The 57,671-nt window shown below is 43.9% G+C and carries 57 protein-coding genes, 1 tRNA gene, 1 pseudogene and 1 riboswitch (1 of these 60 running past the window's edge); of the genes and pseudogenes, 46 read left to right on the top strand and 13 right to left on the bottom strand.

The genetic code is table 11. The annotated features are described in order from the left end of the window. The 7 genes from pssA to argF all read left to right on the top strand — a co-directional run. Positions 1–211: the end of a CDP-diacylglycerol--serine O-phosphatidyltransferase gene (gene pssA / locus E8Q33_RS09240; protein WP_069295376.1), read on the top strand. 533 nt of this gene lie to the left of the window's left edge; only the last 211 of its 744 coding nucleotides appear in the window; the start codon falls outside the window, past its left edge; the stop codon is at positions 209–211. A 168-nt stretch (positions 212–379) separates the two neighbouring features. Continuing rightward, positions 380–1,912: a 2-isopropylmalate synthase gene (locus E8Q33_RS09235; RefSeq protein WP_069295375.1), complete on the top strand. Its 1,533-nt coding sequence runs from the start codon at positions 380–382 to the stop codon at positions 1,910–1,912. Next, the gene (locus E8Q33_RS09230; protein WP_136554308.1) at positions 1,912–2,406 is read left to right on the top strand and encodes a DNA polymerase III subunit psi; all 495 of its coding nucleotides are present in this window, start codon (positions 1,912–1,914) and stop codon (positions 2,404–2,406) included. Before E8Q33_RS09235 ends, E8Q33_RS09230 begins: the two co-directional genes overlap by 1 nt. Beyond that, positions 2,399–2,878 (top strand): ribosomal protein S18-alanine N-acetyltransferase, encoded by a 480-nt coding sequence (rimI, locus tag E8Q33_RS09225; protein ID WP_247870003.1) that lies wholly within the window; start codon positions 2,399–2,401, stop codon positions 2,876–2,878. Before E8Q33_RS09230 ends, rimI begins: the two co-directional genes overlap by 8 nt. A 61-nt stretch (positions 2,879–2,939) precedes the next feature. Next, the gene (gene sodB / locus E8Q33_RS09220) at positions 2,940–3,521 is read left to right on the top strand and encodes a superoxide dismutase [Fe] (protein ID WP_069295372.1); all 582 of its coding nucleotides are present in this window, start codon (positions 2,940–2,942) and stop codon (positions 3,519–3,521) included. A gap of 165 nt (positions 3,522–3,686) precedes the next feature. After that, on the top strand, positions 3,687–4,886 hold the full coding sequence (locus E8Q33_RS09215) for an aspartate aminotransferase family protein (protein ID WP_136554306.1): 1,200 nt from the start codon (positions 3,687–3,689) through the stop codon (positions 4,884–4,886). Continuing rightward, positions 4,886–5,782 carry an ornithine carbamoyltransferase gene (argF, locus tag E8Q33_RS09210; RefSeq protein ID WP_069295370.1) on the top strand — a complete coding sequence of 299 codons (897 nt, stop codon included), beginning with the start codon at positions 4,886–4,888 and terminating at the stop codon, positions 5,780–5,782. The genes E8Q33_RS09215 and argF overlap by 1 nt, the downstream gene beginning before the upstream one ends. Positions 5,783–5,790: 8 nt before the next feature. On the opposite strand, the gene E8Q33_RS16755 is transcribed toward argF, so the two are convergent. Genes E8Q33_RS16755 through E8Q33_RS09200 form a run of 3 tightly spaced genes read right to left on the bottom strand, consistent with a single transcriptional unit; the run spans position 5,791 to position 7,449 of the window. Then, complete coding sequence (locus E8Q33_RS16755) at positions 5,791–6,012, bottom strand: hypothetical protein (protein WP_371413284.1); 222 nt, start codon at positions 6,010–6,012, stop codon at positions 5,791–5,793. A 10-nt stretch (positions 6,013–6,022) separates the two neighbouring features. Continuing rightward, positions 6,023–6,463, bottom strand: coding sequence for an NDP-sugar synthase (locus tag E8Q33_RS09205; RefSeq protein ID WP_371413283.1), 441 nt, complete (start codon positions 6,461–6,463; stop codon positions 6,023–6,025). Then, the gene (locus E8Q33_RS09200) at positions 6,460–7,449 is read right to left on the bottom strand and encodes an aminoglycoside phosphotransferase family protein (RefSeq protein WP_136554304.1); all 990 of its coding nucleotides are present in this window, start codon (positions 7,447–7,449) and stop codon (positions 6,460–6,462) included. Before E8Q33_RS09200 ends, E8Q33_RS09205 begins: the two co-directional genes overlap by 4 nt. A gap of 163 nt (positions 7,450–7,612) precedes the next feature. On the opposite strand from E8Q33_RS09200, the gene E8Q33_RS09195 reads away from it, so the two are divergent. After that, positions 7,613–8,017, top strand: a complete 405-nt coding sequence (locus E8Q33_RS09195) for a hypothetical protein (protein WP_069295367.1) — start codon at positions 7,613–7,615, stop codon at positions 8,015–8,017. A gap of 6 nt (positions 8,018–8,023) precedes the next feature. On the opposite strand, the gene E8Q33_RS09190 is transcribed toward E8Q33_RS09195, so the two are convergent. Next, positions 8,024–8,617 carry a nucleoside triphosphate pyrophosphatase gene (locus E8Q33_RS09190; protein ID WP_136554302.1) on the bottom strand — a complete coding sequence of 198 codons (594 nt, stop codon included), beginning with the start codon at positions 8,615–8,617 and terminating at the stop codon, positions 8,024–8,026. Between the two features lie 7 nt (positions 8,618–8,624). Next, positions 8,625–10,259 (bottom strand): alpha-D-glucose phosphate-specific phosphoglucomutase, encoded by a 1,635-nt coding sequence (locus E8Q33_RS09185; RefSeq protein ID WP_136554300.1) that lies wholly within the window; start codon positions 10,257–10,259, stop codon positions 8,625–8,627. A gap of 90 nt (positions 10,260–10,349) precedes the next feature. Between E8Q33_RS09185 and E8Q33_RS09180 the strand changes: the two genes are divergently transcribed. The 36 genes and pseudogenes from E8Q33_RS09180 (at position 10,350) to E8Q33_RS16015 (ending at position 46,690) form a co-directional block, all read left to right on the top strand. Further along, the gene (locus E8Q33_RS09180) at positions 10,350–11,240 is read left to right on the top strand and encodes a cation diffusion facilitator family transporter (RefSeq protein ID WP_168800182.1); all 891 of its coding nucleotides are present in this window, start codon (positions 10,350–10,352) and stop codon (positions 11,238–11,240) included. 229 nt (positions 11,241–11,469) lie between these two features. Further along, complete coding sequence (locus E8Q33_RS09175; RefSeq protein ID WP_247870002.1) at positions 11,470–11,883, top strand: NERD domain-containing protein; 414 nt, start codon at positions 11,470–11,472, stop codon at positions 11,881–11,883. Positions 11,884–11,885: 2 nt separating this feature from the next. Next, complete coding sequence (locus E8Q33_RS09170; protein WP_084002904.1) at positions 11,886–12,809, top strand: 5'-nucleotidase; 924 nt, start codon at positions 11,886–11,888, stop codon at positions 12,807–12,809. Beyond that, complete coding sequence (locus tag E8Q33_RS09165; RefSeq protein WP_136554298.1) at positions 12,806–14,257, top strand: HDOD domain-containing protein; 1,452 nt, start codon at positions 12,806–12,808, stop codon at positions 14,255–14,257. The genes E8Q33_RS09170 and E8Q33_RS09165 overlap by 4 nt, the downstream gene beginning before the upstream one ends. A gap of 67 nt (positions 14,258–14,324) precedes the next feature. Then, positions 14,325–14,409 (top strand) — tRNA-Leu (locus E8Q33_RS09160). 63 nt (positions 14,410–14,472) lie between these two features. Then, the gene (gene tig / locus E8Q33_RS09155) at positions 14,473–15,771 is read left to right on the top strand and encodes a trigger factor (RefSeq protein WP_136554296.1); all 1,299 of its coding nucleotides are present in this window, start codon (positions 14,473–14,475) and stop codon (positions 15,769–15,771) included. Between the two features lie 87 nt (positions 15,772–15,858). Continuing rightward, a pseudogene (gene clpP, locus E8Q33_RS09150) lies at positions 15,859–16,493 on the top strand (ATP-dependent Clp endopeptidase proteolytic subunit ClpP). A gap of 31 nt (positions 16,494–16,524) precedes the next feature. After that, entirely contained in the window at positions 16,525–17,796 is a 1,272-nt protein-coding gene (gene clpX, locus E8Q33_RS09145; protein WP_069295359.1) for an ATP-dependent Clp protease ATP-binding subunit ClpX, read from the top strand. Between the two features lie 145 nt (positions 17,797–17,941). After that, positions 17,942–20,377: an endopeptidase La gene (gene lon, locus E8Q33_RS09140; RefSeq protein WP_136554294.1), complete on the top strand. Its 2,436-nt coding sequence runs from the start codon at positions 17,942–17,944 to the stop codon at positions 20,375–20,377. Between the two features lie 28 nt (positions 20,378–20,405). Beyond that, positions 20,406–21,149, top strand: a complete 744-nt coding sequence (locus E8Q33_RS16550; protein WP_136554292.1) for an SPOR domain-containing protein — start codon at positions 20,406–20,408, stop codon at positions 21,147–21,149. A 112-nt stretch (positions 21,150–21,261) separates the two neighbouring features. Then, on the top strand, positions 21,262–21,753 hold the full coding sequence (locus E8Q33_RS09130; protein ID WP_069295356.1) for a CvpA family protein: 492 nt from the start codon (positions 21,262–21,264) through the stop codon (positions 21,751–21,753). Positions 21,754–21,771: 18 nt separating this feature from the next. Next, on the top strand, positions 21,772–23,280 hold the full coding sequence (gene purF / locus E8Q33_RS09125; protein WP_069295355.1) for an amidophosphoribosyltransferase: 1,509 nt from the start codon (positions 21,772–21,774) through the stop codon (positions 23,278–23,280). Between the two features lie 68 nt (positions 23,281–23,348). After that, positions 23,349–23,906: a YceD family protein gene (locus E8Q33_RS09120; protein WP_084002899.1), complete on the top strand. Its 558-nt coding sequence runs from the start codon at positions 23,349–23,351 to the stop codon at positions 23,904–23,906. Positions 23,907–23,941: 35 nt separating this feature from the next. Continuing rightward, positions 23,942–24,121 (top strand): 50S ribosomal protein L32, encoded by a 180-nt coding sequence (rpmF, locus tag E8Q33_RS09115; protein WP_069295354.1) that lies wholly within the window; start codon positions 23,942–23,944, stop codon positions 24,119–24,121. 13 nt (positions 24,122–24,134) lie between these two features. Beyond that, positions 24,135–25,154, top strand: coding sequence for a phosphate acyltransferase PlsX (gene plsX / locus E8Q33_RS09110; protein ID WP_084002897.1), 1,020 nt, complete (start codon positions 24,135–24,137; stop codon positions 25,152–25,154). After that, the gene (locus E8Q33_RS09105) at positions 25,151–26,110 is read left to right on the top strand and encodes a beta-ketoacyl-ACP synthase III (RefSeq protein ID WP_136554290.1); all 960 of its coding nucleotides are present in this window, start codon (positions 25,151–25,153) and stop codon (positions 26,108–26,110) included. The genes plsX and E8Q33_RS09105 overlap by 4 nt, the downstream gene beginning before the upstream one ends. Before the next feature lie 18 nt (positions 26,111–26,128). Continuing rightward, the gene (gene fabD, locus E8Q33_RS09100; RefSeq protein ID WP_136554289.1) at positions 26,129–27,064 is read left to right on the top strand and encodes an ACP S-malonyltransferase; all 936 of its coding nucleotides are present in this window, start codon (positions 26,129–26,131) and stop codon (positions 27,062–27,064) included. Between the two features lie 2 nt (positions 27,065–27,066). Continuing rightward, positions 27,067–27,810, top strand: a complete 744-nt coding sequence (fabG, locus tag E8Q33_RS09095) for a 3-oxoacyl-ACP reductase FabG (RefSeq protein ID WP_136554418.1) — start codon at positions 27,067–27,069, stop codon at positions 27,808–27,810. Positions 27,811–27,948: 138 nt separating this feature from the next. Further along, positions 27,949–28,185 (top strand): acyl carrier protein, encoded by a 237-nt coding sequence (gene acpP / locus E8Q33_RS09090; protein ID WP_014707198.1) that lies wholly within the window; start codon positions 27,949–27,951, stop codon positions 28,183–28,185. Between the two features lie 93 nt (positions 28,186–28,278). Beyond that, positions 28,279–29,520, top strand: a complete 1,242-nt coding sequence (fabF, locus tag E8Q33_RS09085) for a beta-ketoacyl-ACP synthase II (protein WP_136554287.1) — start codon at positions 28,279–28,281, stop codon at positions 29,518–29,520. Between the two features lie 10 nt (positions 29,521–29,530). Then, positions 29,531–30,361, top strand: a complete 831-nt coding sequence (gene pabC, locus E8Q33_RS09080; RefSeq protein WP_069295350.1) for an aminodeoxychorismate lyase — start codon at positions 29,531–29,533, stop codon at positions 30,359–30,361. Beyond that, positions 30,358–31,383, top strand: a complete 1,026-nt coding sequence (gene mltG / locus E8Q33_RS09075) for an endolytic transglycosylase MltG (RefSeq protein WP_136554285.1) — start codon at positions 30,358–30,360, stop codon at positions 31,381–31,383. Before pabC ends, mltG begins: the two co-directional genes overlap by 4 nt. Then, positions 31,380–32,015, top strand: a complete 636-nt coding sequence (gene tmk, locus E8Q33_RS09070) for a dTMP kinase (protein ID WP_136554283.1) — start codon at positions 31,380–31,382, stop codon at positions 32,013–32,015. The genes mltG and tmk overlap by 4 nt, the downstream gene beginning before the upstream one ends. Continuing rightward, positions 32,012–32,974, top strand: a complete 963-nt coding sequence (gene holB / locus E8Q33_RS09065; protein ID WP_136554281.1) for a DNA polymerase III subunit delta' — start codon at positions 32,012–32,014, stop codon at positions 32,972–32,974. Before tmk ends, holB begins: the two co-directional genes overlap by 4 nt. Positions 32,975–33,008: 34 nt before the next feature. Next, the gene (locus E8Q33_RS09060; RefSeq protein ID WP_136554279.1) at positions 33,009–33,362 is read left to right on the top strand and encodes a PilZ domain-containing protein; all 354 of its coding nucleotides are present in this window, start codon (positions 33,009–33,011) and stop codon (positions 33,360–33,362) included. A gap of 38 nt (positions 33,363–33,400) precedes the next feature. After that, the gene (locus E8Q33_RS09055; RefSeq protein ID WP_136554277.1) at positions 33,401–34,180 is read left to right on the top strand and encodes a TatD family hydrolase; all 780 of its coding nucleotides are present in this window, start codon (positions 33,401–33,403) and stop codon (positions 34,178–34,180) included. After that, the gene (locus E8Q33_RS09050; RefSeq protein ID WP_136554275.1) at positions 34,180–34,818 is read left to right on the top strand and encodes an arylesterase; all 639 of its coding nucleotides are present in this window, start codon (positions 34,180–34,182) and stop codon (positions 34,816–34,818) included. Before E8Q33_RS09055 ends, E8Q33_RS09050 begins: the two co-directional genes overlap by 1 nt. Positions 34,819–34,920: 102 nt before the next feature. After that, on the top strand, positions 34,921–35,175 hold the full coding sequence (locus tag E8Q33_RS09045) for a hypothetical protein (RefSeq protein ID WP_136554273.1): 255 nt from the start codon (positions 34,921–34,923) through the stop codon (positions 35,173–35,175). 9 nt (positions 35,176–35,184) lie between these two features. Next, positions 35,185–35,616, top strand: a complete 432-nt coding sequence (locus tag E8Q33_RS09040; RefSeq protein WP_136554271.1) for a hypothetical protein — start codon at positions 35,185–35,187, stop codon at positions 35,614–35,616. 25 nt (positions 35,617–35,641) lie between these two features. Further along, complete coding sequence (locus E8Q33_RS09035) at positions 35,642–36,796, top strand: methyl-accepting chemotaxis protein (RefSeq protein ID WP_136554269.1); 1,155 nt, start codon at positions 35,642–35,644, stop codon at positions 36,794–36,796. A 127-nt stretch (positions 36,797–36,923) separates the two neighbouring features. Continuing rightward, positions 36,924–40,769, top strand: a complete 3,846-nt coding sequence (locus tag E8Q33_RS09030) for a PAS domain-containing protein (RefSeq protein WP_247870001.1) — start codon at positions 36,924–36,926, stop codon at positions 40,767–40,769. A 67-nt stretch (positions 40,770–40,836) separates the two neighbouring features. Further along, complete coding sequence (locus E8Q33_RS09025; RefSeq protein ID WP_136554267.1) at positions 40,837–42,972, top strand: EAL domain-containing protein; 2,136 nt, start codon at positions 40,837–40,839, stop codon at positions 42,970–42,972. A 220-nt stretch (positions 42,973–43,192) separates the two neighbouring features. Continuing rightward, complete coding sequence (locus tag E8Q33_RS09020; protein WP_136554265.1) at positions 43,193–44,992, top strand: assimilatory sulfite reductase (NADPH) flavoprotein subunit; 1,800 nt, start codon at positions 43,193–43,195, stop codon at positions 44,990–44,992. Beyond that, entirely contained in the window at positions 44,992–46,038 is a 1,047-nt protein-coding gene (locus E8Q33_RS16025) for an NADPH-dependent assimilatory sulfite reductase hemoprotein subunit (protein WP_247870000.1), read from the top strand. The genes E8Q33_RS09020 and E8Q33_RS16025 overlap by 1 nt, the downstream gene beginning before the upstream one ends. Further along, on the top strand, positions 46,035–46,256 hold the full coding sequence (locus E8Q33_RS16020) for a hypothetical protein (protein WP_371413286.1): 222 nt from the start codon (positions 46,035–46,037) through the stop codon (positions 46,254–46,256). Before E8Q33_RS16025 ends, E8Q33_RS16020 begins: the two co-directional genes overlap by 4 nt. Before the next feature lie 5 nt (positions 46,257–46,261). After that, complete coding sequence (locus E8Q33_RS16015) at positions 46,262–46,690, top strand: hypothetical protein (RefSeq protein ID WP_247869999.1); 429 nt, start codon at positions 46,262–46,264, stop codon at positions 46,688–46,690. 138 nt (positions 46,691–46,828) lie between these two features. Here the strand turns inward: E8Q33_RS16015 and ettA are convergent, their stop codons facing one another. From ettA to E8Q33_RS15645, 6 genes are all read right to left on the bottom strand, one after another. Beyond that, positions 46,829–48,487: an energy-dependent translational throttle protein EttA gene (gene ettA / locus E8Q33_RS09010; RefSeq protein WP_069295341.1), complete on the bottom strand. Its 1,659-nt coding sequence runs from the start codon at positions 48,485–48,487 to the stop codon at positions 46,829–46,831. 122 nt (positions 48,488–48,609) lie between these two features. After that, positions 48,610–48,909: a DUF2149 domain-containing protein gene (locus E8Q33_RS09005; protein ID WP_136554263.1), complete on the bottom strand. Its 300-nt coding sequence runs from the start codon at positions 48,907–48,909 to the stop codon at positions 48,610–48,612. Further along, positions 48,902–49,348 carry a MotA/TolQ/ExbB proton channel family protein gene (locus E8Q33_RS09000; protein ID WP_069295339.1) on the bottom strand — a complete coding sequence of 149 codons (447 nt, stop codon included), beginning with the start codon at positions 49,346–49,348 and terminating at the stop codon, positions 48,902–48,904. The genes E8Q33_RS09005 and E8Q33_RS09000 overlap by 8 nt, the downstream gene beginning before the upstream one ends. Further along, the gene (locus E8Q33_RS16435; protein WP_256369453.1) at positions 49,348–50,796 is read right to left on the bottom strand and encodes a cobaltochelatase subunit CobN; all 1,449 of its coding nucleotides are present in this window, start codon (positions 50,794–50,796) and stop codon (positions 49,348–49,350) included. Before E8Q33_RS16435 ends, E8Q33_RS09000 begins: the two co-directional genes overlap by 1 nt. After that, entirely contained in the window at positions 50,793–52,880 is a 2,088-nt protein-coding gene (locus E8Q33_RS16430) for a cobaltochelatase subunit CobN (protein ID WP_211116135.1), read from the bottom strand. The genes E8Q33_RS16435 and E8Q33_RS16430 overlap by 4 nt, the downstream gene beginning before the upstream one ends. An 11-nt stretch (positions 52,881–52,891) precedes the next feature. Further along, positions 52,892–53,734: a hypothetical protein gene (locus E8Q33_RS15645; protein ID WP_211116134.1), complete on the bottom strand. Its 843-nt coding sequence runs from the start codon at positions 53,732–53,734 to the stop codon at positions 52,892–52,894. Positions 53,735–53,834: 100 nt separating this feature from the next. Beyond that, positions 53,835–54,082: riboswitch (cobalamin riboswitch) on the bottom strand. Between the two features lie 191 nt (positions 54,083–54,273). Here E8Q33_RS15645 and E8Q33_RS08990 point away from each other — a divergent pair. Further along, positions 54,274–54,852 carry a LemA family protein gene (locus tag E8Q33_RS08990; RefSeq protein ID WP_069295338.1) on the top strand — a complete coding sequence of 193 codons (579 nt, stop codon included), beginning with the start codon at positions 54,274–54,276 and terminating at the stop codon, positions 54,850–54,852. Positions 54,853–54,854: 2 nt separating this feature from the next. Further along, positions 54,855–55,877, top strand: a complete 1,023-nt coding sequence (locus tag E8Q33_RS08985; protein WP_136554262.1) for a M48 family metalloprotease — start codon at positions 54,855–54,857, stop codon at positions 55,875–55,877. Between the two features lie 49 nt (positions 55,878–55,926). Here the strand turns inward: E8Q33_RS08985 and E8Q33_RS08980 are convergent, their stop codons facing one another. Further along, positions 55,927–56,982: a calcium/sodium antiporter gene (locus E8Q33_RS08980; RefSeq protein ID WP_136554260.1), complete on the bottom strand. Its 1,056-nt coding sequence runs from the start codon at positions 56,980–56,982 to the stop codon at positions 55,927–55,929. Positions 56,983–57,071: 89 nt separating this feature from the next. Continuing rightward, positions 57,072–57,671 (bottom strand): protein translocase subunit SecF (gene secF, locus E8Q33_RS08975; protein ID WP_136554412.1); only part of this gene is annotated, 600 nt, incomplete at its 5' end.

Here is a 57,671-nt window from a genome sequence, read left to right as displayed (position 1 = left end):
CACGGTCCGTTATCATAGTTTTAAAGAGTTGAACCTGCGTGGCAAAGTTCCTTTTATCGTGATGTTGGTATTGGTATTAGTGTTTGCATTGATCGCTACAGACCCGCCAATCGTATTGTTCACTGCATTTTTGTTATATGCGATTTCAGGTCCGGTATTTACACTGGTACAGCTCCGCAAGCATCGTAATGAACGGTCGCAATCAAAATAAAACCACCTAAATGTCGGGGGCAAACCATACCTCATAAAACACTGAGATTGGATTTGAAATTCAGGATAAAGCGTCTTGAAAATCATTCTGTCCCCCTCATTTAACCTCCCTATATAATGACAATAAAAAACTTGCTCAGTTTTGAGCAAGCTGTTCGGAGTGAGCGAGATGAAAGACCAATTAATAATATTCGACACAACCTTACGTGACGGGGAACAGAGCCCTGGCGCATCAATGACCAAAGACGAAAAGGTGCGGATTGCAAAAGCCCTTGAACGTATGCGTGTCGATATTATCGAAGCAGGCTTCCCGATTGCCAGTATTGGTGATTTTGAGGCAGTACAAGCCGTTGCCAAAGCAGTTAAAGATAGTCGTGTCTGTGGTCTGGCGCGTGCACTGGATAAAGATATTGATAGGGCAGGTGAAGCACTTAAAGCCGCTAATGCTTCACGGATTCATACTTTTATCGCTACCTCACCCATTCATATGCAGATGAAACTGCGGATGCAACCAGACGAAGTGGTTGAAAATGCAGTTAAGGCAGTGAAGCGCGCTCGTCAATATACCGATGACGTTGAGTTTTCGCCTGAAGACGCTGGCCGTAGTGATTTGGATTTTCTTTGTCGGGTGCTTGAGGCTGTTATTGATGCCGGCGCTAAAACCTTGAACATCCCCGATACAGTTGGATATAACCTGCCGCATCAATTTGGTGAATTAATTAAAAACCTGCGTGAGCGCATCCCAAATTCTGATAAAGCGGTTTTCTCGGTCCATTGTCATAACGATTTAGGCTTAGCCGTTGCCAATTCATTATCAGCCGTTATGAATGGTGCACGTCAGGTTGAATGTACTATTAATGGGCTTGGAGAACGTGCTGGTAATGCCTCATTGGAAGAAGTGGTGATGGCTGTGCGTACCCGCCAGGATATGTTTGATTGTGATACCCGGCTGGATACTACACAAATATTAGCGGCCTCTCGTTTGGTTTCAGGAGTAACTGGTTTTGTGGTGCAACCCAATAAAGCGATAGTTGGTGCCAACGCGTTTGCCCATGAGTCTGGTATTCACCAGGATGGTGTGCTGAAAAATCGTGAAACCTATGAAATTATGCGTGCTGAAGATGTGGGCTGGAATACCAATCGTATGGTACTAGGCAAACATTCGGGACGAAATGCATTTCGTTCGCGGCTAAAAGAGCTGGGTATTGAGTTGGATTCCGAAGAAGATTTGAACAGTGCATTTACCCGATTCAAAGAACTGGCAGATAAGAAGCACGAAGTATTTGACGAGGATATTCAAGCACTTGTAAGTGATACCTTAACTGAGGATAACGAACGTATTCGATTGATTTCAATGCGTGTCTGTAGCGAAACTGGTGAAACCCCAGTTGCAAATGTCACATTGGCATTGGATGACAGTGAAGTACGTACTGAAATGAAAGGCAGTGGTCCGGTTGATGCCGCATTCAAAGCAATTGAATCGATGGTGCAGAGCCATACTGAATTACAACTTTATTCGGTAAGCAATATTACTAGCGGCACCGACTCGCAGGGTGAAGTCAGCGTCAGGTTGGAAAAAGGTGGACGGATTGTTAGCGGCCAAGGAACTGATACCGATATCGTTATTGCTTCAGCCAAAGCTTATATCAATGCCTTGAACAAAATGCTGCTGCCTGCTGATCGGGCACATCCTCAAGTCTGATGAGTTTATCGGCACAACAATATTTTGTATTGGATCAGATGGGTATTCCTGTCTGGGTCCCACGCGCGGATGAGGCCGTTACCACTGCCGACATGAGCTTTGAAACCATTGATTTCAGTCAATTTGATTTTGCAAAACCGTGGTTAGTCATCACTGAAAATCAGCTTTCTGTAGCTGAAAATCGTTTATTACGAGCCATTTTTGGCAGTATCAATGTTCAGCTAAATGACGTGACAGTAATTGATATGCAATTTTCAAAGGCTTTACAAGGCTTTTCGGCGGATAAAACAGTGGCACTGGTTTTAGGTGAAGAGTTGTCACAAAAACTTAACTTAAAGCCTTATAATTCATTAAGCTGTCAGCAACTTGAAAATGATGTGCTAGCTATGATCAGCCCAAGTTTGCGTATATTACTTGAGCAGCCTCAGCGTAAAGTTGAGATGTGGCAAGCTATACAGCAACTACGGAACTTAAGAGCTTCACTGAGTGACTGAAATAGCAATAAGTCAAATGCAACTGGCAGATGTTGATACAGTCTGGCAGATAGAAAAACAGGCAAATCGTTTCCCCTGGACTAAAGGCAACTTTGAAGATTGTTTAAAGGGCGGTTATCGCAGTTTTCTCTATTCAGTTGCTGATGAGATGATTGGTTACAGTGTTGTACAATCGGTACTGGATGAAGTTCATTTGCTGAACATTTGTGTGAAACCCACTTCTCAGGGCAACGGTTTTGGCAGACAAATCCTGAATCACGTAATTGATCTCGCGCTGGAACAGTCTGCTTCAATTGTCGTATTGGAAGTGCGAGCCAGTAACTTTCGGGCTCAACAGCTTTATTTATCAACAGGTTTTAATGAAATGTCAGTACGCCGTGGTTATTATCCTGCGGAACAGGGCAGAGAAGATGGTGTATTGATGGGACTCGAACTTGGCATGTTATCGCAGCTTGGTCAAAACTTGCTATAAGGCATGCCCTCACTTAGACTAACGGGTTTACGTTGGTTATTTTCAAACAAGGAGATTTATCATGGCTTTTGAATTGCCACCACTTCCTTATGCAAAAGATGCTTTGGAACCACACATCTCTGCAGAGACTCTTGAATACCATTACGGTAAGCATCACCAAACCTATGTAAATAACCTGAACAATCTGGTTCCTGGAACCGAGTTTGAAGGTCAATCGCTTGAAGCCATTATCACTAAATCAAGTGGTGGTGTTTTTAACAATGCTGCTCAAGTGTGGAATCACACTTTTTACTGGAACTGTCTCACCCCAAATGGCAAAGATGCTGTTTCTGGTGATTTGGCGGCTGCAATTGATGCCAAATTTGGTTCATTTGCAGAATTTAAAGAGCAATTTACCAAATCAGCCACCACAAACTTTGGTTCAGGTTGGACTTGGTTGGTGAAAAATGCCGATGGCAGTATTGAAATCGTTAACACCAGCAATGCCGGTTGCCCGCTGACTGCAGGTCAAACGCCATTATTGACTTGCGATGTTTGGGAACATGCTTATTACATTGATTTCCGTAATGCCCGTCCAAAATATTTAGAGACATTCTGGACGCTGGTAAATTGGGATTTCGTTGCGGCAAATTTTGCAGCATAAATCATAGAATCAAGTCAGTAGTCTTATGGCTGCTGACTGATTCGTTATATAATTTACAGTTTTTGGAATATGGCAGTTTTCTTTTGAAACTGCCATTTTTCGTTTCAATCCGGCAGAAAATCTGCTGATATATCGCCTGGAAAAACAGGCAGGGAGTTAAATTCCATGACCGAATCTGTCATGCCAACTTATGGACGTTTAGATATTACTTTTGCTAAAGGGGAAGGCGCGTGGCTGACCGATACCCATGGCGAACGATATCTGGATGCATTGAGTGGTATTGCAGTTTGCAACCTTGGACATTGTCACCCTGCAGTGACACGCGCTATTTCTGAACAAGCTGCAACATTAGTGCATACATCGAATGTTTATCATATCGAGAAGCAACAGCTATTAGCTGATAAGTTAACGCAGCTGTCTGGAATGGAGCAGGTATTTTTCTGTAATTCAGGCGCCGAAGCGAATGAAGCAGCGATTAAACTTGCTCGTAAATATGGTCATAGTAAAGGCATCGATAAACCCGTCATTATTGTTATGGAAGGCAGTTTCCATGGGCGGACAATGGCAACGTTGACCGCTACCGGTAATGCCAAGGTACAGGCTGGTTTTGAGCCATTAGTGCCAGGTTTTGTGCGGGTTCCTTACAATGATTTTGATGCGATTCGCATGGCTGTCAGTCATTGGCCTGAAGCTGTTGCTATATTGGTTGAGCCGGTGCAGGGCGAGGGTGGTATTAAGGTGCCTGACAGTGAATATTTGTCTGCTATCCGTGATTTATGTACGCAACGCAAATTACTAATGATGCTCGATGAAGTACAGACAGGCGTTGGCCGGACTGGTAAATGGTTTGCTTTTCAACACAAACAGGGATTAGTGCCTGATGTGATGACGCTGGCTAAAGGCTTGGGTAATGGTATGCCTGTTGGTGCATGTCTAGTGGCCGGCTTGGCAAAAGGTGTTTTGCAAGCTGGTAATCACGGCTCAACATTCGGTGGTAATCCATTGGCCTGCAGTGCTGCATTAGCGGTATTGGAAACGATTGAAAAAGAACAGCTGTTGGATCATGTCAACAGACTGGGCGAACAGATGTATCAACACTTTAAACAGCAGTTGGGTCAAACCGAAGGTGTTAAAGACGTTCGGCATTTAGGTTTTATGTTTGGTATTGAATTAACCGTGCCTTGTGCTGATTTGGTCAAACTGGCATTGCAGGATCATATCCTGATCAATGTGACGGCTGAAAAAGTTATTCGCTTATTGCCTCCACTGGTGATCAATGCTCAAGAAGCCGAAATGATTGTTAACAAGGTAAGTCAACTGGTTAAAACCTTTCTGGCTTCTCAGCCGATCGAGAGTGTAGCCTGATGAGACATTTTCTTACGCTGAAAGACCTATCGCCGGTTGAATTGCATCAATTGATTATCCGTGCATCTGAATTAAAAGAAATGCATAAAGCGGGTGAGATCTACCAGCCTTTAAAAAATAAAGTGCTGGCTATGATTTTTGAAAAATCTTCAACCCGTACCCGTGTATCTTTTGAATCAGCTATGGTGCAATTCGGCGGCGGCTCTATCTTTTTATCGCCCGATGATACCCAATTAGGAAGAGGCGAGCCGATTGAAGACTCGGCCAGAGTGATTTCCAGCATGGTCGATGCAGTGATGATCCGAACCTTTGAGCACAGCAAAGTCGAAACCTTTGCTAAATATTCATCGGTACCGGTTATCAATGCATTGACGGATGATTACCATCCTTGTCAGCTGTTAGCCGATATGCAGACCTATCAGGAACATCGTGGAGATATACGTGGCAAAACCGTGGCATGGATTGGTGATGGCAACAATATGTGTCATTCCTATATCAATGCGGCGCAACAATTTGGATTTACCTTAAACATTGCGACACCGGTTGGGTATGAACCAAAGGCTTCTATAGTCAAGGCGGTTGATGCGCCAATTCATCTGTTTAATGATGCGATGCAGGCTGCAGAGCTTGCTGATTTAGTGGTTACTGATGTCTGGGCCAGTATGGGCCAGGAAGAAGAGCAACGTAAGCGTGAAGCTGCGTTTGCAGCGTTTCAGGTGGATAAAAAGGTCATGCAGCAAGCCGCTAAAGATGCATTATTTATGCATTGCCTACCCGCGCATCGTGGTGAAGAAGTGACGGCAGAAGTGATTGATGGCCAGCAAAGTGTCGTTTGGGATGAAGCTGAAAATCGGCTCCATGCCCAAAAAGCCTTACTGGAATTTCTCTGCGCCTGAGGCTGCTGTTAAACGTCGAGTTGCTTAGCCAACGCGTTTAAGCGCTCGACTGTTCCAATGTCAGACCATTGTCCCTGATAATGTTGCCCGGTCGCTTTTCGCTGCTTCATAGCCTCAACAAAAAAAGGCTTTAATGCCAGTTTGGCGACTGGATGCTCAGCAAACATTTCTGGACGATAAATCCCGATACCACTGAACGTCAGTTTGGGGTCACCTTCGATTGCGAGCAAACCATCGGCATCAAGATAAAAATCCCCAGCAGGTTGTGCACAGGTTATTCACCATAACCAAATGGCATAGTTGCTCTCTGGCAAGAGTGAGCTTAGTCAGATCTGCAAAGGGAAAATCTGTCCAGATATCGCCATTTACCACCAGAAAGGGTTCATTGCCCAGTAGCGGTAATGCCTGAATAATTCCACCTGCTGTTTCCAGTCCGCCTGTGACTTCAGCTGAATATTCAAAGTTAGCTTGATAACGTTCACCACTGCCTAATAATGGCTCAAATTGCTCACCTAAATGAGCATAATTAATCACAATATCCTTCAGTCCTGCATCGACCAGCTTCTCAATCAGATATTCAATCAAGCGTTTTGGACCAGCATGCAGCAAAGGCTTTGGCGTGTGATCAGTAAGAGGTCTGAGTCGTTCACCACGACCAGCTGCCAGAATCATTACTTTCATTTTATGGCCGCAATTTTGGGTTGTTCAATAAGATATTGATAGAGGTTTTGTAACTCTGGATATCGTTCACAAACTTGATAAACATAATTTAAAGTCAATGCTAAATCATTCATATAATTAGGTTTGTTGTCACGATAATTAAGTCGACAGAAGATCCCCAGTATTTTCAGGTGACGTTGCAAGCCCATTAAATCAAACCATCGAGGGAAATGTTCTGCTTGCTCGGAAGTTAACAATCCATGCTGTTGGGCCTGCTCAATATAATATTCAACCCATTGCTTTTGTTCTGCTGAAGACCACTGGATATATACATCACGCAACAATGAAACTAAGTCATAACTAATGGCACCAATCACGGCATCCTGAAAATCAATCACACCAGGAGTATGCCCGGGTAAATACATCAGATTACGTGAATGAAAATCCCGATGCACCAGAACCTGAGGTTGAGATAAGGCATTATTGATTAACAAATCATAAACAGCTGTTAACCAGTTAGGTGCTGTTAACTGCAAATGTTTTTGCAGAAACCATTCATCAAACAGCCGCATCTCACGCAGTAATAATGTGGAATCATATTGTGGTAAAGACTGATTTTTACAAGGAATTTTCTGTAGCTTTATCAGGCTGTCGATAGCATTTTTATACAGCCCATCAGCCGTCAATGTCGATAACTGAGAAAGGTATGGCGTGCTTCCTAGATCGCTCAGAATTAAAAAACCACTCTGCAGATCTTGTTGATAGATATGCGGAACATTCAGTCCGTATTGTTCCAACAATGTCGCAACGTTGATGAACGCCTTATTATCTTCATGTTCTGGAGGTGAATCCATGACGATAAAGCTGCCATTCTGTTGCGCTAGTCGGAAATAACGACGAAAGCTGGCATCACTGGAAGCGGGCGTTAGCGAGTAGTTTTTATCGGTCACAAAGCTTTGTAACCATTGTTGCAGCTGTTGAAAGCGTATATCTTGTGTAATGTTCATCTGGGAAAAGCGTTAGTAGTTTGAGAAATCAGGCTCACAACTGTGGTCACTGAATTTAAGGTGATGGCAGATTGTAGCGTATTCATCGGTGATGGGATAATTTGCCGGTGAAACATGTCCTAGCATGGCACCAAAAAAACTATAAATATCTGGAGAGGATGAAATGATTAAGCACTATCTGGCTGCTGGTTCGCTGGCTGTCTTATGTTCAGCCGTAATGGCAGAAGAATCCATGTTAACCCCTGGTGATATGCCTCAAGAAGCTATCAATGAAATGACCAATAATATTACCGCTTACAACAAATGCATGATGGAATCACGGTTAAATGCCAATAAAAGCGGTCAGGATGCCACACAGAATGCCGATGATATTCTGCAATCCTGCGAACCACAGCTGGATGAGTTAAAACAATTACTCACCGACAATAACGTCAATCCGGGACTGACTGAGGGAATGGCTAGAACCTTGCGTTCTAAAGCGGCTCGCCAATTGATGGGGCAAGCAATGAACAATATGGCGGCTCAAGCAGCAGCCATGGAAAATATGGAAAAAAGCCAACAACAATAAGCTGATTTAGTCGGACTGCTGCGCCAACACATCAACACTTTCGTTGGCCAGCAGTTCAATCAAACGAATAAGTGGTAATCCAATCAGACTATTAGGATCCTGACCACGCAGCTCCTGAAATAAGCTGATTCCAAAGCCTTCCGATTTAAAACTTCCTGCGCATTGATACGGTTGTTCCGTGGTTAAATAAAAATCAATCTGTGCTGCAGAAAGCGGCCTGAATATCACCTCAAAATAATCCACCAACGACTGCATCGAATCGCTAGCGGAGTTATACAAAGCCAATCCCGTCATAAAGGTTACTTTATTGCCTGCAGCAGCAGAAAGCTGTTCTGTCGCCTTGGCATGATTACCGGGTTTACCCATTATGTGACCATTTAAAACCGCTACCTGATCAGACCCAATAATCAGGCTATCAGGATGCTGTTCTGCAATTTTACGAGCTTTGGCTTCTGCAAGCCGTTTTACCAGCTGTTCAGGCTTTTCATCCGCTTGCGGGCTTTCATCGATATCCGGTGAAACAGTAATAAAATCCAAATGTAGTTTAGCCAGCAGTTCAGCCCGGAAAGGGGAGCTGGATCCTAAAATTAATGTTTGCATGCAAAGCCTAAGTAATAACGGTGGGAGCGGTGCGGCCAGTGATTGATTGGATTCCAGCCAGGCCGTTAGCCAAATCAATTAAATCTTTCAGCCGTGTTTGAGTGTCTTCAAACAATTGGTCTGGATTATCCTCAATGGCTTCGATATAAACCCTTAGAGTCGCGCCTTGGGTGCCAGTACCTGACAGTCGAAAGATAACGCGACAACCATCGGTAAAGCCAATACGGATACCCTGATTTTCAGAAATACTGTTGTCGACAGGATCGTGATAACTAAAGTTATCTGCATAATCCACTTTATAACCATTCAGTTCCTGACCTGCCAATTGAGGCAATTGCTGTTGTAAACATTCAATTAGCTGATTGGCTTTATCGGTCGGAATCTCTTCATAATCATGCCGGGTGTAATAGTTCCGACCATATTTCTGCCAATGCTGTCTGACAATTTCGCTGACAGACTGCTGTCTGACGGCAAGAATATTCAACCAGAATAAAACTGCCCACAAACCATCTTTTTCGCGAATATGATTGGAACCAGTGCCAAAGCTTTCTTCACCACATAAGGTAGCCATATCAGCGTCAAGCAGATTGCCAAAAAACTTCCAGCCAGTCGGTGTTTCATGCATTTGAATATTTAATGCTTTTGCGACTCGATCTGCTGCCTGACTGGTTGGCATTGATCGGGCGATACCTTTAAGGCCTTCCTGATAGGCAGGTATTAGTTCAGCATTCGCTGCCAAGATGGCGAGACTGTCAGATGGTGTGACAAAGATGCCATGACCCAGGATCATATTACGATCGCCATCGCCATCCGACGCTGCGCCGAAATCCGGACCATTTTCGGCAAATAATTCTGCGACCAATTCTGGCGCGTAGGTGAGATTAGGGTCGGGATGACCGCCGGCAAAATCCGCTTGAGGAATGCCATTAATGACCGTACCTATTTCTGCTCCCAGACGTTTTTCGAGAATTTCTTTGGCGTATGGTCCGGTAATAGCATGCATCGCATCAAAGCGCATTTGAAAACGACCATTACATAGCAGGGCGCGAATCGCCGGAAAATCAAAAATATCCGCCATTAATTCAGCATAATCAACAACCGGATCAATGATATCTATCTGCATGTCCTGCAGGTGTTGAGTGCCAATTTCGGAAAGGGAAATATCATCACAGTCGAAAATACGATAAGACGTAATCTTTTGACTATGTTGAAAGATTGCTTCGGTAATGCTTTCAGGTGCGGGGCCACCGTTACGGATATTGAATTTGATACCAAAATCACCATCCTGTCCGGCGGGATTATGGCTGGCCGAAAGAATAACCCCACCAAAGGCTTGGTATTTTCGAATAACGCACGATGCCGCCGGTGTGGAAAGCAGGCCATTTTGACCGATAATCAAGCGCTTGAAGCCATTCACTGCCGCCATTTTTACAATAGTCTGAATTGCCGTCTCATTGTAATAACGGCCATCGCCGCCAATAACCAGGGTTTGATTTTGTGTATCGCCAATAGCATCAAACATGGCTTGTACAAAGTTTTCCAGATAATGTTTTTGTTGAAACACACGAACTCGCTTACGCAATCCCGAGGTGCCGGGTCGTTGATCATTAAACGGCTGAGTAGTAATGTTGCTGATCGACATGATAGTTCCTGAAAAAAGGCGAATGAATGGGGCGTTAAAGACAGTTCATTACTGCTTTGCACAAAGGTTGTGTCTCACTATACTGAGAACATGTTACGGTCTCAACACTTCGATAATGCAACATTAATGCGCTTAGCCAGCTATGCTTCTGTGCTGACGGCTTTTGTGCTTATAGCCGCTAAGCTTATTGCTTGGTATCTCTCCGATTCCATCAGCATTCTGGCAAGTCTTATTGATTCCAGTCTTGATTTACTCGCTTCTTTAGTCAACCTGTTGGCGATTAGACACGCCTTACAACCTGCTGATAAAGAACATCGCTTTGGTCATGGCAAAGCGGAACCTTTAGCGGCGGTAGGGCAATCTATGTTTATTGCTGGATCGGCGTGCATGTTGTTATTTCAGGCAAGCGGCCGACTCGTTAATCCTCAACCGCTGACCGCGGGAATAGAGCTGGGCGTGGCTGTCATGTTGTTTTCCATGATGGCTACGGTGGGGTTATTACTGTTACAGCGATTTGTTATTAAAAAAACCAAATCTTCGGCTATCCGGGCCGATTCCCTCCATTATCAATCGGATTTATTGGTCAATTTCAGCGTCATAATTGCATTGCTGTTAACACAGTTTGGCTTAATCTGGTTTGATCCATTAATGGCGGTATTTATTGCGGTCTATGTGCTGTTCAGTGCATGGAAGATCCTCAGGGATGCAGTAGACTTGTTGATGGACCATGAAATTAGTGATGCCGAGCGTCAGCAAATAACTGAATTGGTGTTAAAGCACCCGCAAGTAAAAGGTATGCATGATTTACGAACCAGACGATCAGGCACCACTGTTTTTATTCAATTGCATCTTGAGCTGGATGCTGCGTTTACTCTGCAACAAGCCCACGATATAAGTGATCAGGTAAACCAAGAAATTCATACCTTATTCGATGAAGCAGAAGTGATTATTCATCAGGATCCTATAATCGTTGGCAATTAAACATTGCCTGGCTCTAACGCCGTATAATATTCAAAAACTTGAGGAGTGGTATTCGTTTGCTTGAACAATTTTCTATAGAGTTAGCCGGCGGGCTGGGCTTGGTTTTAATATTGATTATTTGGTTACTCTATCGACGTTTTGTTCGGAAAAGTCCTTCACAGATTCAGATTGAACAAGTATTAAAACCGTATAAACAGGACGAACTCAAAAATGTGATTTTGCTGATGGCTTGGGTGGATTACTGGAAATTGAAAAGATCTTTTTGTTGGAGCAGGGCATTTTGATTTTGCGGGATTATCCAATCAGCGGACATTTATTCGGTGCTGAGAAAATCGAACAATGGACCCAAATTGTTGATGGTCGCAGTTATAAATTCACTAACCCGCTGCATCATCTTGAACATGCGCGCCAAGCCATTCGTTCACTGATTCCCAAAATGCCGGTTTTTTGCCATGTGGTATTTACTGCAGACAGTAATTTCCCCAAAGGTAAGCCTGCATCGGTTTCGGTTTTACATAGTTTTGAACAGGATATGCAAAGATTGTTTAATAGCCCGAAATTACCCTCTGAATCCAGAGAGAAAATGTGGGATGTTATTAAGCAGAATGTTCGCATCGACGCTCAGTCATTAGTCCGGGAGTAAACGTGGAAAAGCCAACAAAACCATTGGTGGTGGCAATTTCATCACGCGCGCTGTTTGATTTGGATGAAAGCCATCGGATTTATGAAGAGCAGGGCACCGAAGCCTACTGTCAGTTTCAGATTGAAAATGAAGATGTGCCTTTATCACCAGGCGGCGCATTTAATTTGGTCAAAAAGTTATTGGCGTTAAATGACAATAATCCCAATACCCCTCGGGTTGAGATTATTTTATTGTCGCGCAATAGCGCTGATACAGGTTTACGCGTATTCAATTCGATTCAGCACCACAAGTTGGGCATTATCCGCGCTGTATTTACCTCTGGCAGTAGCCCGTATCGATATGTTGCTCCTTTCAGCGCAAACCTTTTTTTATCAACTAGTCCTGAAGACGTGCGGATGGCACTTGAGGCAGGTATCGCGGCAGCCACTATCTTGCCGTCGAATCTAGGTAATAACTCTGAATCAGATCAACTACGCATTGCCTTTGACGGCGATGCCGTTTTATTTTCAGATGAATCAGAACGCATATATAAAGAGCGCGGGCTGGAAGCATTCACCCAGAACGAACAGAAAACCGCCAGACAGGCATTATCCGGCGGGCCATTCAAAGATTTCTTAATGGCATTGAATCAAATCCAAACCGAATACCCTGAAAATAGCTCACCGATTCGCACGGCTTTGGTGACTGCTCGTTCCGCACCGGCTCATGAACGTGTGATTCGTACTTTACGAGAATGGGGTATCCGTATTGATGAAGCTATCTTTCTTGGCGGTATGGAGAAAGGCCCTTTTCTAAAATCATTTGGCGCCGATATTTTCTTTGATGATCAGGAACGTCATTGCATCTCGGCAAGAGATCATGTCGCTACCGGACACGTTCCGCATGGAATTGCTAATCAGATTATTGTCAAAGAAGACTCTGAATGACACTGACACCAATGCCAGTTGCTGCACAACGCTTTATCCGTCAGTTGACCGATAAGCATATGCCAGTTTTTCCCAATACCATGCTGGAAATTAATCAGATCCTTGAGCAGGAGGACAGTGCGGCAGTAGATGTCGCCCAGGTTATTTTGCGTGATGCCGCCTTAACTGGTCGTTTGTTAAAAATGGCCAATAGCGTCTATTACAATCCTCAAGGACATCATATTAATACTGTGTCACGCGCTTTAATGCTGTTAGGTTTTGAACAGGTCAAAGTATTGGCACTGACGCTGGTATTAATTGATTCATTAAAAGCCAGCAAACGTCACGATAAAGTGCTTAAAGAAATGGCGATATCACTGCATGCTGCAGTACAGGCACAGAATATGGCCAACTTGTGTCATTCTGAATTGCCAGAAGATATTTTTATTGCGGCATTACTCTCGCGTCTCGGCTATTTAACCTTTTGGGCATTTGCCGATGAAAAAACTGTTAGCGCATACGAGCAAGCAGAATCAACTGTTTCTGCCGAGATAGACGTCTTAGGATATTCCTTGCAGCAACTCACTCAAGGTCTTGCCGAGGCCTGGTCATTAAATGATCTGCTGGTTCAAAGTTTTCGTTCACATGATAAATCGGAAGCGGTACAGATTATTCGCTATGCCGGACAACTGGCCTTTGAAACTCGGAAATCCTGGGATATGACTAAGCTAGCGCCATGGTTTAAGCAATCCGCAACACTGGCACACAGTACAGAGGAAACCTTAATATCATCGGTTTATGATAGTGCCTTGGCAGCACAACAATTGTTAAATCTGACCGGTATTGAGCGCGCTCAGGGATTGATTCCTTTACCCAGCGACATTGAACTAAGTGATGATAGCTTGAGCGAATCAGTAGCAGATGTTGAGCAGGGAACGCTTTATTTTGCACCTGATCAAGCAATTCAATTACGCATTTTGCAAGATATTACCCAAGCCATTCAGGAACATAGAAGTATTAATCAGATTCTGGAAATGGTGATGGAAGGGATTTATCGTGGTGCGGGTATGGACAGGGTGGTATTTGCTGTTTTATCAGCTGACAAAACTCAGCTCAATTGTCGGTATGCCATGGGACATCAAAATGAACAATTGTGTGAGTTATTCAAGATAACTATCAGTAACAAGACATCCAGCCTTTTTAAAGATTTATTGTCAGCTGAAGATGCCGTGCTACTTGATCAATCACAACCCGCACAGATAAAAAAAATTCAGCAAGAAAGTAATGCAATATTTAATGTTCAATCCCTGCTGGCGATGCCATTGAAACGCTCCAACAAACCCTTCGGCTTATTTTTGGCTGACAGGCATGCTTCAAACAGAGCTTTAGAACAGCAGGATCTTATTGCTTTTCGGCAGTTTTGCCAGCAGGCAGCCTTGGCATTCGCATTTTTGACAATACAAGGCTAGTTTTGGTCTGTTTATCTGGCTATAATGGCCGACTTGATTAGATACGTAAGCATATCTATAACGAATTGCGAGAGTGGCGGAATTGGTAGACGCGCTGGATTTAGGTTCCAGTAGGGTAACCTGTGAGAGTTCGAGTCTCTCCTCTCGTACCATTTACAATTGTTGGTGCTATGACGCCGGCAATGCGCTTAATCCCCGTGTTTGAGGTTTAAAGAATGCAAGTAACTGTAGAAAATGTCAGCGAGCTTGGTCGTAAAATGACCATTACTGTGGAAGATGCGAATATTGAACAAGCTGTTGAACAACGCTTGGCATCTATCCGCCCATCAGTTCGAATGGCTGGCTTCCGTCCCGGCAAAGTTCCAATGAAAATGCTGGTTAAAACGCATGGTCCCTCAGCACGTCGCGAAGTGATTGATCAAATTGTCCAAGACAGCATGCGTGAAGCTTTCACACAAGAGAAAGTGAATCCGGCCAGCCCTCCGCATATTGATAGCATGAAAGAAGAAAAGTCAGCGTTAGTCTATACACTGAATTACGAAATCTTTCCTGAACTCGCCGAAGTAAAACTTGCCGATATTAAATTGGAAAAAACAGTTGCTGAAGTAACTGAAGAAGATGTTGATAAAATGCTAGAAACCCTGCGTGAGCAACGCATGAGCTGGGAGCCGCTGAAACGCGCCGCCAAAGAAGAAGATGGTGTAACCATTGATTTTGTGGGCAGCATTGATGGTGAAGAATTCCAGGGCGGTAAAGGTAAGGATGTATTAGTTATTATTGGTAATGGCAGCATGTTGCCGGAGTTTGAACAACAATTGGTCGGTGTGAAGCCAGATCAAGAGCTGACCATTTCAATGTCTTTCCCTGAAGATTATCGTGCTGAACATCTGCGTGGTAAAAAAGCTGATTTTGCTGTGACTGTGAAACAGGTCGCCAAGAAAAAACTGCCAAAACTAGATAAAGAATTTGCTGAGCTTTGTGGTGTTGAAGGTGGTTTAGCTGCCTTGAAAAAAGAAGTCCGCTCGAATATGGAACGTGAACTCTCAGCAGCATTGAAAAATGTCAATAAGCGTAAAGCGATGGACAGTGTTGCTGCAAACAATGATATTGCTTTACCAGAAGCTCCGGTAGAACGTGAAGCGAATTTCTTGATGGAGCAAGCTAAGAACAATTTGCGTAATCAAGGCGTCAATGTTGAAGGTTTGCCATTTGAATTGAGTAATTTCAAAGATAATGCCGAAAAACGTGTCAAACTTAGTCTGCTTATCGGTAAGATTATTTCTGACAATAAAATTCAACCTGAAGAAAAACGCGTTCGTGAAGCAATTGAAGCCATTGCTGCCAGTTATGAAGATCCTGAAGATGTAATGAACTACTACATGACAAATCAGGATAAATTATCTGAAATCCAAATGATGGTTGTAGAAGACACTGTCGTTGAATGGATCTACGATAATGTTAAAGTTGAAGAAAAAGCATCTTCATTCTCTGAAGTGATGAATGCAATAGCCTAAAGGCACAAGCAAGTTTTTACAAAGACAGCCCGTGCTCAAACTTTTGGGCATGGGCTATTTTTTATTTGGCATTAAAACAGGACCGCTATGAGCACTATATTTTCTGAGCATCTCAATCCAGTTCAAAATGCATTGGTTCCAATTGTTGTTGAACAGACTTCACGTGGTGAACGTTCTTACGATATTTATTCTCGTCTGCTAAAAGAGCGCATTATCTTTTTGGTTGGTCAAGTTGAAGACCATATGGCGAATTTGATTGTCGCCCAGATGTTGTTCCTGGAATCAGAAAACCTGATAAAGATATCCATCTCTATATTAATTCTCCAGGTGGAGCTGTCACCGCCGGTTTGGCAATTTATGACACAATGCAATTTATCAAACCGCAAGTCAGTACCTTATGTATCGGTCAAGCTGCCAGTATGGGTGCATTATTGTTAACAGCAGGTGCCAAAGGTAAACGTTTTGCTCTGCCAAATTCGCGCATTATGGTGCATCAGCCATTAGGTGGTTTCCAGGGGCAGGCATCAGATATCGATATTCATGCCAGAGAGATTCTAAGTATCCGTGATAGATTAAATGGAATTATGGCGCATCATACTGGTCAGGATATAGAGAAAATTGAACGTGATACCGATCGTGACAATTTCATGAATGGTGAACAAGCAGCAGAATATGGTTTAATTGATGCTGTAATGAATAGCCGACCAGCAGAAAAGTCTTAAGCCAACACAAACGTTAGGAAAGTAGAGCGATATGAGCGACGACAAAAAAAACGACGACAAATTACTTTACTGTTCATTCTGCGGTAAAAGTCAGCATGAAGTAAAAAAATTGATCGCGGGTCCATCGGTATTTGTCTGCGACGAGTGTGTAGAGCTTTGTAACGATATTATCCGTGAAGAACTGCAAGAAAAAACGGACGGCAAGGCCGATTCGAGACTGCCTTCTCCACATGAAATAGATTCTGCTCTTAATAATTATGTTATTGGTCAAGTAAAAGCCAAACGCGTTTTATCGGTAGCGGTATATAACCATTACAAACGTCTGCGCCACGGCACCAAAAATGATGATGTAGAACTTTCTAAAAGTAATATTCTGTTGATTGGACCGACGGGTAGTGGCAAAACATTGCTGGCAGAGACATTGGCCAGACAATTAAATGTGCCTTTTACCATGGCGGATGCCACTACGCTGACAGAAGCTGGCTATGTTGGTGAAGATGTTGAAAACATTATTCAAAAATTGTTACAGAAATGTGATTACGATGTAGAAAAAGCTGAAACGGGCATCGTGTATATCGATGAAATCGATAAGATTTCCAAAAAATCGGATAACCCATCGATTACTCGTGACGTATCCGGTGAAGGTGTTCAACAGGCCTTATTGAAATTGATTGAGGGTACTATTGCCTCAGTACCACCCCAAGGTGGCAGAAAACATCCACAACAGGAGTTTTTGCAAGTTGATACCAGCAAGATTCTATTTATTTGTGGTGGTGCATTTGCTGGCTTGGATAAAGTTATTCGCAACCGTACCCACAAGGGTGGCATAGGTTTCTCAGCTGACGTGAAGAGCGTTGATACTAACGCACCGTCAAGTGAAGCGTTAAGAGTGGTTGAGCCTGAGGATTTAATTCAATACGGATTGATTCCAGAATTTGTTGGTCGTTTGCCAGTTGTAGCAACGCTTGAAGAACTTGATGAAGCTGCTTTGGTACAAATATTAACTGAACCGAAAAATGCACTCACTAAACAATATGAAAAATTGTTTGAACTGGAAAATTGTGAACTAGAATTCAGAGCGGATGCATTACGGGCGATTGCCCGCAAGGCAATGGAGCGTAAAACCGGCGCACGTGGTCTGCGATCCATTATTGAAAATGTTCTGTTAGATACCATGTTTGACCTGCCATCCTTGGATAACGTCACTAAAGTGGTAGTGGATGAAAGTGTTATCAACGGTGAAAACACGCCAATACTAATTTATGAAGATCAACCTGCTGATCTTGCTTCAGGTGATAAATAGTCTCTACCTGATTGTTCTTTATACACTTTGGCAAATATTAATGCGTCCGGTTACACCGGACGCTTGATTTCTTTATGCCTGTCCCCATATTGTTTTCACGTACACGATAAACGTGTCTGTTGACTCCCTTAAGAGGTCTGCATTGATGGAAAATGAATTAAAAGCTACATCAACTGATGACAATGCCTTGCAAAAAGTACCAGTGTTGCCATTGCGTGATGTTGTTGTCTATCCGCATATGGTTATTCCATTATTTGTTGGGCGTGAAAAATCCATCAAAGCATTGGAACACGCTACTGATGAAAACAAGCAAGTTCTGCTAGTAGCCCAAAAAGATTCAGGTGAAGATTCACCTTCACCTGAAAATCTTTATGAAACGGGTACCTTGGCAAACATCCTGCAATTATTGAAATTGCCAGATGGCACTGTAAAGGTTTTGGTTGAAGGTACTCAGCGCGCTAAAGTTGCGTTGTATGACAATACCAATGTTTTTCTTGAGGCTGAAGTTGCGACCTTTATTGATGAACATCCTGATCAGCGTGAAGCCGATGTGTTGATGCGCACGCTGCTGGGTCAATTTGAACAGTACGTTAAGCTTAATAAAAAAATTCCACCTGAAGTAATTGCATCATTGTCTAGCATTGAAGATCTTGCGCGCATGGCGGATACCGTTGCCGCTCATATGACCTTGAAGCTTGAAGACAAACAACTGCTTTTAGAAATGTCTGACGTTAAAGATCGCATCGAAAAATTGATGGCCTATCTGGAGTCGGAAATCGATATTCAACAGATCGAAAAACGCATCCGTAATCGTGTCAAAAAGCAGATGGAAAAAAGCCAGCGTGAATACTATCTGAATGAACAGCTTAAAGCTGTGCAGAAAGAACTTGGTGAGCTGGATGATAGTGGCAATGAAGTAGAAGAGTTAGCGGAAAAAATTGCTACTGCAGGCATGAGTGCTGAAGCGCGCGATAAAGCTGAATCAGAACTGAAGAAATTGAAAATGATGTCACCAATGTCTGCTGAAGCGACAGTGGTACGTAATTACATTGAATATTTACTAGAAGTACCTTGGAAAAAACGTTCACGAGTGACCTTGGATCTGGAGCATGCACAACAAGTGCTGGATGAAGATCACTATGGATTGGAAAAAGTTAAAGAACGCATTATCGAGTACCTCGCAGTACAAAAACGCGTTAAAAAACTCAAAGGCCCAATTCTATGTTTAGTGGGACCACCGGGCGTTGGTAAAACATCGATTGCCCAGTCAATTGCGCGTGCTACTAACCGTAAATTCAGCCGTATGGCGTTGGGTGGTGTACGTGATGAAGCAGAAATTCGTGGTCACCGCCGTACATACATAGGTTCTATGCCAGGTAAAGTAATTCAGAATATTTCCAAAACAGGCGTGCGTAATCCATTGTTCCTGTTAGATGAAATTGACAAAATGGCTCAGGATTTTCGTGGTGATCCGGCTTCTGCATTATTAGAAGTTTTGGATCCGGAGCAAAATTCTACTTTTGCCGATCATTATCTGGAAGTTGAATACGATCTCTCTGATGTGATGTTTGTCTGTACGGCAAATACTTTGAACATTCCAGATGCATTGCGTGACCGTATGGAAATTATTCGTCTTGCCGGTTATACCGAAGATGAAAAATTGAATATTGCTTTGCAATACTTATTGCCGAAAGCGATCAAAGATAATGGTTTAAAAGCGGACGAGATCGAAATTACATCTCAAGCAGTGATGGAAATCATTCGCCGTTATACACGTGAAGCTGGTGTACGTAATTTGCAACGTGAAATCTCGAAAATTTGCCGTAAATTGGTCAAACAAATTTTAAGTGAGTCACCTGCAGAGAAAGTGATCGTCACCGCCGATAATCTGGAAGACTATCTTGGCGTTTACCATTATCAATATGGTGTCGCTGAAGAAGATGATCGCATTGGACAAGTAACTGGTCTGGCTTGGACAGAAGTAGGTGGTGAATTGTTAACCATCGAATCTGCCGTTATGCCAGGTAAAGGTAAAGCCAGTTATACCGGTAAACTTGGTGATGTAATGCAGGAATCCATTCAAGCTGCTACGACTGTTGTCCGTTCGCGGGCATTAGAGTGGGGCATTGCTGAAGATTATTTGCAAAGCCATGATTTACATATTCACGTTCCAGAAGGCGCTACACCAAAAGATGGTCCAAGTGCCGGTATCGGTATGTGTACCGCATTAGTGTCTGCAATTACCGGCATCCCGGTTAAATCCAACGTGGCAATGACCGGTGAGATCACATTGCGTGGAGAAGTATTGGCGATTGGTGGTTTGAAAGAAAAATTACTGGCCGCTCATCGCGGAGGCATTGATACGGTCTTGATCCCTAAAGATAATGTGAAAGACTTAAGGGAAATTCCGGATAATGTTAAATCCGGCTTGGAAATTATTCCGGTTCGCTGGATTAATGAAGTGCTGGAAAAATCATTGCAAACCATGCCGACGAAAGTATTACCGACTCCGGATACGGCGACTGTTCTGGCACCTGAACAAGCCAGTTTCCATGAAGTTAATACGCAAAACAGGCATTAAAATTGATTAAAGCGAGCAACGGAGACTTATGATGACTCAGAAACAACAACAGCGTTTAATCGGGACGCTTTTGCTGGTCTTTTTCATCGCCGTGCTCGCTTATATCGTTTTATCTAAAGTTAGTCAGACTGAATCTGGAAGACAAATTCAAGAGGAAGAGCCCATTCAATTCTCTTCGGTAATTGAAGCCATGCAAGAGGCCGCTGATGAAGATGCTGAGATTGAAGGGGATTCTACTTCTGCTGAAGAAGCCTTTATTGATATAGATCCTCAGGTAACAAATGAATCGTCAGTAACAGCGCCTTCAACTGAATCTGTCTTAACTGCACCTGCAGTCCCAGTAAAACCTGAGCCGGAAGTTGTCGCTCCAAAACCTGCGCCAGTTATCCCTAAACCCGCTCCAACACCTGAACCAAAACCGACACCAGCGCCTGAACCAAAGCCTGCGCCGATTGTTGAAGCTCCAAAACCTGTGCCAACTCCTGCACCTGCAGTTCCAGCAGTAAAAGCACCTGAACCAGCGCAAACTGAATCAGCGTCGCGTTGGATCCTTCAATTAGGTAGCTTTTCGGTAGAAGCTAATGCAAACAGCTTAAAAAAGCAGTTAGAAGATATCGGTTACAAGCCAATGATCGAACAAACTCGCAGTGGTGAAACGGTTATTTACCGTGTGAGACTGCAACCGAATGCAGATAGAGCAGCCTTGGAAAAAACGGCTGAGTCAATTCGTAATCAATTGAATTTAAATACTCAGATATTCCCATATCCGTAATGCATCACAAAGTCATCGATTTGTAATCAGTTACGCGTAAATATATTGGGTTACCTTTGGCAATTCTGATAAAATTCCCTCTTTTTTACACGCTGCTCGACGCGGAGTCATAATGAACTGGGTAGATTATTTAATAATCGGCATTATTTTGATTTCGTCGGGCATCAGTATTGTTCGTGGCTTTATAAAAGAAGTACTTTCGTTAATCAGCTGGGCAGTGGCGATTTGGGTCGCCTTTATGTTTTTTGCCAATTTTGCCAGTTTATTAACGCCTTATATTGATACAGTTACCATACGTTTATTTATCGCGTTTTTTGTCTTATTTGTTGTCACATTAATACTCGGGGCACTGGTTAACCATTTAATTTCACAGCTGGTCGAGAAGACAGGGCTTAGTGGCACTGACCGTGCACTGGGAGTGATTTTCGGTATTCTTAGAGGTGTCGCAATCGTCACTATTTTAGTGTTGGCTGCAGGCGTAACGCCCATGCCAACAGATGCTTGGTGGCAAAACTCTTTATTGTTACAACATTTTGAAGACCTAGCGGTTTGGGTCAAGCAGTTTTTACCGACTGATGTCGCTGAACACGTTAACTTCAACTAATCCTGGCAGGGTAATTTTATGTGTGGAATTATTGGTATTGTAGGTCACTCGGAAGTCAATCAAGCGCTGTATGACGGACTGACAGTCCAGCAACATCGCGGACAGGATGCTGCGGGTATTATGACTTGCGACCAAAACGGACGGTTTTATCTTCGTAAAGATAACGGTCTGGTAAAAGATGTATTTCATACCCGTCATATGATTCGCCTAAAAGGTTCAATGGGGATTGGGCATATTCGCTATCCGACTGCTGGTTGCTCAAACTCAGCGGAATCTCAACCATTTTATGTCAACTCACCATTTGGTATTGCGCTGGCGCACAATGGTAATCTGACTAATACCAAACTGTTATCTGATCAATTATTCAAGAGTGATCGTCGTCACCTTAATACTGGTTCTGATTCTGAAGTTTTGTTAAACGTGCTTGCGCATGAATTGCAAACCTCAGGCAAACTCAAACCGCAACCAGAAGATATTTTCAAAGCCGTTTCCGAAGTACATAAACGTTGCAAAGGTGCCTATGCCGTTGTTGCGATGATTGCCGGCGTTGGTATGCTGGCATTCCGTGATCCTTACGGTATTCGTCCTGCAGTCATTGGTAAGCGTGAAACAGATCTAGGCACAGAGTACGTTGTGGCTTCTGAGAGTGTGGCAATTGATACGCTTGATTTTGAGTTTATGCGTGACGTACAGCCCGGCGAATGTATCTTTATCGATATGCAGGGTAGTTTTCATAGTCAACAATGTGCTGAAAACCCAATCAAATCACCTTGTATATTTGAATATGTTTATTTTGCTCGTCCAGATTCAATGATGGATGGCATTTCGGTGCATAAAAGCCGTATGCGTATGGGCACTAAGTTAGCGGAAAAAATTAAACGTGAATTTCCAGATCACGATATTGATGTCGTTATCCCAATTCCCGATACCAGCCGTAGTGCGGCACTGCAACTTGCCTATGATTTAGATGTGGTGTATCGCGAAGGTTTTATTAAAAACCGCTATATTGGTCGTACCTTCATCATGCCTGGGCAGCAACAGCGCAAAAAATCTGTGCGCCAAAAATTGAATGCAATTGATCTGGAGTTCCGCGATAAGAATGTTCTGCTGGTTGATGATTCAATTGTTCGTGGCACGACCTCGCAACAAATCGTTCAAATGGCACGTGATGCCGGTGCAAAAAAAGTTTACTTAGCTTCTGCTGCACCACCAGTTCGTTTCCCTAACGTATATGGTATTGATATGCCATCACCGTCTGAATTTGTTGCGCACAATCGTAATGTTGAACAAATTGCAGAAGAGCTTGGCGTGGATTGGTTGATATACCAGGACTTACAAGATTTGGTTGAAGCCATTAACAAGAAAAGTGATGTCAAACGTTTTGATACTTCCTGCTTTGATGGGAATTACATTACTGGCGATATCGATGAGACTTATTTGTATTACATTGATGCGCTGCGTAATGACATGTCAAAACAGTCAGAAGAAGAAGGTAATGTTACGATTGAGCTGCATAATGATGTTTAAGCAGCTTATTACACACCACAATTTCTATACCATTGTTCCCGCTAAATTCAGCGGGAATAAACAGCTTTTTGCTGTTTGATACCAATTCTTATATAATCCCGTCGATTATGCATCAGCAATTGCCAAGAGAGATTGATCCGTTTCGTTTTGCTCATAGCGGTTTACAGATAACGGGAGAAATTCCGGTCAGTAAAATGTCGCGTTTGAGTGAAATGCTTTACGACGATTCAGGGACAGTTTTGGTCGATATGCAGTTTGATATCGATACCACTGGCACGCCTTTTATGCTTGGGCAATTTGCTGTAACAGTTAATTTGCTTTGTGAACGTTGTATGGAGTCAATGGCTCATTCAATGAATATCACAACCAAATTGGCACTGGTTCGACATGAAGGAAAGGTTGAAGGTCTTGCTGAGCAATATGAGCCCTGGATCTTGAATGATGCAAAACAAGTTGATCCGGCATTAATGGTGGAAGATGAGTTGATTCTCGCTTTACCAATCGTGCCAAAACATGATTATTCATGTTTGCCTGAACAGTTGTGGCAAGCAGGAGAAGAGGAAATTGAGCCTGAGAAACCAGTCTCACCGTTTGCAGCGTTATCTGCATTGAAATCGAAAAAGTAATTTATTTATTGTTATTGGGTTTAGGAGTTTAAGCCATGGCTGTTCAAAAGAGTAAAAAGAGTCCTTCACGTCGCGGTATGCGTCGTTCACATGATGCATTAACAGAATCAACTTTATCTGTTGATTCAACTTCTGGTGAATTACACCGTCGTCACCATGTGACAGCTGACGGTTACTACCGTGGCCGCAAAGTTATTGCTGACAAGAGTGAATAAGGCTTAACAGAAATTGACTTTAACAATTTCGATCGACGCTATGGGCGGGGATCACGGACCACAAGTCGTGATCCCCGCTGCCATATCAACGCTGGAAAGACATACGGATGTTGAGCTGATTTTAGTAGGTGATGAAGCCACTATTTCAGCAGAGATAACTAAACACCAGTTTGCTGACAAGCACCGTATGAAAATTCACCATGCTTCCCAAACCGTCGGTATGGACGAAGCGCCATCCTCAGCATTACGTGGCAAAAAAGATTCTTCAATGCGGGTGGCTATAAATCTTGTCAAAGACGGCCAAGCTGCTGCCTGTATCAGTGCCGGTAATACCGGTGCATTAATGGCAACTGCGCGTTTCGTGTTGAAGACACTGCCAGGTATTGAACGACCTGCCATTATTACGGCATTACCTACCATGCGTGGTCACACCTATGTTCTCGATCTCGGGGCAAATGTGGACTCTACGGCTGAGCATCTGGTGCAATTTGCCTTAATGGGCTCAGTTTTAGCTGAGTTAATTGATGGCAAACCAAATCCGACAGTTGGTCTACTGAATGTGGGCGCGGAAGAAATCAAAGGTAATGAACGGGTAAAAGAAGCAGCTCGTTTATTGGCTAAGACAGATTTGAATTATTACGGTTATGTTGAAGGCGATGGTCTTTACCATGGTGAAGTAGATGTTCTGGTCTGTGATGGTTTTGTGGGTAATGTTGCGTTAAAAGCTAGTGAAGGGGTCGCGCACATGATCCGACATTATTTGCGGCAAGCATTTAATCGCAACTGGTTAACCAAGATTGCCGGCTTAATTGCCTATCCCGTATTAAAAAGCTTTAGCAAAGAACTTGATCCTCGAGCCTTTAACGGTGCGAATCTGATTGGTTTACAAGGCATTGTTATTAAGAGTCATGGTGGTGCAGATGCGTTTGCCTTTGCCAATGCAATTAATATCGCTATTCTTGAAGCCAGAAAAGATGTGCCGAAAAACATCACCAAACATCTTGAGACTCTTTTAGAGGAACAAGTCTTGTGATTTATTCCAGAATTGCTGGAACGGGCAGCTACTTACCGGAAAAATTTCTCACCAATGTTGACTTAGAGTCAATGGTTGAAACCAGTGACGAATGGATTACCGATCGTACTGGTATCAAAAAAAGGCATATCGTCGCCAGTGACGAAACCACAACTGATTTAGCTTATTACGCGGCTAAAAATGCTATATCTGCTGCTGAGTTAAAGCCTCGTGACATCGATATGATTATTGTTGCGACCACCACCCCGACCCGCATTTTTCCAAGTACCGCAGCGTTAGTTCAAGAAAAGTTAGGTATTCATGGTTGTCCAGCTTTTGACATTCAAGCAGTGTGTACTGGTTTTGTGTATGCGTTAACCGTAGCAGACAAGTTTATTAAATCTGGTAGTGCTAGAAATGTCTTGGTTATTGGTGCGGAAACCCTGTCACGTATAGTCGATTGGACTGATCGTAATACCTGTGTTTTATTTGGCGATGGTGCTGGTGCTGTCGTACTTCAAGCATCTGCTGAGCCGGGAATTTTATCTACGCATATTCATTGTGATGGCAGCTTTAATAATTTGTTGCATGTACCGACAGGGCCGGGCAGTGCGATAACCGAAGATCCAGCTTATATCGAAATGCAGGGTAATGACGTTTTCAAAGTTGCCGTCAAAACACTAAGCAAAATAGTTGACGAAACACTCGAAGCGAATCAATTAGACAAGCACGACATTGATTGGCTTATTCCACACCAAGCTAATATCCGTATTATTGCGGCTACAGCCAAAAAACTGAGCATGTCCATGGACAGTGTTGTGGTAACTGTTCAAGACCATGGTAATACCTCTGCGGCATCTATCCCACTGGCACTTGATGTTGCCGTGCGTGATGGTCGCATCAAGCGTGGTGAAACATTATTGTTAGAAGCGTTCGGTGGTGGGTTTACCTGGGGCTCGGCGCTTATCAAATTTTAATCTGAGGTATTTTTACCAATGCATTCAGCTTTTGTTTTTCCCGGCCAAGGTTCACAGTCTGTATCGATGCTTGCCGAGCTATCAGAATCCTTTCCACATGTTCAGGAGACGTTTGCCGAGGCCAGTGACGCGCTTGGCTATGATTTATGGGCTTTGGTGCAAAACGGACCTGAAACTGAACTTAACCAAACGGATAAAACCCAACCGGCCATGCTGGCTGCAGGTATCGCTGTATGGAGATGCTGGCAGGCAGTCAGTAACTATAAACCAGCTTATTTTGCGGGTCATAGTTTAGGTGAATACACTGCATTGGTGGCTGCTGAGGCATTGGACTTCAAAACGGCTATCAAACTGGTTGAAAAACGTGGTCAATTAATGCAACAAGCCGTTCCTGCCGGTGAAGGCGCAATGGCGGCTATTCTTGGACTCGATGATGACGTGGTAAAAGCGGTTTGTCAGCAAGCCAGTGTTGAAGGTATCGTCGAAGCGGTCAATTTTAATTCACCGGGTCAAGTGGTGATTGCTGGTAGCAAAGCTGCGGTTGATAAAGCCGTTGAAATTGCCACCGAAACAGGTGCTAAACGTGCTTTGTTATTACCGGTCAGTGTTCCTTCTCATTGCGCTTTAATGCGCTCGGCTGCTGAAGAATTATCTAAAGAACTAGAATCAGTATCTATTCAGGCCCCACAAATCCCAGTTATTCACAATACCAGTGTAAAGGCAACCACCGATCCTGATGAAATTCGTCAATTATTGGCTCAACAGTTGTATAACCCGGTACGTTGGGTTGAAACAGTTGAATGGCTTGCAGCGCAGGGCGTAGATAGTCTGGTTGAATGTGGACCAGGTAAAGTTCTGGCGGGATTAAGCAAGCGTATCGATAAATCTTTGCAGGCTTTACCGGTTTATGATTCGGTGACGTTGCAGAAAACTCAAGAAGTGTTAGGAGAATAATGATGAGCCTACAAGGTAAAGTTGCTTTGGTAACTGGCGCTACCCGCGGTATCGGCCGTGCCATTGCGTTAAGTCTGGGCGAGCAGGGTGCAACGGTTATCGGCACCGCCACCTCAGAAAATGGCGCCGCTGCCATCAGTGAATATCTGCAATCAGCAGGAATTCAGGGCAAAGGCATGGTGTTGAATGTCACGCAGGAAAATGCCATTGATGATGTGGTAACAGCGATTGAATCTGAGTTCGCTGCGCCAGATATTCTGGTCAACAATGCAGGTATTACCCGCGACAATCTGTTGATGCGAATGAAAGACGAAGAGTGGGACGATATTATCAATACCAACCTCACTCCGATCTTTAAATTAAGCAAACGCTGCGTACGCGCAATGACCAAGGCTCGTTGGGGCCGTATTATCAATATCACTTCTGTTGTGGGTGTTATGGGTAATGCCGGTCAAACCAATTATGCTGCCGCTAAAGCTGGTGTAATCGGCTTTAGTAAATCACTGGCTCGCGAAGTAGGGGCTCGTGGTATTACTGTGAACAGTGTTGCCCCTGGGTTTATTGATACCGATATGACAAGTGGTCTGCCAGAAGCGCATAAAACAGCTTTATTGGAACAGGTTCCTGTCAAACGCCTCGGTGAGGCAGATGAAATTGCCGCTGCTGTCAGCTTTTTAGCCAGTCCTTTAGCAGGATATATAACGGGCGAAACGCTGCATGTAAACGGCGGTATGTATATGAATTAATGGCCTGAATCTGCTGAGACTTAGGTTTTTTATTGTGGAGATATTTTATGGACAAGGCTTCCAGCTTGTCTCCGCAGTGCTCGCACTATAAAATGCCAGCACGTTGTTTGTACTTAACCACCAAAGGAAACAGATGTTATGAGTGATATCGAAGCTCGAGTAAAAGAAATTGTTGTTGAACAATTAGGTGTAAATGCCGATGAAGTAACTGCCGATGCTTCATTTATTGATGATCTGGGTGCTGACTCGCTGGACACTGTTGAGCTGGTTATGGCACTGGAAGAAGCATTTGAATGTGAAATTCCTGACGAAGAAGCTGAAAAGATCACCACTGTAAAAGAAGCTGTCGCTTATATTAATTCTGTTCAGTCTTAATATTACAGATTGCTTAAGATGTAGCCGTCTAGTATGCAGGACATACTAGGCGGCTACGTCGTATCTATAGAAAGATTTGCATGAGGAAAACTGATGTCTAAAAGACGCGTTGTCGTTACCGGGCTGGGCGCGGTAACACCGGTCGGTTTATCGGTAGCAGAAAGTTGGGAAAATATTCTGGCTGGTAAAAGCGGTGTTGCGCCAATCACAACATTTGATGTAACTGATTTTCCGGTTCGTTTTGGTGCCAGCGTCAAAAACTTTGATGTCGAGACAGTTATTTCTCGTAAAGACGCCAAGAAAATGGATACTTTTATTCACTACGGCATTGCGGCCGCAGTGGAAGCCATTAAAGATGCCGGGCTGGAAGTTACCGATGCCAATGCTGAGCGTATTGGCGTGGCGATTGGCTCGGGAATAGGTGGATTGCCAGGTATCGAAGCGGGCTATGACAGTTTTCTAAGTGGTGGCCCCCGCAAGATTTCACCATTCTTTGTACCAAGTAACATCATTAATATGATTTCCGGTAATTTATCGATTATGTACGGCATGAAAGGCCCTAATACTGCGATTGTTACTGCCTGTTCTACCGGAACACACTGTATTTCGGCTGCAGGTCGCATGATTCAATATGGTGATGCTGATGTGATGATCGCCGGTGGTGCAGAGATGGCTACATCCAAAACGGGTTTAGGTGGCTTTGCTGCAGCACGCGCATTGTCCACTCGTAATGATGATCCTCTGGCAGCAAGTCGTCCGTGGGATAAAGACCGTGATGGTTTTGTACTGGGTGATGGTGCTGGCGTCATCGTATTGGAAGAATACGAACACGCTAAAAAACGCGGTGCCACTATCTATGCTGAATTGGTTGGTTCAGGCATGAGCAGTGATGCTTATCATATGACCATGCCTTCACAGGGCGGCGAAGGTGCTGCACGTTGCATGGTTAATGCAATGAATGATGCAGGTATCAACGCCGAAGACATTGATTACATCAATGCGCATGGTACTTCCACGCCAGCCGGTGATGTGGCTGAAACTCAGGCAATTAAAACCGCTTTAGGACATTCAGCCCAGAAAGTTGCCGTCAGTTCCACTAAATCGATGATCGGTCACTTGTTAGGTGCAGCCGGTGGCGTAGAAGCGGTTTTCAGTGTCCTGGCAATTCGTGATCAGGTTGCTCCGCCGACCATTAATCTGGATAACCCGGATGAAGGTTGTGATCTGGACTATGTTCCACACATAGCCCGGGAAATGCCAATTGAGTTTGCCATGTCAAATTCATTTGGTTTCGGTGGCACCAACGGTACTGTTATTTTCAAAAAACACAGTTAGTTGACGCGACATGATTCTGATTAACGGCCAACCCGAAAACAGAATCGATGTCGCGGATCGTGGCTTGCAATATGGCGATGGTTTATTTGAAACCATCGCCTATCGTCATGGCCGACTGGAATTTTTATCCGATCATCTTTCTCGTTTAAAAGAAGGCTGCAATCGCCTCAACATCGCCTTTTCAGCATCTCAACAACAGTCTCTAATTTCCGAAATTGATAGCGTATGCCAGCAGTTGAATAGCGATGCTGTCATCAAAGTGATGATTACCCGCGGCCCTGGCGGAAGGGGATATCGTTATCAGTCAGAAATGCCCACAACCCGCATTATCAGCAGTCATGCCATGCCGGTTTATCCTGTGGCTAATGTTTCCGGTATTACCGTGCGGATCTGTCAGCAACGTTTGGCCATCAATCCATCCTTGGCTGGAATCAAACATCTTAATCGCTTGGAACAGATCCTTGCCCGCAATGAATGGCAGGACGACACGATTGCCGAAGGGGTAATGCTGGATTATCAGGAGCGGGTTATCGAAGGCACAATGTCTAATCTGTTTCTGGTGAAAAATAATGAACTGCTAACTGCTGAGCTTTCAAGCGCGGGAATCGCTGGTATCATGCGTAAACAACTTATTAAAGTTGCTGATGAACTGGGTATTCCTCTGAACATCACAACACTGACGCTTGATGAGCTGAAATCTGCTGAAGAAGTCTTTGTCTGCAATAGTTTAATAGGTATATGGCCAGTGATTCGAATCACTGATCTTAATGTGGATTTTAGTCATGGTCCGCTGACTCAAATATTGCAGAATGCTTTAAATTCAATAAATACAGACGAATGAAAATATCCTTAACGATTAAACTGCTTTTTTTACTGGTGCTCACGGCAATTATTGCTTTAGTTGCGTGGAGTGAATATCAGCGATTCCTGCACCAGCCCGTGAACCTTATAGAAGAAGAGACCATTTTTACTATTTATCCAGGTGATAACATCAGTAAAGTCAGTCAACGTTTATACGATAGTGGATTAAGTCCAGTACCCAGCGTTTACCTGGATATTTATGCTCGCTTACAAGGTAATGCCCAACAGATAAAAGCTGGTGAATATAGGGTTCAAGCTGATGCGACCTTACCGGCTTTGTTAAATCTTTTTATCAGTGGCAGAGTAGTTCAATACTCAATAACCATTGTTGAAGGCATGACGGCCAAACAATTATTTGAAAAAATTCAAGCTCATCCCAAAATTAAACAAACATTAGCCGAATTGAATAATGAAACAGTTCGTGAGGCGTTAGCTATCGAAAATGAACTGGTTGAAGGTTTATTTTTACCTGAAACCTATCATTTCCCGGCCAATACCACCGATGTGCAATTTTTACGTCGTGCTTACCAGAAAATGCAAAGCCAGTTGGACAGTGCCTGGCAACAAATGACAGAAAACTTACCTTATGATTCAGCTTATGAAGTGTTGATCATGGCCTCGATTATTGAGAAGGAAAGTGCCATACCTGAGGAACGCCCTGAAATTGCCGGTGTTTTTGTCAGACGTTTAGATATAGGCATGCGTCTACAGACCGATCCAACGGTTATCTATGGAATGGGGGATAGTTATGATGGCAATATCCGTAAAAAGGATCTGCAAACCGATACGCCATATAATACCTACACCCGGTTTGGCCTGCCGCCAACACCAATCTGCTTACCCAGCAAAGAATCTATTGAAGCTGCAATGAATCCAGCGGAAGGCACCAGTCTGTATTTTGTCGCCGGCGCTGAAAATGGTGGTCATGTATTCTCGGATAATCTTGAAGATCATAACCGGGCAGTAAGACAATATTGGAACAATATGCGGATAACCCAATGAGCGGAAAATTTATCAGCATAGAAGGTATCGAAGGCGCCGGTAAATCGACACAACTGCAATTTATTGCCGATTATTTACGCTCTCATGGAAAACAGGTTGTTGTAACCCGCGAACCAGGCGGCACACGTTTGGGAGAAGAAATTCGGGAAGTACTGCTAAAGCCCACCGATCAAGCCATGGCCGAAGACACCGAGTTGCTATTGATGTTTGCTGCTCGTGCCGAACACATTAAACAGGTTATTGAACCAGCATTGAAACGCGGGGACTGGGTGTTGTCAGATCGCTTTGTTGATGCGACTTTTGCCTATCAGGGCGGTGGTCGAGGCATTGATGAGCAACGAATTAGTGAGCTTGCCAGCTGGACCTTGCAAGGCTGTCATACCGATGTGACATTTTTGTTTGATTTACCGGTTGCTGTTGGGCAAACAAGGGTAGAGCAGCGCCAGCAGCAAAAAGATCGTTTTGAGCAGGAAAAACAGGCGTTTTTTGAACGCGTGAGAATTTGTTATTTGGCCCGAGCCAAGGCTGAACCGCAGCGTATCAAATTAATTGATGCCAGCCAGAGTATTGAAGCTATTCAACAACAGCTCAGCCAACACCTTGTTCAGTTAGTGGATAAAGCAGCTTTATGACCGAGCTTTTCCCCTGGCAACAGACACTCTGGCAGCACGTAGTCTCAAGAGTTGAACAGCAGCGTATACCTCATGCCGTTTTATTAACTGGTGTGGCGGGGTTGGGAAAGACGTTATTTGCTGCCAAAATGGCGGAAAGCCTGTTATGCCAATCCCCTGATGAACAATTTATGGCCTGTGGGCGTTGCCATAGTTGCCAGTTAATGCAAGCGGGTAATCACCCAGATCATCTGACGATAAGAGCAGAAGAGGCTGGTAAGTCCATTAAAATAGAACAAATCCGTGCGCTAAAAGACAAACAATCACTCACGCCCAGCATTGCCCAATGGAAAACAGTCATTATCGAAGTCGCAGATTCAATGACTAACAGTGCTGCCAATAGTTTATTAAAACTGCTTGAAGAACCTCAAAACAATACGATTTTGATTTTAACCACTGATGCAGTACATCGTTTGCCAGTAACTATTCGCAGTCGCTGTCAGCAGATGCATTTACCAGCTCCCGATTATTCAATTACTTTGCCATGGCTAGATTCACAAGGAATTTCGACGGATACTGACCAATTGCAACAACTTGCCTCATTAACTTTGGATGCGCCTTTTGCTATTGTTCGTGCGCTTGAAACCAATGAATGGCAAAGCTATCAGCAGCTTCAACAGGACTTTGAGCAACTGCTGCAACAGCGTGCTAATCCAGTACAAATGGCCAACCAGTGGCAACAGTACGATCTACTGAAAGTCATGCATCAATTGTTATCGACCATTAAAATCCGGCTAAAACAACATTATTCGGGCTATGCTGAAGTCACTAAAGCTCAGCAATACTGGCAGATCGTTGATTGCATAGTGAATACAATAAAGCTAGTATCGTCTTCAAATAACTATAACAAGACACTGTTAATAGAAGACTTTATGGTTTCTGTAATGCGTATTTCCAATACAAATTCAGTAAATCATTAGTCCCATTATCTAAAAGTAACTAAAGAGTATTTGTATGGGCATGAATCCACGTAAAGGTATCCTCTCACTGAAAATCAGTGATCAGAACATGCTGTATCACTCCTTTATGCCATTTCTTAAAAATGGCGGTTTATTTATTCCTACCAATAAAACCTACGAAATGGGCGAAGAAGTGTTTATTTTGCTTACCTTGCTTGATGAAGCAGAAAAAATTCCGGTGGCCGGAACCATTGCCTGGATTACCCCTAGAGGCGCTCAGGGTAATCAAGCGGCCGGTATCGGTGTGCATTTCAGTGAAGGTGATGGTGGGGCGAATGTGGTTCGCGGCAAGATTGAAAATCATCTGGTCGATAAATTGAAATCGGACAAAGCCACCTACACAATGTAAGACAATGATGGCAACGGCCGTCACTAACCGGGTTATTTATGTATATCGATTCACACTGCCATCTCAACTTGCTAGCTGACCAACCTGGCGGCGTTGCTGCAATGGTCGCCGAAGCTAGCGAAAATCACATCGAACACATCCTCTGTATTGCCATTGATAAAGAAAGTATTGAGTCAGTGCGGCAGCTTGCAGAGCAATATCCGCAACTCACTGCCAGTGTTGGAATTCATCCAAATGTTGAAGAATCAGGCACTTTAAGCACTGAACAACTGATCGAACTGGCCGCGCATCCAAAAGTGATTGCAATTGGTGAAACCGGCCTTGATTACTTTCGCAGTGAAGGTGATTTGACTTGGCAACGTGAGCGTTTCCGTTTCCATATTGATGCGGCTAAACAGACCAAAAAGCCTTTGATAATTCATACCCGTGAAGCACGTGAAGATACCATGAGCATGCTGGAGCAAGAAAACGCCAGAGACGCCGGCGGCATCATTCATTGTTTTACAGAAAACTGGGAAACCGCTAAACGTGCTTTAGATATTGGATTTTATATTTCTTTATCCGGAATCGTGACCTTTAAAAGCGCCCGTGAGTTACAAGATGTCGCCAAACAGCTGCCACTGGATCGGATTCTGATTGAAACTGATGCGCCTTATCTGGCACCAATGCCACATCGTGGAAAAACCAATAAACCCGCGTATGTGAAACATGTGGCAGCGTTTTTGGCGGAACTACGAGGCGAGTCAGAAGAGCAGATTGCAGCAGCAACTACGGAAAATTTTTATCGTCTGTTTCCCTCTGCAAGGCTTGCTGCCTAATGAAAAGGGGTAATATTTCAATAGCTAAATACCTCTTGATGGTATGCGTCAGTGTCTTTGCTTTGGCAGGATGTGATGATCAATCTTCCGTAGGTTTAAAACCACTTAGTCAGGATGCGGTAATTCTTGCCTTTGGTGACAGCCTGACATTTGGCACTGGTGCTCAACCGGAGCAAAGTTATCCATCCGTCTTGGCAGAGTTAACTGGCAGGCAAGTGATTAATGCCGGAATTCCAGGTGAACTCAGTGGCGCTGGTAAGGTGCGTTTATCACAATTGCTACAGGAAACTAAACCGGATTTGGTTATTCTGTGTCACGGTGGCAATGATTTACTGCGTAAGCAAAGCCGCCAACAACTACAAAATAATCTGCAGGCTATGGTGGATGAGATTGCTAAAAGCGGTGCACAAGTATTGTTGATCGCCGTACCAGCATTTGGAATTAATCTGGCACCTGCACCGTTATATCTAGAAGTAGCACAGACTAATAATCTTCCCATTCAGCCCACTATTCTCAGTGAGCTGCTTATCGATAACTCCCTAAAAGCTGACCAAGTGCATCCTAATGCGCTTGGCTATCAACAGTTTGCTCAATCCATTCATCGTTTATTAATCGACTCTGGCGCCATTTTGTATTAACTCCAGTACAGGAAATTCTCCTGGGGATTGCCTAAAGTTTCTAACAGTGAAGACGCTATAGAAAATGATAGGAATTTTTCTCGTAATCACTGGGAGTTTGGTATGTTGAAGTCAATGTCTGTTAAGACAAAAATGTTGGTTTTAAGCAGCATAATGGTTATTGGTATTATTGTTCTAGCTGCAATGCTAAGTCTTGGTATGCATTCACTGGTGCAGATTGGTCAATCAAATGCACTAACCAACGATACTCAAGCGGAGTTTGTAAGATTACGAGTACATCAGAAAGATTTTTTTAACCGACTCGATCTTAAGTATCAAGCGAGTTATAACGAAACTCACGGTATCGTCAAACAATAACTGGCGGAGTTGGAATCACAACTCAAATCACAAAATATTGAACTCGAACAAATCCCCCGATTAATAAACTTGCTACAGCAATACCACGCTGCTTTTAACGAACTTGTGGTGATGCAACAAGCTATCGGCTTAAGTCATACCGACGGCCTTTATGGCAATTTACGAAAGTCAGTACAAGAAGCTGAGCAAATGCTTGCCAAATTTCAGAACGATACCTTATTGAAAGATATGCTGATGTTACGCCGCAATGAAAAAGACTTTTTGTTGCGAAAAGATGTCAGTTACTTGAACACTTTTAACGATAATCTGAAAGTTTTCTATCAGAATTTACAACAAAGCTATTTAAGTGATTTTGAACAGCGTCAAGTATCCGCTCTGATGCAAAGTTACAGCAACGATTTCACCACTCTGGTAAAAAAATTACGAGCAACTTGGGTTTAATGAAGATCTTGGCCAGATTGGCGAAATGCGTTCTATCGTATATGAGATTCGCGAAGTCTTTCGGGAAACATCACAGCTTATTGGTGAAGAAGTAATTACCTATGAAAAATCCGTTTTTATCAAAGCAATTATCACGATAATAATAGTGTTAGCGGTACTGATTTTGTTATCTCAGATCATCAGTCGCAGTGTCGTCAACCCAATCAATATGCTGGCTGAAGTTATGAAACGGGCACAGCAAAACAAAGATTTGACCCAGCGTGTCAGTATTGAAGGCAAAGATGAAATCGTGCAAATGGCTGACGTATTTAATCAGATGATGAGCGCATTTAGTCAGCTGATTCAGCAAGTATTTGATTCATCAAGACAATTGAATGTTGCCGCTGAAGAATTAACGGTTATTACCGGCCAAACCAGCCGCGGTGTGATGAGTCAACAAAGTGACAGCGAGCAGGTTGCAACTGCAATGAATGAAATGACTGCAACTGTTCAGGAAGTGGCTCGCTATGCTTCGCAGGCAGCTGAAGCGTCTCGTACTGCAGATGACGAAACCAAAGCCGGTAAACAAGTAGTCATGGATGCTATTAATGGCATCAATCTACTCGCCAAACAAGTTGAAGTTGGGGCGATATCCATCAAAGATCTGCAAAAAGAAAGTGAAAATATTGGTAGCGTATTGAGTGTGATTCAAGGTATTGCCGAGCAAACCAATTTGCTGGCCTTGAATGCCGCAATTGAAGCAGCTCGGGCAGGTGAATCAGGTAGAGGTTTTGCTGTAGTGGCCGATGAAGTAAGAACGCTTGCCAAACGCAGCCATGATTCAACCGAGGAAATCAAAAAAATTATTGATCGCTTACAAAATGAAGCTGAAAAAGCAGTTCGTGTTATGGATGAAGAGCTTGTCCAAGCACATCAAAGTGTCGAAAAAGCAGAAAAAGCTGGCCAATCACTGGATATTATTGCGGAATCTGTTACCTCAATTCGTGATATGAACACACATATCGCCAGTGCTGCGGAAGAGCAGTCAGCTGTTGCAGAAGAAATAAACCGTAATATTGTCAGTATTGCTCAGGTTGCTGAAGAAAATGCTGAAAGCACTAACCAAACTACTTTGACCAGTCAGGAGCTGGCCAGATTAGCAAATGGATTAGAAACCCAAATTAGTCAATTTAAAGTTTAATTTAGATAAAAAATTCTCTGGCGGGGCAGGCCAACTCTGGTATATGGTTATCTGGAGTTGGCTTGTTTTATACAAAGTGAGATAAAAATTGAGCAACAATGCTGGGGCCCAGGATTACCTCTTAAGCGTGCTGATAAATCATCAGCCACAGGCAGTATTTATCTTTCAGGATGAAGTATTGTTAACTGCCAATTCCGAAGCGTTGCGTCTTATAAAAGCTCAAAGTGAATGCGATATTCTCGGTTTATCATTTAGTGATTTTTTTGATGAGCCTCTAGACAACATCAATTTAACTCCCGAATTATCGATTCAATCTCCATTAACCCTGATTGGAGTGAATCAAGCTCAACGATATCCAGCGACTTTAGTGCTAGATAAAAGCAATAAATTACTTGTTATTTTGTCCAGTCAAATTCAACCTGGTGTGGCCCAACGGTGGCTATCCTCTGATCTGGATTCATCGTCAACGCTCATTGGGCACTGGATTTACAACCCACCCACCACAAATCTTTGGTGGGAATCTCAAACGTATGAGATCTTTGCCCAGTCAGCCGCGCAGTTTTTACCGTCAATAACGTCAATGTTGCAATTGGTTCATCCGGACGATAAACAACAGGTTGAAAATGCCTTTACTCAAGCCATTGCCCAGCAGAATAAGCTGGATATTTGTCATCGGGTAATAACTGCTGATGGCGAGATAAGGTTTATCCGGCAGCGTGCTACCTGGGGTTCAGAAAATAATGAACTGTTAGGCACCGTTTTAGATTTAACAGACATAAAACAACATATCAGTCATAGCGATTATAAATTGCGCCTGATGGATGAAACCCAGCGAATCGGCCATATGGGCAGTTGGGAATTTGATTTATTGAAAAATAAGGTGACCTGGTCTGAGCAAACTGCTGAGCTGTTTGGAATGCGGCTAGCAGAATTTGATGGAACCATTGAAAGCTATCAGCAATTCATTCTGCCAGATGACAAAACGAACCTGGATTTAACGCGGTCAAAACCAAATAATAGCGGCATTATCGAGGCTGAATATCGAATTACCCGTAATAATGATGGGGCAATTCGCTGGTTATTCGAATGTGGAAAGTCGATTTTTAATGCAAGCGGTCAGGAAATACGCCGATTAGGCATGATCATCGATATTACCGAACGTAAACGACTTGAACTGATCCAAAGGCTGGAATCCAGTATGGTTGAAGCTGTTGCTTCCTCTCTGGCATTACAGCAGATAATGGAACAGATAGTCCTTGGTATAGAGGAAATCATACCCAATACCATTGCCTCGATTTTACTATTAGACGAAGAGGGAAAGCGTCTCCTTCATGGCTCTGCACCACACTTACCGAATAGTTACAACGATGCCATTCATGGAGAGCTGATAGGTCCACAAACAGGTTCCTGTGGAACTGCCGCCTATCTCAAAAAACCGGTCATTGTTTCAGATATCGAGCATGATCCGTTATGGGCAAACTATTATGGTTTGGCATTGGCTTGTAATTTACGAGCTTGTTGGTCACACCCTATATTTGATGAAAAACAAAAGGTTATCGCGACGTTTGCGGTTTATCACAACACGATAAAAACTCCAGAACCAGAACAGCTGGATACTATCGAGCGAATCACGAAAATTATTGCTATTGCCATTTGTAAGCAGCGTGATGAAGAACGAATTCGACGAAGTGAAAGTCGTTTTCGTGAAGCATTTCAGGATGCTGCTACCGGCGTAGCAATTACGACGATTGATGGTCGATTCCTTGAGTGCAATCAAGCATATTGTGAAATGCTTGGTTACTCAGCTGAAGAGCTGACCCAACTTACTTTTCAGCAGGTGACACATCCTGATGACAAAAAACAGAATCAGCAGGAAATTAGCGAGATTCTGCTCGGTCTTCATGATAGTTGTATTATCGAAAAACGCTACATCAGCAAATCAGGAGAAACAGTTTGGGCACGATTAAGCGTCACATTACAACGTGATGATCATGATCAACCGTTGCATCTTATCGCTATCACTGAAAATACCACTGAAAATAAACTAGCCGAATCAAAAAGAGATGAAGCTGAAAGATCATTAACACAGTTACTTAAAAATTTGCCAGGAGTGGCTTATCGCTGTCGCTTCGATGAACAGTGGACAATGATTTACGTAAGCGAAGCTTTTTATCGTTTGACCGGATATGACGCTGAGGATGTTATTGGAAATCAGCGGATTGATTTTGCCAGCATTATTCATCCCGATGATCGGCAAGAAATGTATCTTCAAACCCTGAATGCTATAGAGAAAAACCAACCGTTTCAGGTTGAATATCGCATTATTCGAAAAGACGGTGGTGTGCGCTGGTTTTGGGAGCAAGGTAACGGTGTGCGTGACCTAAACGGAGAGCTACAAACCATAGAAGGTTATATGACGGATATAACCCTGCAAAAACTGGCTGATGCCAATATTCGTGAGAGTGAACAGCGTTTCCAGATATTATCAAAAGCCACCAACGATGCAATCTGGGATTGGAACCTCATCACCGATGAACTATGGTGGAGCGATAATTTTGAAACTTTATTCGGGATTTATGCAGAAGAGTCAAAGCCTTCTTTCAATGGTTGGGAAAATCGAGTTCACCCTGATGAGCGAAATAGAGTTGTTAATAATCTCAAACGGGCTGTAGAAGAGAACCAACAGAGCTGGTCAGATAATTACAAGTTCCGGCGACACGATGGTAGTTATGCTGATGTCATTGACCGTGGTTACGTCATTTACAACAGTGCCAACGAACCAATCCGTATGGTTGGCGGTATTACAGATATCAGTGAGCGACTTGAAATAGAAGAAAAATTACGCCAATCCCAGCGGCTGGAAGCTGTTGGTCAATTAACCGGTGGCGTAGCTCATGACTTTAATAATTTACTGACAGTGATTGTCGGTAATGCTGAAATCATCACCGAGTCACTTCCAGCTGATTCAAATTTACGCGGTTTATCACAAATGGTTCAGGAAGCCGCCAATCGCGGTGCTGATCTGATCGGCAGTTTATTGGCATTTGCCAGACGTCAGCCATTGGATCCCAAAAATATTGATGCTAATCAATTACTAAAAAATTTCCAATCGTTATTAAGCCGATCTCTGGGTGAAGCTATTCAGCTGGAAATGGCGTTAGAGCCAGATATATGGCTAGCCCAAGTCGATCCAGGACAGCTGGAAAATGCTTTACTAAATCTTGCTTTGAACGCCAAAGATGCCATGCCTTCTGGTGGTCGACTTTTAATTGAAACACTCAATGTTTTACTCTCGGAAGATTATGCTGCACAACATGATGTGACTGCAGGAGATTATATCGTTATAGGCGTTTCCGACACCGGTATTGGTATCGCTCCTGAAAATCTGGATAAAGTATTTGAGCCTTTTTATACAACCAAAAGTAAAGATAAAGGTACCGGTCTTGGCTTGGCAATGGTTTATGGCTTTGCTCGACAAAGTTTAGGACATATCAATATTTATTCCGAGCGGGGGCAGGGAACCACCATAAGACTTTACTTACCGAGATCTCCGGTAGAAATTTCAACAGCAGATAATCCTCCTGCTTTACCCATTCAGCCCAAAACAGGCAAAGAACATATTTTAGTGGTTGAAGATGATGATCTGGTTCGAAGCTACGTTATTTCTCAATTGGAATTTATCGGCTATCAGGTCATAAGCGCGTCAAATGGCCAAGAAGCTATGGAAATCATCCAGAGTGATGCTCATATCGATCTGTTGTTTACTGATGTAGTAATGCCCGGTGGTATAAGTGGCCGAGATCTCTCGGATAAAGCGCAGCGTATCCGACCGCAGTTAAAAGTGTTATTTACCTCCGGTTATACCGAAAACTCTATTGTTCATCATGGTCGATTAGATCCTGGTGTTATGTTACTAAGTAAACCATATAGCCGTGATGAATTATCAACCAAAATTCGCCAGGCATTGGATTGAAGATGCATAAACTACTAATTAATTCAGAGTGCTATTTGACATGGATAATAAAGAGTATTCTGTCCCGATGACCGAACTTAAAGTACTGATTCTGGATGACAATAACCTCACTGCAAGAGCGATAGCAAATGTTGCAGAATTTATTGGTCTGTCAGCCAAAGTAACCTCGGATTTTCAGAGTTTTCTCAACATTCTTAATGAATGGCAACCACAATATCTGATTGTGGATTTGATCATGCCGGACATGGATGGTGTAGAAGTTCTAGGCGAATTAGGCAAAATGCAGGTCGAGGCGCAGTTAATTATTACCAGTGGTGCTGGGCAGCAATTGCTGCATGCCGCTGCACGCTCAGCCGGTGCTCATGGTTTGAATGTGTTGGGGATTTTGCCAAAGCCTTTCAATCCGAAAGCATTTCGCGATTTGATTAATGCAGAATCTAACAATACTGCTGACAACACCTTTGGCAGACAATTACGAGCCGAGAATCAGATTAACACGCTCACGGTTACTGAATTGGAACAAGCGATTGATGCACGTGATATTTATCTGGTTTACCAACCGAAAGTATCTTGTATCAGTGGCGCTTTAACTGGCTTTGAAGCCTTGGCCAGATGGCATCATCCGGAAAAAGGTTTTATTTCACCGGAAAAATTTATCCCGTTAGCCGAACAACATAATTTAATTGATCGTTTAACCTTGCAAGTTTTTGAGCAGGCATTACCATTTCTCAATCAACTGCAAGATGCTGATACTGTTCAAGGCATACAAAGCCGTGGCTTATTACTTTCAGTGAATATTTCTGCGGCATCGCTAAAAAATCTATATCTATTCAAACAGATAGAGCTTCTTTGTAAGAGTAATAATGTCAAGCCAGATCAGCTTATTCTCGAGTTAACCGAAACCGCTGCCATGGATGATCCGGTTATGTCCCTAGATATATTAACTCGACTGCGATTACGTGGTTTTCGATTATCCATTGATGATTTTGGCACCGGGTTCTCTTCGATGCTGGCATTGGTACGCATGCCTTTTTCAGAAGTCAAAGTGGATAAAACCTTTGTGATGACCTCGGGCGATTCTCGCGAATCACGGCTAGTAATCAAAGCCATTATCGAGTTGGCCCATAGCTTGAATATGCAGGTAGCAGCTGAAGGTATTGAAGATAATGAGGCATTGGAACTGCTAAGGAATATGGGCTGTGATCAGGCGCAGGGATATTTTATTGGACGTCCCATGCTAGCGGATGCCTTTATCGAATGGTCGAAACAAAGCTCAGAACATATTGATTCGCATAGAATTAAGCATTTACATGGACTTGGCTTATTAGATAGCGAACCCGAACAGCGATATGACCGTTTGACCAAACTCTGTACACGGTTATTCAATGTAGATATCAGTTTAATTTCGTTGATTGATGAAAATCGACAATGGATTAAATCTTCGCAGGGATTTAGTCAACGCCAAACCGAACGTTCTATTGCTTTTTGTAATCAAACCATATCTCAAGAAGAGATTTTTATTGTTCCAGACACGCTGCTGGACGAGCAGTATGTCAATAATATTATGGTGACGTCCGCACCATATGTACGTTTCTATGCTGGCTGTCCCATACGCGCTAAATCCGGTGCAAAACTAGGGGCTTTATGTTTAAAGCACTCTGAGCCCAGAGAATTTTCTATTAAAGACAAACTGTTATTGAAGCAACTTACGGAAATGGTTGAAGAAGAAATCGATTACAACCCGTTTCTGGATGAAGATAAATTAACCGGACTTCTTAATCGAGAGGCGTTTGAACGTCGGGCACAAAAACTAATAACAATTTTTGCTCCACATCAAATTCCGATCACGATGTTTTATTTTGATTTAAATAATTACAAACGAATTATTGAGGCGCATGGAATATCAGCAGGAGATGAAGCACTGATCCATTTTTCCCGGTTATTGCTGGAAACCTTTACCGATACCGAATTAGTTGCCAGACTGGTTGATGATGAATTTGTTGTTTTGTGTATATGTGAGCTGAAAGGCACCCCATTGGAGACCTTGGCTGAAGCGGTTAAACAGCATAATTCATCGGTCAGTCCACACTTGAATATTCAATATACTGTTGGCACAGCATGCAGCCAATCAATGTCAAATGTCGATTTACAATCTTTATATATGTATGCAGACAGTGATTTATACGATCATAAAAGTCCTTAATAAGGTTGATTTAAATTACTTTGTACCAATATTGTTATACACAGCTTTTGTCAGACATCACCAACCATTCACATTAAATTACATAAAAACTTTTAAACTAGGTTTTTAACGCAGTTTTTATATATTAAATTGTTATATGAAAATCAAAACATATAGTTTCTATTTATATATTGTTTTTGTTATTTTGTTCTGTGCCCACCTTAAGAGATAACGCATTACCATGAATATCAGGCTGCCAAACGCCCCGCTAACGGATGAACAATTACAACAGTTGAATAATTTACTGCAAGGTCTGGAAGGCTGGCAGGTAGACTGGCTGTCGGGCTATTTATCTGGCTATCGTGCGGCCCAGGTTGGCACTGCTGTTATGGAAGCTGGACCATCTCTGGCTGAGCAAGCTATTAAACTTACCGTGCTGTATGGTTCACAAACCGGTAACACCGAAGCGGTTGCCGGACAACTTGCTGAGAAAGCAAAAGCCAGTGGTATTGAAGTCAAGTTATGGGATATGGCCGAATACAAACCACGAGAACTGAAAAACGAGCAATATCTGGCCGTATTAACTTCCACCCATGGTGAAGGAGAGCCACCTGACAATGCTATGGATTTATACGAGTTTCTGAATAGCCGCAAAGCACCGGGCTTGAAAGGTTTGCACTACAGTGTGCTATCGCTTGGCGATTCCAGTTATGAATTTTTTTGCCAAACCGGCAAGGATTTTGATGAGCGTTTGCAGAAACTAGGTGCAACCGCTGTTATTCCTCGAGTTGATTGTGATGTGGATTACGATGATTTGGCGGAAAAATGGATTGCTGAATTTGTTGGGGCACTGACCAGCTCCATGCAAGCCAGTGCCGCACCACCATCTGCTTCTGTTGCGATGAGTCAGCTTGAAACCTCAGTTCAATATGATCGGAAACATCCTTTTTCTGCACCTTTACTGGAAAATCAGCTGTTAAGTGGTCGCGGTTCCAGCAAGGAAGTACGGCATATTGAAATCTCGCTGGAAGGTTCAGGATTACAATATGAGCCAGGTGATGCTTTAGGCGTTTACCCGCAAAACGATCCCGCTCTGGTTTCAATGCTGATTGATGCGCTGGGATTTGATGCCGATAGTTCTGTAGAACTTGATGAACAACAAGAAACGTTAACCAATGCATTGATGCATCATCGTGAAATTACCGTGCTGACTCGACCGTTAGTGGAAAAGTGGGCTGAACTTGCCCAGTCCGATGAACTTAATAAGCTGATGGAAAGCAAAGCCGCCGTCACAGAATGGATCCGTGGTCGTGATGTTCTGGATTTGGTACAAACCTACCCATTAGCTGACATAGACGCCAATGGCTTTATTAAATTGCTGCGTAAACTGCCGCCAAGATTATATTCGATTGCCTCCAGTCAGGCTGCGGTTGATGAAGAAGTGCATATCACCGTGGCAACGGTTCGTTATAACGCCCATAACCGTGAGCGGGGCGGGGTAGCCTCAACCTGGTTAGCCGATCGCTTAGCCGAAGATGCGACTATTCCGGTGTATATCGATCCCAATAAAAACTTCAAATTACCTGCCGATGATGATGTGCCGATTATTATGATTGGCCCCGGCACTGGCGTGGCTCCGTTTAGAAGTTTTATGCAGGAACGTGAAGAGCGGGGTGCTCGCGGACCCAATTGGCTGTTCTTTGGCGATCAGCATTTCCTGACCGATTTTCTCTATCAGACCGAGTGGCTGGCCTGGCGTAAATCCGGATTGCTAACCCATCTTGATGTGGCCTTTTCTCGTGATCAGACCGAGAAAATCTATGTGCAGCATCGTATTCGCGAAAAATCCATTGAGATCTGGAACTGGCTGCAGGATGGTGCGCATATATATGTCTGCGGCGATGCCGACAATATGGCACCAGATGTGAATGAAGCCCTGATTGATATTATCAGTCAGCAAGGCAATAAAAGCCGCGAAGACGCCACCGAATATCTGCGTCAGCTGACGCGTGATAAACGTTACCAACGTGATGTGTACTAATGAATACAAAATTACCTGAAGCCGAACAACTCAAACTCGATAGTCGTTACCTGCGTGGGACCATTGCCGAAGGGCTGGATGATGTGGTTACCGGAGCGATTTCCGAAGATGACAACAAACTGACCAAATTCCATGGCAGTTACATGCAGGACCATCGTGATCTGCGTGATGAACGCCGTCGTCAAAAACTTGAACCGTTATATTCATTTATGGTTCGGCTGCGTATTGCCGGAGGTGTGGTGACTCCACAGCAATGGCTGGGACTCGATGCAATAGCTGATGATTGCTCCAATGGCACGTTACGTATTACCACACGCCAGACTTTTCAGTATCACGAGGTTTTGAAAAAAGATCTGCGTTCATTAATGCAGCAAGTCAATGCATTAGGTTTGGATACCAAAGGTGCCTGCGGTGATGTTAACCGGAATGTGGTGACCAACGTCAATCCGCATCAATCTTCGGTGCATGCCGAAGTTCATAAGATCTCCCAGGCCATAAGTGATCATTTGTGCTGGCAGTCTGGTGCCTATGCCGAGATTTGGCTGGGTGAACAATGTGTCTATCAACCGGGAAAATCCGAAGAGCCGTTTTATGGTGATCGCTATTTACCCCGTAAATTTAAAATCGGTATCGCCATTCCACCTGAAAACGACAGCGATGTATTGGCCAACGATATTGCGTTAATTGCCATTATCGAAAACGATGAATTAGTTGGATTCAATGTCGCCGTCGGTGGCGGCATGGGCATGACCTACGGTGAAACGGCAACTTTCCCACGCTTAGCCACCATGGCCGGTTTTGTGCCAAAAGACCAGATTGTCAAAGCCTGCGAAACCATTGCCGCCATTCAACGTGACTTTGGTGACCGTAGTGTCAGGGCGCATGCCCGCTTTAAGTACACCATTGATGATCATGGTATTGACTGGTTTAACGAAAAATTTACCGAATACCAAGGTGAGGCAATGACAGTTGCCAGACCCTTTGAGTTAGTACGCAATGGCGATCGGTTTGGCTGGATCCAGGGTGAAGATGGCAATGGCATCTGACCTTATACATTTATAGTGGCCGTGTTGCGGATACTGAAGCACTGCAATTACGTACCGCACTTCGGGAAATCGCCAAAGTTCATACCGGCGAGTTTCGCATGACCTGTAATCAGAACCTGATTATTGCCAATATCAGTCCTGAGCAGAAACCGGTTATTGAACAGTTGGTCGAACAATATCAACTTGATATCGGCGAACGCGTCCGGCATTACGTTTAAATGCCATGGCCTGTGTTGCATTACCTACTTGTGCTTTAGCGATGGCTGAATCAGAACGTTATTTACCAACGTTTCTCAGTAAGCTGGAACAAATAATGAGTGATGTTGGTTTGCCGGAAGAACTGATTAATATCCGTATTACTGGTTGCCCCAATGGTTGTGCCAGACCTTACTTGGGTGAAATAGCCTTAACCGGGAAAGCAGTCGGGCGTTATAACCTGAACCTGGGGGCGGATTTCAGTGGTCAGCGATTAAATCGTCTGTATCTGGAAAATGTGGATGAAACTACCATTCTGAATACGCTGAAACCAATGATCGAACAGTTTGCTGCTGAACGTGAGCAAGACGAGCATTTTGGCGACTTTCTAATCCGTGTCGGCATTCTGGGCGCCGAACGGACACCTGAGATGATGCATAAGCCTTTGGTAGATTGAAATCTAACCAAAGAGATTTTTATCCGTAGATTTCGCAGATTTTTGTTAGACGTGGGTTGTGTCGGGTTACGCTAGGCTAACCCGACCTACCCATGAAAAATGACTTATTTAATTTTTCTATGTGGTTAATAATTGAAACTAATTCATCCGGCGGTATTTGATACGTTCCGGCTGATGATCCTTGCCGAAGCGTTTACGGTAATCTTCGGCATAATCGCTGTAATTACCTTCAAAGAACACCACGCTGGAATCGCCTTCATAGGCAATCATATGGGTACATACCCGATCTAAAAACCAGCGATCATGCGAAATCACCACCGCAGAACCCGGGAAGGCCAAAATGGCTTCTTCCAATGCCCGCAGAGTTTCAACGTCCAGATCATTGGTCGGTTCGTCGAGTAATAAAACGTTGCCGCCTTCTTTAAGCAGTTTGGCCATATGCAGACGGTTACGCTCACCACCGGATAAATCCTTAACGAATTTTTGCTGATCCGAGCCTTTGAAATTGAAGCGGCCACAGTAGGCACGAGAAGGGGTTTGATAGTTACCGACAGTAATCATATCCGCACCATCTGCAATTTCTTCAAACACGGTTTTCTTGCCATCCAGTTCACGTGACTGGTTCACATAAGCCAGTTGCACGGTGCTGCCGATTTCGATTTCACCTGAGTCGGGTTTTTCTTCACCAGTAATCATGCGGAACAAGGTGGATTTACCCGCACCGTTAGGACCGATAATGCCGACGATTGCACCAGGTGGAATCGTCAGACTAAGGTTTTCAAACAGTAATTTGTCACCATAGGATTTAGTGACGTTGTGCAGTTCAATGACCTTATCACCTAAACGTGGGCCAGGTGGAATATAGATTTCCTGAGTTTCATTACGCTTTTGAAATTCTTTTGAATTCATTTCTTCAAACTGTTTCAAACGCGCTTTGGATTTTGCCTGACGTCCTTTGGCACCTTGGCGAACCCACTCCAGTTCAGCCTGAATGGCTTTATTGTGCGAGGCTTCCTGTTTGGATTCCTGCGCCAGACGTTGATCTTTCTGTTCCAGCCAGGAAGAGTAGTTGCCTTCATAAGGAATACCGCGTCCACGATCCAATTCCAGAATCCAGCCAGCGGCATTATCGAGGAAATATCGATCATGGGTAATGGCAACAACCGTACCTGGGTATTCCTGCAGGAATCGTTCAATCCAGGCAATGGATTCGGCATCGAGATGGTTGGTCGGCTCGTCGAGCAATAACATATCCGGGTTATCCAGCAATAACCGGCATAACGCCACACGACGACGTTCACCACCAGATAACACTGCTACTTTGGCATCCCAGGGTGGCAGACGTAAGGCATCGGCTGCACGTTCCAGAGCATTGTCCAGATTATGACCATCTTTTGCGGTGATCAGATTTTCCAGTTCAGCTTGTTTTTTGGCTAAAGCGTCAAAGTCAGCATCGGGTTCAGCGTAAGCGGCATAAATTGCATCCAGTTCATCCAGGGCAGCTTTGACATCTGAAACTGATTCTTCAATGATTTCACGAACGGTTTTGCTGTCATCCAGCTGAGGTTCCTGTGGCAGATAACCGACCTTCATATTCGGCATCGGTCTGGCTTCGCCAATATAATCCTTATCTTCACCGGCCATAATGCGAAGCAGGGTGGATTTACCTGAACCATTTAAACCCAATACACCGATTTTGGCGCCGGGGAAAAAGGACAGGGAAATATCTTTTAATATTTCGCGTTTGGGCGGCACGATTTTGCCAACGCGGTTCATGCTGTATACGTATTGAGCCATTTTAAAATCCAATAAAACAGGAGTTCAGTAGAAGCGGTGATTCTACCTGAAATTACTTTTGGTTTGGCGGGCTGAGCGAAAATCTTTTGTTTAGATTCTAAAAGATCAACAACCCAAAAAAATCACTCACCAATTAAAATCAGCTTGCCGGTTTGGGGATCACGATATACCTGACCAACCGCTTCATAGCCACTGCCATCCTGCATCTGTTGCTGCATATTGTCGGGCAGTTTTGGCAGTTCTTTACCGAGAGTGATCTCCTGCGGCTGTACTTCAAAGTGATCCTGTAAATCAGTGCTGAACGCGACCAGTGCTGCGATTAGCCCACAGGCAAATACCAGCACAATATCAATCAGATTGGCTAATGGACCCAATGGATCTTCATCGGTATCCAGAAATGAACTACGCCGCCATTTATCCATTTTGCTGTTCCAACTGAGTTAAAGCCGCGTCATACCAACGCCGACGCATACGGCCAATAACAAAGCCGATCATGCCAGCCAATAAACCAATAACCGTGGTATCAAACGCCACTGTCATCGCCGTTGTCAGAATGCTTAGTTGTCCTTCGCCTAATGCGGCAAGACCTGGACCTAGAGGAATCAATGTCCCCATCAAGCCAAGCATTGGTGCTAGACGAGTAATAAAATCTGCTCGTTCAATCCGACGTTTGCCAAGTGCAATGAGCGATGCACTGTCCAGTTGTTTTGTCAGACGGGCAATTCCCCAAAAACGCTCGCCAATGGCGATACCGGTTTCATATACAGCCAGCCCGACAAAAAACAATAAAGCCCAGACCACCGGGGTTAATAACAGTCCGGTCAGCTGGTGCATCAATTCCAGTGAAAAGTGTGGATACATTACATAGCTCCTTTACGACCACGCCATAAACCGGCTGCGACAATTACTGATAATGCCAGTAACGTCCATAACCAAAGCAGATTTTTATCGTTCGAGTTTGAGTCAGCACCTTGATCAACTTTATCGTTTTGCTGGCTATCATCCTGATTTAACTGTAATTCCTGGATATGCGTCGGTGACGATTCGAGCTCTGAAGTTTGCATGCGACTACGTGCCAATACGGCTTCCAAGGCTTCAGCCGTATCCGCATCAAGCTGTGATTTCACAAAATCATACATTGGATGATTGGCATGGGTATGACCACTGCCGGGAATGCCTTTTTTAATAATATTGGCAGCAAACTGTTCGGCTAATTGTTTTTGCGTTGCCAGATCGGCATCCCAGAAGCCTTTATCAATGGCAACCAACATCACGGCTAAAATATTGGTTTGCACATGTTGCTGATGGCTATTACTGAGAAATTCATCCAATCCCAATTGCAGGCTGTCATCTACATACACCGCTTTAACTTCTTCCCAGACCTGATCGGTAATGATCTCTGGGCTGGTCACCTGCCAACCCCAAAGATATTCAATAAATTCACTGCCCATGGTGCGGGCACCGGCATAGCCTTCATTCATCAACGGTTTAATCCATTGTGGATTCAGATAACGAGCACGCAATTCACTGAGCAGAGCTTGTGGCAGATTATCGATTCGCAGGTTATCGTCATTACTGTGATTAATCACCGCGCTGCCAGGTTGCTGGCCACTGACTGTTTCCACCGCCAGATTAAAACCGCCGAGATAATCAAATGCATCATTGTTATCCATCAGACCGTACAGATTACTGGCCCGTCCCAGAAAAGTCTGTGAAACCCCGGCAAGTTGCTGTTTGAACAAGTCTGGTTGCGATTCACCCTGCAGACCACTGCCATAGGCATGAGCCATACGTTTGATAAACACATCGGCCAGTTCACTGCGATCCTCCCAGGCCGAAGATCGTTCAACCAGACGATTAATGCCAGCACCATAAGATCCTGGTGCGATGCCAAATACACGAAGGCTGGTTTCACGACCTAATTGTGCCGGATCGAGATCCGGTTGCTGTGCCAAACGTTGTCTGGCTTCATTAACCCAATTTGATGCCACCAGATTTTTATTCAAAGCTTCCTCGCCACCTTGTTGCCATTCGCCTAACGGTTGCAGAGCTGCTTTAAGCGCAATGGCCAGAGCAGGGTAATCACGAATAATCAGATCACGACTGGCATCCAATGCCAACAAGCTGGCTTTATCGAGCAATACCAGATGTTCCCCATATAAATCCCTGAATAGACCTGAGGTGGTAAACAGCACGTCCAGCCGCTGCGGTTGTTCCTCATTTAATGGCAGACGCTCAAGACCTTTGATAATGCCCCGGCTATTCCATATCGGGCGGACACCCAGCAGCTTCATGCCAAAAGCAATCATTGCACCTTCATCACGCACCGAATCAGAGGCCCAGAGAATGACGCCTTGTTTATTGCGATCGCCAACTTCATGACCTTCAATATTGCCTTTTTCGCCAGCCAATACCGGCGCAGCCAGTTGCTGACCAATATCAAAACCCACACGGGTCGCAGTAAACTGCCATCCAACGCATAAAAATTTCGCCCGGTGGGCAGTGCATCGGGTGTGCGGATCGGATCATTGCCTTTACCTGGTGAGATAAATCGCCCATTCAGACCATTCAGTAAGGCGTCAATTTCAGCAGCAGGAGATATTTGTAATCTCTGATATATCTCATTGCGTTGTTGTTCGCTGGGCTCGGATTTATCCAGCATTGAATTCATCATGGTATCCAGACCTTCAGCTGACCAGTCACGACCAAATACATGCAATCCCAATGGCATAAAGGTTTCCTGAAAATGCGTCAGATAATGACCGACTTCATGCAGCAGAAAATCATCATCAATTTCTTCAAAACCAGCGCCACGAACTTGCAGCTCTTCATCCATGCTGGCAATTAATTCATCACGCAGACCCATGGTTTCGATTTGCTCACGTAAGGTGACAATAGCGCGATCCCGGGTGGCTTTGTCTGAAGCGGCTTCAGCGCTTTCAATCAATTGACGTAGTTGCAGCAAATCGTCATACAATTCAGTAACGGCGAGCGGGGGAGTCAAATGATCAATGATAACCGCCTGACCACGCCGTTTAGCCTGGATGCCTTCCCCGACGCCATCGACTATATACGGATAAAGACCTGGCACATCCCCAGCGATAATAGTGGGGTAATCATCCTCACCAAGACCGACAGCGCGTTTGGGCAAAAACTCATAGGTGGAATGTCGACCAACATGCACCATCGCATCAGCGTTAAATTGCGACTGGATAAAATGATAAAAAGCGAGATATTGATGTGGCGGCGGGAAGGACATATTGGCATGCAATAGTTCCTCGTGGATCTCCCAGCCACGTGGTGGTTGAGGGCCGATAAACACATTGCCAAATTGCACACCGGGCATCAGTAGTTGATTATCCCAGACCATCACTTTGCCGGGGATTTCACCCCAGCCACGAATACCCTCGATCTGCATTTCCAACAGGGCATTATGCAATGATTCGTTATGTTGCCAGTCAGGCTTTTTACCTTGAGCAGCTGCATCGATGATCTGCTGATAATCCTGTTCCAGCTGAGTTAATAAATCCAATGCCCGACTGCGACCGGGGTGACGCAAACCATCCAGCGCATGATGAATATCCGTAGAGGTCTGCTGCATAAATGCTGACAGTAACTGCAGCTGAGACTGCCGAATGGTTACATTTTCCAATGCCAGCGCCTGCTCAATGGCATCACGCATCCGCTGCTGTAATACTGCCAAAGGACCATCAATCATTTCAGCCTGAACAGTTGCCGGTAACTGTTTGAACCAGCGTTGATAATCATCCGCTGTCATGGTGTTGGCGACCTTGGACATCGCAGATAAAGCCTCAGCGTCTTCAGGTAAATTCACCCCTTGAAATTGCAGCAAATCAAGCAAAGCCTCAGCGTCTTTGGGTAATTCACCGGTCTGATAACCTGCATCTTTAAGACCATGTAATATTTCCAGCAGACTTTCAGGCACATTCAGATTATCAGCACCAATATTATGTCTGCCCGGTGGATGGTTGTAATACACAATGGCGACACGTTTATCAGCGTTGTCTTTTTGTTGCAGATCCAGCCAGCGTTGCATGCGCTGTGCCTGACGATTTATTTGTGCCGCAATAGGCAGGCTTTGAGTCAGCTGGGCCCCGGTTTGTTTATCGATTTTTGCAGGTTCGGTCAAAGCCAGAATCTGTGGCTGACTGACACCTTGCAACTCAGGCATGGCAATCCGGTAATGAATGGAATCACGCGGAATGCCTTGTGCAGATAAGGCATAATCCGCCTCACTCAATTCATTCAGCCGAACGCTTTTTAATACCGGAACATTCAGTTCAGTAAATAATTGTTCAACCTGCTCACGACCATCACCGCCACCAATCACAAAATCCTGTAAAGAAACGATTCCCCATGGTGTGATTGGCAAAGATTCATTCATTACCTTTTTAATAGTCTGAATCGCATCAACACTGGTTCACCCCAGGCGGCCAATACCGATACACATTGGCTATTAAGCGCCTGACAATACTGTTGATGCAATTGCCATTCGCCCGTTAAATCACCGGTATCATGATCGAGCAACCAGACAACAGGCTGTGAGCCATCCAGTTGTTTCGCTAGTTCATCATGGGTTAACCAGTGAGTTTTATCGTCGTTATGCAAAGCAAAGCGTAAAGCCCCAATAGGTTGTAATTCAGTTTTTATATTGCCATCGCTTAGCAACATTTCCAGCAGACTACGTGAATTCTCTGTCGAACGATTTACCCAATAGGCGCGTGCCTGCAACCAGTTAACATACTCCGGATAGTTGGCTTGCAGAGCCTTTAAGTCATCTGCTGAACTTAAGGATGTTTTGTCGCTAAGTACTTGTTCAGGAATAGATTGCGTAAGTGGAACACTGTTTAATGCCGTGAGTCGCTGATCACTATGTAAAACATAGCGTTTTTGTGTAGTGCTGTATTGACGTGCCAGTAAACGCTCAACCGGATCACCAAATACGCCAACCATTAATAAGCTGCCGCTGCTATCGATTAATTTCTGCAACTCATTGTCATTTAAAGCATTAAGCTGACTGACAGTACGGATTTGAATGTCTGCATCGGGATGTTGCTGTAATAACTGATGTGCTCCAGAGACCAACGTCGGGGCAGAACGATCTGAAACAATAACCGTCACGTTGCGATCACTGGCATAAACAGCAGATGCCAATAGAGAAAACAACAGAGCAAACAAAGAAACGGGTCGAAAAAGACTCGTGTGAGAATTAAATTTATGAAACATAAGACATCCTGCCGCAGCAAAAGCAGCTACCAGTTAGGTAAATAGCGGGCAGGGGGACAGTATGGGTGTAATCTCGGAAACGTTCAGGCACCCCGCCACGACTCCTTAGTTAGCTTCGGGCCGGTCTCCGGACTTACAGCTTAGCCATAAATGGCGGCATTTCTCGTCTTCCCATACTGTTTAAGTACAGTGACTGTCGATCTATCAAGCAGATAGCGACCAGAGCAATGAAATAACTGTTTACCGTTGCGGGGGCAGTACAGGAATAACCAAATCATTGGGTCACCTGTTTCCCGTTTAACCTTTATCACATGTTGTAATAAAGGCACCTGAAACTGCCAGCGATAATACAGACAATGGTAATCAGTCAAACCAGGCGATATTGGTAGTAATACATTAATGAGACTGATCGTGACATTGAGATAGTATTTTGCTGAACGTTAATGGCCCTTAGCTTTCATAGTCAGTAAGCTGTTTGATACTGTGGGTTATCTAAATTGATAACCAATCATTACGTTAAATTAAAAAAGGAGAGAAATATGGAATGGGTATTACTGGCCATCGTGGGGCTACTGATTTTATATGTCATCATTGAATACAATAAATTAGTCCGGCATCGCAATATTTTTCAGAATGCATTCAAACAGATAGACGTAATGCTTAAACAACGTCATGACATGATTCCGCAGTTAGTCAACACCGTTAAAGGCTATGCCAAACATGAGCAGGAAACCCTGACGGGTGTCATTGAAGCCCGTAATCAGGCAGAAAAAATGCGCGGCCAAATTGACTCGGGCGATGCCACATCCATGCTGGCACTTGGACAGGCAGAAGGGTTATTGGGTAAAGCGATGGGCGGTATTTTTGCTTTATCAGAAGCGTATCCAGATCTGAAAGCCGATGGTGCTTTCCGTGATTTGATGGAGCAGTTGACCAGTATTGAAAACAAAGTCGCAGCATCACGGCGTGGCTATAACAATACCGTACTTGAATATAACAATGTGCTGGAAACCTTTCCAACCAATATTCTGGCGAATATGTTCAGTTTTACGCGTGCATCAGAGCTGGATTTTGATGACCGTGAAGCTATTCAGAATGTGCCAAAGGTTGAGTTTTAATCATGGCTGAAATGAGCAGCTATCAATTAGGCGCCAATGCTCGAAAACAAAGTCGGCTGATGATGGCAATGTTTATCTTTTCAGTTGCCTTAATTGCCACTGTAATTGCTGCCCTGGCATCGGTCAGGTTGCCATCTGAAACCATGAATCAGTCCGCACAGGTCATCGTGGACTGGTATTTATTTGGCTGGGTTGCAGCTGGCGTAGCGACGGTGATTGTCTTAACGTCTGTTTGGAAAATGCTCAGCATGGGCGGTGACGGAGTAAAAGTTGCTCAAAGCCTGGGGGCAACCGACGTAAATGATGAAACCAATGATCCGTTAATTACCCGTTATAAAAATATCGTTGAAGAAGTCGCTCTGGGTGCCAGCATGCCAGCACCGCATATTTTTGTGCTGGAAAATGAAGCTGGGATCAACGCTTTTGCAGCAGGCAGTTCACCCGATAAATCCGCTATTGCTGTTACTCGTGGCGCTTTAAAAATATTGACTCGTGATGAACTTGCAGCGGTAGTTGCCCACGAATTTGCCCATATCCGCAATCTCGATATGCGGCTTAATCTGCGGGTGATCGGCCTAATTCATGGATTGATGGCTTTATATGTATTGGGACGGATTCTGATGCATTCCGGAGGTCGCGGCGGCAAAAATGGGGGAGCCCAGTTAGCGTTGATTGGTATTGCACTGATCCTGTTGGGATTATTAGGTGCATTTATGGGTAAGGTCATGCAGGCAGCAATTTCTCGTCAACGTGAATATCTGGCCGATGCAGACGCCACGCGCTTTACCAGTGATCCTGACTCTCTAGCTGGCGCTCTGAAAAAGATAGGCAGTCTGAGTCAGAAAGGCGCTAATGCAACCGTACATGATGAGTTGGAAGAGGCCAGACATATGATGTTTGCTGAACTTTCAAACAAAATGTCCGGATTACTCTCCACCCATCCGCCTTTGGTCAAACGTATACAAGCCTTGGATCCTAGTTTTGACCCGGAAATTCAAGGTTGGCCGACAGTGGAAATTAATTAATCTACGTAATTACCTGCCTTGCATTTGAAAGATTTAATGAAGGTCTGCATTACTTATAACGTCGACGTAATAAATCATTAACCAGACAGAGAAATACATAAAACCCAACCAGTGGGCCTAGCCCATAAACAAGACCGGTTTGTAAATCTTGTAAGTAGGGCAGTGATAACGCTATCGCAATGGTAAACCAGACGTAGGCCACATATAGCACCAGAAATAAAAAGCCCTCGAAACGGTTTAAGGTACCGCCAAGAAAGAACAATGGCAGACATAACACAGCTACTGCGACCATCACTGGAACATCTATTTGCATTAACTGCTCGCTGGCTATTAATGGCATAGGGGAGATCAAGCCGGATAAACCCAGCACCGCCAGAATATTAAAGATATTACTGCCCACTACATTGCCGATGGCAATATCGCGTTCACCTTTGATGGTGGCAATAATAGACGTCATAACTTCTGGTAACGAAGTGCCGGCAGCCACAATGGTTAAGCCAATCACGGCTTCGCTGACACCAAAGGATGAAGCAATAGTGACCGCACTTTGCACTAACCAACGTGCGCCGAGCACCAATAAAGCCAAACCAACAATGATAAGCAATAAATTCTGCCATGTTGGGGCAGGCTTTTCTGTGGTTACTTCGCTTGAATCAATACCGGTTTTTTTGCCCTGATAGAACAAGAACAAAGTATACAAAACCACTCCCAATACCAGCAAAGCTGCTTCCAGTTTGCCGATGCTGCCATCCTGTATCATCCATAAAGCCAAAAAACTGACCCCAATCATGATCGGTACATCTTGACGAATCAGTTGTTGAGAAACTATTAGCGGCATAATCAAAGCTGCTAAGCCCAATATAAACAGAATATTAAAAATATTACTGCCTACCACATTGGCAATAGCCATTTCAGCTTGCCCGGAAAAAGCGGCTTTTACACTAACGGCTAATTCGGGTGCACTGGTGCCAAATGCCACTACTGTCAGGCCAACCACAAGTGCCGGAATACCAAAACTGGTCGCTAAACGTGAAGCACCTTTAACCAGCAGCTCTGCACCGACAATCAGCAATACTAATCCTGCTGCTAACATTAACCAGGTCATCTTTTTATCCTTAAGTGAAGCTTTATGGTGAAAGTCATCACCATAAAGCTTATTTTAATTAATCACTTACAAAGTAAAGCTGAATTTATTTACATAATGGCATCCAGTTTCTTTTGCATTTCTTCAGCTGAAGGGCGTAACTGGGACAGGCCTTTTCGCATACGATGCTGTCCCATCCAGAACACTATCGGTGCAGCGATAAATACCGATGAACTGGTGCCAATCACAATGCCGAATAACATCGGCAAAGCAAAGCTGGCCACCGCACTACCACCGGCAACGGCCATTGGAATCAATGCCAGAAATGTGGTGACTGAGGTAAATACTGTACGCGTTAATGTCGAAGTAATACTCTCATTGAGCAATTCCAGCATCGGTTTATCAGGCGTTAACCGCAGGTTTTCCCGCACCCGGTCAAACACCACCACCTTGTCATTTACTGAATAACCAATCAACGCCAATAATGCTGCCACTGCAGTCAGATTGAATTCCACCCCAGCCAACACAAAAAAGCCAATGGTTTTGGTTAAATCCAGACCAATCGTTAATGTCGCCGCCAAGGCAAAGTGATATTCAAACCTAATCCACAGATACGCCAACATACCGAGCCCGGCAAAAACAATGGCCAAGATAGTCGCATCTTTAAAATCACCACTGACTTTTGGTCCAACCATTTCAACGCGTGGAAA

This window comes from Methylophaga sp. SB9B (assembly GCF_004832235.1).
Classification (GTDB): domain Bacteria; phylum Pseudomonadota; class Gammaproteobacteria; order Nitrosococcales; family Methylophagaceae; genus Methylophaga; species Methylophaga muralis.
The sequence above is the reverse complement of the archived record's forward strand: the minus strand, read 5'-3'. Positions and strand labels throughout refer to the sequence as shown.

Coding starts and splice junctions, on each gene's coding strand:
- E8Q33_RS09230 (WP_136554308.1), top strand. CDS start 1,912: ATGAGTTTATCGGCACAACAATATTTTGTATTGGATCAGATGGGTATT.
- E8Q33_RS09025 (WP_136554267.1), top strand. CDS start 40,837: ATGACCGAACTTAAAGTACTGATTCTGGATGACAATAACCTCACTGCA.
- E8Q33_RS09185 (WP_136554300.1), bottom strand. CDS start 10,259: ATGTCGATCAGCAACATTACTACTCAGCCGTTTAATGATCAACGACCC.
- fabG (WP_136554418.1), top strand. CDS start 27,067: ATGAGCCTACAAGGTAAAGTTGCTTTGGTAACTGGCGCTACCCGCGGT.
- E8Q33_RS16025 (WP_247870000.1), top strand. CDS start 44,992: ATGAATACAAAATTACCTGAAGCCGAACAACTCAAACTCGATAGTCGT.
- acpP (WP_014707198.1), top strand. CDS start 27,949: ATGAGTGATATCGAAGCTCGAGTAAAAGAAATTGTTGTTGAACAATTA.
- E8Q33_RS09050 (WP_136554275.1), top strand. CDS start 34,180: ATGAAAAGGGGTAATATTTCAATAGCTAAATACCTCTTGATGGTATGC.
- sodB (WP_069295372.1), top strand. CDS start 2,940: ATGGCTTTTGAATTGCCACCACTTCCTTATGCAAAAGATGCTTTGGAA.
- E8Q33_RS09165 (WP_136554298.1), top strand. CDS start 12,806: ATGACACTGACACCAATGCCAGTTGCTGCACAACGCTTTATCCGTCAG.
- lon (WP_136554294.1), top strand. CDS start 17,942: ATGGAAAATGAATTAAAAGCTACATCAACTGATGACAATGCCTTGCAA.
- E8Q33_RS09190 (WP_136554302.1), bottom strand. CDS start 8,617: ATGCAAACATTAATTTTAGGATCCAGCTCCCCTTTCCGGGCTGAACTG.
- E8Q33_RS09195 (WP_069295367.1), top strand. CDS start 7,613: ATGATTAAGCACTATCTGGCTGCTGGTTCGCTGGCTGTCTTATGTTCA.
- E8Q33_RS09130 (WP_069295356.1), top strand. CDS start 21,262: ATGAACTGGGTAGATTATTTAATAATCGGCATTATTTTGATTTCGTCG.
- E8Q33_RS09060 (WP_136554279.1), top strand. CDS start 33,009: ATGGGCATGAATCCACGTAAAGGTATCCTCTCACTGAAAATCAGTGAT.
- E8Q33_RS09035 (WP_136554269.1), top strand. CDS start 35,642: ATGCGTTCTATCGTATATGAGATTCGCGAAGTCTTTCGGGAAACATCA.
- E8Q33_RS15645 (WP_211116134.1), bottom strand. CDS start 53,734: ATGTTTCATAAATTTAATTCTCACACGAGTCTTTTTCGACCCGTTTCT.
- E8Q33_RS16015 (WP_247869999.1), top strand. CDS start 46,262: ATGGCCTGTGTTGCATTACCTACTTGTGCTTTAGCGATGGCTGAATCA.
- E8Q33_RS09045 (WP_136554273.1), top strand. CDS start 34,921: ATGTTGAAGTCAATGTCTGTTAAGACAAAAATGTTGGTTTTAAGCAGC.
- E8Q33_RS09205 (WP_371413283.1), bottom strand. CDS start 6,463: ATGAAAGTAATGATTCTGGCAGCTGGTCGTGGTGAACGACTCAGACCT.
- E8Q33_RS09200 (WP_136554304.1), bottom strand. CDS start 7,449: ATGAACATTACACAAGATATACGCTTTCAACAGCTGCAACAATGGTTA.
- ettA (WP_069295341.1), bottom strand. CDS start 48,487: ATGGCTCAATACGTATACAGCATGAACCGCGTTGGCAAAATCGTGCCG.
- holB (WP_136554281.1), top strand. CDS start 32,012: ATGACCGAGCTTTTCCCCTGGCAACAGACACTCTGGCAGCACGTAGTC.
- argF (WP_069295370.1), top strand. CDS start 4,886: ATGAGACATTTTCTTACGCTGAAAGACCTATCGCCGGTTGAATTGCAT.
- E8Q33_RS09235 (WP_069295375.1), top strand. CDS start 380: ATGAAAGACCAATTAATAATATTCGACACAACCTTACGTGACGGGGAA.
- E8Q33_RS09215 (WP_136554306.1), top strand. CDS start 3,687: ATGACCGAATCTGTCATGCCAACTTATGGACGTTTAGATATTACTTTT.
- E8Q33_RS16435 (WP_256369453.1), bottom strand. CDS start 50,796: ATGATTGCTTTTGGCATGAAGCTGCTGGGTGTCCGCCCGATATGGAAT.
- E8Q33_RS08990 (WP_069295338.1), top strand. CDS start 54,274: ATGGAATGGGTATTACTGGCCATCGTGGGGCTACTGATTTTATATGTC.
- fabF (WP_136554287.1), top strand. CDS start 28,279: ATGTCTAAAAGACGCGTTGTCGTTACCGGGCTGGGCGCGGTAACACCG.
- E8Q33_RS09180 (WP_168800182.1), top strand. CDS start 10,350: ATGTTACGGTCTCAACACTTCGATAATGCAACATTAATGCGCTTAGCC.
- E8Q33_RS16550 (WP_136554292.1), top strand. CDS start 20,406: ATGATGACTCAGAAACAACAACAGCGTTTAATCGGGACGCTTTTGCTG.
- purF (WP_069295355.1), top strand. CDS start 21,772: ATGTGTGGAATTATTGGTATTGTAGGTCACTCGGAAGTCAATCAAGCG.
- E8Q33_RS09020 (WP_136554265.1), top strand. CDS start 43,193: ATGAATATCAGGCTGCCAAACGCCCCGCTAACGGATGAACAATTACAA.
- fabD (WP_136554289.1), top strand. CDS start 26,129: ATGCATTCAGCTTTTGTTTTTCCCGGCCAAGGTTCACAGTCTGTATCG.
- tig (WP_136554296.1), top strand. CDS start 14,473: ATGCAAGTAACTGTAGAAAATGTCAGCGAGCTTGGTCGTAAAATGACC.
- tmk (WP_136554283.1), top strand. CDS start 31,380: ATGAGCGGAAAATTTATCAGCATAGAAGGTATCGAAGGCGCCGGTAAA.
- E8Q33_RS08985 (WP_136554262.1), top strand. CDS start 54,855: ATGGCTGAAATGAGCAGCTATCAATTAGGCGCCAATGCTCGAAAACAA.
- rpmF (WP_069295354.1), top strand. CDS start 23,942: ATGGCTGTTCAAAAGAGTAAAAAGAGTCCTTCACGTCGCGGTATGCGT.
- E8Q33_RS09005 (WP_136554263.1), bottom strand. CDS start 48,909: ATGGATAAATGGCGGCGTAGTTCATTTCTGGATACCGATGAAGATCCA.
- E8Q33_RS09000 (WP_069295339.1), bottom strand. CDS start 49,348: ATGTATCCACACTTTTCACTGGAATTGATGCACCAGCTGACCGGACTG.
- E8Q33_RS08980 (WP_136554260.1), bottom strand. CDS start 56,982: ATGACCTGGTTAATGTTAGCAGCAGGATTAGTATTGCTGATTGTCGGT.
- mltG (WP_136554285.1), top strand. CDS start 30,358: ATGAAAATATCCTTAACGATTAAACTGCTTTTTTTACTGGTGCTCACG.
- E8Q33_RS09055 (WP_136554277.1), top strand. CDS start 33,401: ATGTATATCGATTCACACTGCCATCTCAACTTGCTAGCTGACCAACCT.
- pabC (WP_069295350.1), top strand. CDS start 29,531: ATGATTCTGATTAACGGCCAACCCGAAAACAGAATCGATGTCGCGGAT.
- clpX (WP_069295359.1), top strand. CDS start 16,525: ATGAGCGACGACAAAAAAAACGACGACAAATTACTTTACTGTTCATTC.